Source organism: Stenotrophomonas sp. Steno-C18 (assembly GCF_056393195.1).
The window spans coordinates 1-57,671 of record NZ_JBWJOX010000013.1 but is presented as its reverse complement, the minus strand read 5'-3'; the positions used below and the strand labels follow the sequence as shown (position 1 = coordinate 57,671).

Here is a 57,671-nt window from a genome sequence, read left to right as displayed (position 1 = left end):
GCGGTGGTGCTGGTCGCCGCACGCACGCGCATGAGCGCAGCGGTACTGGCCGCGACGCTGTGCTTCCTGGCCTACAACTTCTTCTTCATCGCCCCGCGCTTCACCTTCGCCATCAGTGCACGCCAGGGCGTGATCACCGTGTTCCTGTTCCTGGCCGCGGCGCTGGTCGCCGGCCGCCTGGCCTCGCGGCTGCGCATGCAGGTGGTGGCGCTGCGCGCGGCCAACCGCCACGCCACGCTGCGCCAGGCGCTGGGCCGGCAGCTGGCCGGTGCCGCCGACAACGCGCAGGTCGCGCACGCCGGGCGCGCTGCGCTGGAACAGGCACTGGATGCGCCGGCCTGGGTGCGGTTGGCTGGCGACACCAGCACCAGCGGCAGCGCCGCGCCCGGCGACACCGACCTGGCCGCGGCCGACTGGGCGCTGCGGCATGGCCAGCCGGCCGGCCGCTACACCGACACGCTGGCCGGCGCCGACTGGTGGTTCCTGCCGCTGCTCGACGGGGAAGGCCGGGCCATCGGCGTGGCCGGCCTGCAGTTCGGCCGGCAGCACCCACGCCTGGCACCGGAACAACGGCAGCTGGCCGAGGCCATGGCCGACGACATCGCCCAGGCCGCGCTGCGCACCCAACTGGTCACCGAACTGGAAACCGCCCACCTGCACAACGAGACCGAACGCCTGCGCTCGGCGCTGCTGTCGTCGGTGTCGCACGACCTGCGCTCGCCGCTGGCGGCCATGATCGGTTCGGCCGACAGCCTGTCCAATTACGCCGAGGCCATGGATGCGGTCGATCGCCGTGCGCTGCTCGACACCATCGTGGTCGAGGGCGAGCGCCTGGATCGCTACATCCAGAACCTGCTGGACATGACCCGGCTCGGCCACGACGGGCTGAAGCTCAACCGCGACTGGATCGGCGTGGACGAACTGATCGGCTCGGCGGCGCGGCGCCTGCAGCGCTACCAGCCCGAGGTGCGGCTCAGCCTGGATATCCCGGCCGACCTTGCACCGATCTGGGTACATCCGGCGCTGGTCGAGCAGGCGGTGTTCAACGTGATGGAGAACGCCGCCAAGTTCTCCCCGCCCGGCGTTCCCGTGCAGGTGCGTGCACGCCAGCAGGACAGCACGCTGCGCATCGAGGTGATCGACGAAGGCCCGGGCATCCCCGATGCCGAGCGCACGCGCATCTTCGACATGTTCTACAGCGTGGAACGCGGTGACCGCGGCCGCCAGGGCACCGGCCTGGGCCTGACCATCTGCCAGGGCATGATCGGCGCGCATGGCGGCCAGGTCGAGGCGCTGCCGGGGCGCGACGGACGCGGTACGCTGGTGCGCATGACCCTGCCCCTGCTCACCCCGCAACCGGACCCCGCGCCCGACAATGGCTGAAGCTCCCGCCATTCCGCCGGCACGCGTGCTGGTGATCGACGATGAAGTGCAGATCCGCCGCTTCCTCGACATCTCGCTGCGCGCCCAGGGCTACGCGGTCAGCCAGGCCGCCACCGGCAGCGAGGGCCTGCAGCAACTGACCAACGAAGGCGCCGACCTGGTGGTGCTGGACATCGGCCTGCCTGACATGGAGGGCCACGACGTGCTGGCCGAACTGCGGCAGTGGAGCCAGGTGCCGGTGATCATGCTCAGCGTGCGCGCCGGCGAGGCCGAGAAGGTACGGGCGCTGGACAACGGTGCCAACGACTACGTCACCAAGCCGTTCGGCACGCAGGAGCTGATGGCGCGCGTGCGCGCCCTGCTGCGCAGCCGCAGCACCGACAGCGAAGGCCAGGTGCCGGTATTCGACGATGGTCACCTGCACATCGACCTGGCGCGCCGCGAGGTGCGCATCGACGGTGAGGCGGTGGCGTTGACGCGCAAGGAGTACGCGCTGCTGGCGCTGCTGTTGCGCAACAGCGGGCGGGTGGTGACGCAGCCGCAGATCCTGCAGGAAATCTGGGGCCCGACCCACAAGCACGACACGCATTACCTGCGCATCCTGGTCGGCCGCCTGCGCCACAAGCTGGGCGACTCGGCGCTGCAGTCGCGTTACCTGTTCACCGAACCGGGCGTGGGCCTGCGCTTCGGCGGCGCGTGAGCCGCCACCGGCAGGAGCGCCTTCGGGCGCGAAGCGGGCCATCTCGCCGATGACGCAGCATTTCGCGGGTGCGGAGGGCATCGGCTTCGCGCCCCCGGGCGCTCCTGCAAACGCGAAGGCCGCCCGCACAGCGCGCGGACGGCCTTCGTGGCGACACACCAGTCCGGTCAGAAACCCAGTTCGGTGCCTTCCGGCAGGATCTGCTGCAACTGCGCGCGGAACACGCCCTTGATCCGCTCCAGCGCCGCCTCGCTGTCGCCCTCGAAGCGCAGCACCAGCACCGGCGTGGTGTTGGAAGCACGCACCAGGCCCCAGCCATCGTTGAAGTCGGCACGCAGGCCGTCGATGGTGGACAACCGCGCACCGGCGAACGGGGATTCCTCCAGCTGCGCGGCAGCGACGAACAGCGCCACCTGCGCATGCTGGGTGCCCTCTTCCACCGGTACCTTCAGCTCCGGGGTGGAGATCGCATCCGGCAGCTCGGCGAACACCTCCTCCGGCGACTCCTCGCGCTGGGCCAGGATCTCCAGCAGGCGCGCGGCCGAGTACAGACCGTCATCAAAACCGTACCAGCGCTCCTTGAAGAAGAAGTGGCCGCTCATCTCGCCGGCCAGCTCGGCATCAGTCTCGCGCATCTTCGCCTTCATCAGCGAATGCCCGGTCTTCCACATCATCGGGCTGCCGCCGTTGCGCAGGATGCAGTCGGCCAGCTTGCCGGTGCACTTGACGTCGTACAGCACCATCGCGCCGGGGTTGCGCATCAGCACGTCGGCGGCGAACAGCATCAGCAGGCGGTCGGCGAAGATCACCTTGCCTTCGCGGGTGACCACGCCCAGGCGGTCGCCGTCGCCGTCGAAGGCCACGCCGAGGTCCGCATCGAAACGCTTGACCATCTGCACCAGGTCCTCGAGGTTGTGCGGGTCGCTCGGATCGGGGTGGTGGTTGGGGAAGGTGCCATCCACGTCGCAGTACAACGGGATGACCTCGGCGCCAATGGCCTCCAGCAGCTGCGGGGCGACCGCACCGGCCACGCCGTTGCCGGCGTCGGCCACCACCTTGAGCGGGCGGTCCAGCTGCACGTCATCGGCGATGCGCTGCACGTAATCGTTGATGACCTCGCGCTCGGACAGGTTGCCCGGCGCATCGGCACGCTTGAGCTGGCCTTCCTGGATGCGCGTGTACAGCGCGGTGATCGCGTCACCGGACAGGGTTTCCCCGCCGATGACGATCTTGAAGCCGTTGTAGTCCGGCGGGTTGTGGCTGCCGGTCACCGCCACGCAGCTGCCCGCGCGCAGGTGGTAGCTGGCGAAGTAGACCACCGGCGTCGGTGCCATGCCGATGTCGATGACATCGCAGCCGGCGCGGCGCAGGCCCTCGATCAGGCCATCGGCCAGCTCCGGCCCGGACAGGCGGCCATCACGGCCCACCACCACCTCACGCAGGCCCTGGGCCTGCATCTCGCTGCCGATGGCCTGGCCGATCAGGGTGGCGACGTTGCCGGTCAGCTCGGTGCCGACCACGCCACGGATGTCGTAGGCACGGAAGATGCCCGGCACCACCGCCTCGGCGCCCGGTTCCGGACGCACCGGCGCGTCCTCGCCGGCGGCGCGCGCGGAGGTGGCTGCGGCCACCGGCAGGGGTTCCTGCTCCAGCGCCTGCTGCAGGGTCATCGTGTTGTCGTCGACCACTTCGGTGGTGCGGCGCAGGGCCGGCAGCTTCAGGCGCTTGCGCCCCACCAGCATCAGCACGGCCAGCGCCAGCAGCAGCACCGCCACCACCGCGCAGGCGACCATGCCCAGCCCCATCGGGCCTTCACCGATGTCCGGCAGTTCGGCCACCACGCGCAGGCCGGTCTCGCCCACCGGGCGGGCCAGTGCATCGGCACCACCACCCAGCCCGGTGTTGCCCTTGGCGACGATGGTGAAGCCGCCCTGGCGCAGGCCGAGGAAGGCACTGCCCGGCGCGTCGATCGTGTCGAAGACCGAGGTCAGGCGGTTCAACGGCTGGCGGATGTACACCACCGCCTCGCGCTCGCCCAGCCGCACCGGTGCGGCCAGGCCCAACCGCGGCGCACCGCCGTCGCGCACCACGCGCGCCACCGGCTTGCCTTCGGCCAGGGCCAGTTCCAGCAGCGACAGCCGTGCATAGCCGAAGGCGGCCGGATCGGCGTAGGCCTCCATCAGGGTCGAATCCAGCACCACGGCGTCTTCGACGCCGTTCCACTTGTCGCGGATGGCCAGCGCGCTGGCCTGGGCGTCGCCGCCGGCCAGGGCGGCCTTCACCGGTTCCAGCTGCAGCTGGCTGGCGAACTGCCGGGTCTGCCCGTCAAGCGCCTTCTGTACGCCCGCCACCGCCTGGTCACGCGACTGCTCCAGCGCCGTGCCGGTATCGGATTGCAGCCACTGGTTCACCGCGCTCCAGCCGAACAGGCCGGCCAACAGCAGCACCAGCACCGCAAGCAGCGGTGTTGAACGGCCCAGCGCGATGCGCGGGCGCCCTTCTTTCCCTTGGCTCATCGTGTTTTCCCCTGTCAGCGCACCCCGGTGTGGCCGAATCCACCCGCTCCACGTGCGCTGTCGATGAAAGTATCCACTACCTGCAGGCTCACGCGTGCAATCGGCATCACCACCAGCTGCGCGATGCGGTCGCCGGGCTCGATGGTGAAGGCTTCGCGGCCGCGGTTCCACACGCTGATCAGCAGCGGGCCCTGGTAGTCGGCATCGATCAGCCCGGTACCGTTGCCCAGCACGATGCCGTGGCGGTGGCCCAGCCCGGAGCGCGGCAGCACCACCGCGCACAGGCCCGGGTCGGCGATGTGGATGGCGATGCCGCTGGGCAGCAGCGCCGCGTCACCCGGTACCAGCGCCAGCGGCGCCTCGATGGCCGCGCGCAGGTCCATGCCGGCGCTGGCTTCGGTGGCGTAGGCCGGCAACGGCCATGCATCGCCGAAACGGGGGTCCAGCAGCTTTACCTGCAGGGGCTGCAATGCGTTGGGGTTGCTCATGCGTCCAGTCTCTCCGCGATCAGGTCCAGCAGTTGTTCTGCCAGTTGGGTCTTGGCGGTGCCGGGGAACTCGCGCTGGCCACCGTTCCAGTAGGCGGTGGCCGCGTTCTGGTCACTCTCGAAGCCACCGCCGGCGACGCCGACCTGGTTGGCGATGATCAGGTCCAGGTGCTTGTCGGCCAGCTTGCCACGGGCGTACTTCTCCACGTCGTGGGTTTCGGCGGCAAACCCGACCACCAGCTTCAGTGCCTGCTCCTGCGCGGCCACTTCGGCCAGGATGTCGGCGGTGCGGACCAGCTCCAGCACCAGGGTCTGGCTGCCGGCGGTCTTCTTCAGTTTCTGCGGCGACACCTGGCGCGGGGTGTAGTCGGCCACCGCGGCGGCGCCGATGTAGATGTCCGCCGGCAACGCCGACAGCACCGCCTCGCGCATCTGCGCGGCCGAACGCACGTCGATGCGCTCCACGCCGGCCGGCGTGGGCAGCTGCACCGGGCCGCTGACCAGCACCACCTGCGCGCCCTGGCGGGCGGCCGCGGCGGCCAGCGCATAGCCCATCTTGCCGCTGGAGCGGTTGCCGACGTAACGCACCGGGTCCAGGTCTTCATAGGTCGGGCCGGCGCTGATCAGCACCCGGGCCCCGTTCAGGCGGCCGGGCACGGCCGCCGCCGGTGCGGCCAGGTTGGCCGCCAGCGCGCTGACGATGGCCTGCGCCTCGCTCAGGCGGCCCGGTCCGGATTCGCCCTCGGCGAGCGGGCCGTCCTCCGGACCGATCACCTGCACGCCGCGCCCGCGCAGCAGGCTGATGTTGGCCTGCGTGGCCGGGTGCAGCCACATGCGGTGGTTCATCGCCGGGCAGACCGTCAGCGGCGCGGTGGTGGCCAGGCACAGCGTGGTCACCAGGTCATCGGCGTTGCCATGCGCCAGCCGCGCCAGCAGGTCGGCGGTGGCCGGCGCGATCACGATGCGGTCGGCCCAGCGCGCCAGTTCGATGTGGCCCATGGCCTGCTCGGCCGCGCTGTCCCACAGCGTGGTGCGGGTGGGATGGCCGGACAACGCCTGGAAACTCAGCGGGGTGACGAACTGCTGCGCCCCGGCGGTCATGGCCACCTGCACGGTGGCCCCGGCGTCGCGCAGGCGGCGCACCAGTTCCAATGATTTGTAGGCGGCAATGCCGCCACCGACGCACAACAGCAGCTTCTGTCCTTCCAGCGGCCGCAAGGACGCCGGGGTACTCGGGGAAACGCTGGTCACGAGTGGAAATTCCTAGCTGCACAAGAACGATTAGCTTAACCGAAGGGTATCTCCGGGCCGATCCACCTTTTGCTCATCAACACCCAACCTGCCGGCATGCACATTCGTGACTGGCCACGCGCCGAACGCCCCCGCGAGAAGCTGCTGGCACGCGGTGCCGGCGCGCTGTCCGATGCCGAACTGCTGGCCATCTTCCTGGGCTCCGGGTTGCCTGGCCGTGATGCGGTGCAGACCGCGCGTGAACTGCTGCAGGCGCAGGGCTCGCTGCGGGCCCTGCTGGACCGTGAACCGGCCGCGCTGGCACGCCTGCGCGGGCTCGGCCCGGCCCGCGCCTGCAAGCTGAATGCCGCGCTGGAACTGGGCCGCCGCCACCTGGCCACGGCGCTGGAGCGCGGCACGCTGCTGAGCGACCCCGACGCGGCCGGCCGCTACTTCGCCCAGCGCCTGCGCCACCATACGCAGGAGGTGTTTGCCGCATTGTTCCTGGACACCCGGCACCGGGCGCTGGCCTTCGAGGAGCTGTTCAGCGGCACCCTCGACAGTGCCCAGGTCCATCCGCGCGAGCTGGTCCGGCGGGCCCTGGCCCACAATGCCGCGGCGGTGATCGTCGGCCACAACCACCCCTCCGGCGACCCCGAGCCCTCGGCGGCCGACCGCGCCCTCACCCGGTGCCTGCGACAGGCGCTGGCGCTGGTGGAGGTGCGCCTGCTGGACCATTTCGTGGTCGGTGACGGCCCGCCGGTGTCATTGGCCGCGCGTGGCTGGATGTGAAGCCCGTCAACGCGGTTTTGACAATCCTGACCCCCACCTGCGGCGATCCGGGGGCGGTTGACCCACAGGTCGGGTAAAATGGGCAGTTCCGCGCTTCAAGCAGATAGTCCACGTGAAACCCCAACTCCGCGCCATCATCGGCCAAGGCATCGAAGCCTTGCGCGCCAACGGCACCTTGCCTGCCGACACCCTGCCGCCGGAATTCGTGGTCGAGCGACCCAAGACCCGCGAACACGGCGACTTCGCTACCAACGCCGCGATGCTGCTGGCCAAGGCCGCGCGCAGCAACCCGCGCGCACTGGCCCAGGCGCTGGTCGAGGCCATGCCCGCCAGCGATGACATCGCCAAGGTCGAGATCGCCGGCCCGGGCTTCATCAACTTCAAGCTCGCGCCGGTGGCCTACCAGCGCGAAGTGGTCAGCGTGCTCAAGGAAGGCGCCGACTACGGCCGCAACCTGAGCGGCAACGGCCGCTCGGTCGGCGTGGAATACGTCTCGGCCAACCCGACCGGCCCGCTGCACGTCGGCCACGGCCGCGCCGGCGCGATCGGCGACTGCATCGCCCGCGTGCTGGAAGCCAACGGCTGGAACGCCAAGCGCGAGTTCTACTACAACGATGCCGGCGTGCAGATCGAGAACCTCGCCAAATCGGTGCAGGCGCGCGCGCGCGGCTTCAAGCCGGGCGACGCACAGTGGCCGGCCGACGCCTACAACGGCGACTACATCGGTGACGTGGCCAAGGCCTACCTGCTCGGCCAGACGGTCGAGCTGGAAGGCAGCCAGGTGGTCGGTGCCAAGGACGCCGAGGACATCGAGTCCATCCGCCGCTTCGCCGTGGCCTACCTGCGCAACGAGCAGAACCTGGACCTGGCCGCGTTCGGGGTGGATTTCGACATCTACTTCCTGGAAAGCTCGCTGTACAAGGACGGCAAGGTCGCCGAGACCGTCAACCAGCTGATCCGCTCGGGCCACACCTACGAGGAAGGCGGCGCGCTGTGGCTGCGCTCCACCGATTTCGGTGACGACAAGGACCGCGTGATGCGCAAGTCCGACGGCACCTTCACCTACTTCCTGCCGGACGTGGCCTACCACCTGAGCAAGTGGCAGCGCGGCTACGAGCGCGCCATCACCGAGCTGGGCGCCGACCACCACGGCTCGCTGGCGCGCGTGCGCGCCGGCCTGCAGGCGCTGGACCTGGGCATCCCCCAGGGCTGGCCGGAGTACGTGCTGCACCAGATGGTCACGGTGATGCGCGGCGGCGAGGAAGTGAAGCTGTCCAAGCGTGCCGGCAGCTACCTGACGCTACGCGACCTGATCGAGGAAGTGGGCAGCGACGCGGTGCGCTGGTTCCTGATCGCGCGCAAGCCGGACTCGCAGCTGACCTTCGACATCGACCTGGCCCGCCAGCAGAGCAACGACAACCCGGTGTTCTACGTGCAGTACGCGCATGCCCGGGTCTGCTCGCTGCTGCGTCAGGCCCAGGAGAAGGGCCTGGACTACAAGCAGGCCGACGGCCTGGCCGCGCTGTCGCTGCTCGGCGACGAGCTGTCGCTGGAACTGATGAACGAAATCTCGCGTTACCCGGAAGTAGTGGAAGCCGCCGGCGCCGCGCTGGAACCGCACCAGGTCGCGCAGTACCTGCGTGAATTGGCGCACGCTTTCCACACGTGGTATCACGGGACGCCGGTGCTGGTGGACGACGGGGCCTCGCGCAACGCCAAGCTGACGCTGGCCTGCGCGGCCCGTCAGGTGCTGGCCAATGGTCTGGGCATCCTGGGCGTGAGCGCCCCGGAAAAGATGTAAGTCAAGGAGACGCAGTAGAAATGGCAGCACGACGCGGCAAGACACAGGCACGACGCAACAGCGGCAACGGCACGCCCGGGTGGGTGTGGCTGGTCGCCGGTGCGGCGATCGCTGCCGTGGTGTTCCTGGCGGCCCCGAACCTGTTCAAGAAGGACGGCGACGGTTTCCTGCGGGTAGGCCCGCAACCCAACCCGGACGCACAGCCGGCGCCGGTCGCCGATGCCGACGTCGATGCGGGCGTGGATGTGCCACGGCCCGCCGCGCAGGCGGCCACCAAGCCGGAAGACAAGCCTGCCACGCAGTACGAGTTCTACAACCTGCTGCCGGGCACCGAAGTGCAGATGTCCGACGCCGAGCTGGCGGCCAGTGCCAAGGCCGAGGAACAGCGCCGTGCCGCGGCTGCGCGTGCCGCCGCAGCGGCCAGCGCCACCCCGCCGACCGAGGCGCAGCGTGCGCAGGCCGCGCTGGAAGGTCGCCCGCTGCCGGCCACCGCCGCCCTGCCGGCACCGGTCAGCGAAACGCCGCGCCAGCCGACGCCGGTGGCCGAAGCCACGCCGGCCCGCCCGGCCCAGGTCGCCTCCGCCCAGCCCGCTACCCGGCCGGCCGCGGCAACCCCGGCACCGGCCGCCGCCGCACCTGCGGCAGCCAGCGAGAACGTGCGCTACATCCTGCAGGCCGGCGCGTTCGGCGCTTCCGGCGAGGCCGAAGCCACCAAGGCCAAGCTGGCGATGATGGGCCTGGCCGCGCGCGTGGAATCGGCGCAGATCAACGGCAACACCGTGTACCGCGTGCGCATGGGACCGTACGGCACCGCCAGCGAACTGGCCGAGGCCAAGTCCAAGCTCGACGGCAGCGGACTGCAGGCGATGGCGATCAAGGCGCAGTGAAGTCGCCTACGGCGGCTTCACTCCAAAGTTTGTGAAACAAACTTTGGCCCCCGTGCCCCTCTTCTCCAAATCCCCGCGCCTGTCGGCGCGCCCCCTTCTTGACTCAAGGGGGGCTGTTGCGACTGACAGATCACTTGAAGAGCCCTTCGAACATTCAGGCCCTGACATCGCTTTGGTGTTGGGGCTTTTTGTTTGTGCCGTTGTAGCCCGGGTAAGCGGGGCGCACCCGGGGCTTTGAGTGCGCGCCTGCTCGAAATTCAATCTTTTTGCGACGTTGATTTACCTGCAAAGAGCACCCCTCCCCAACCCTCCCCAGCACCTGCGGCGCAAGGGAGGGAGCAGAGCGCTGCTTCGCCACGCCGCGGCCCGACAGATCACTCAGTCACCCCCTCCCTTGCGCCGCGGGCGCAGGGGAGGGTTGGGGAGGGGTGCTGTGGCTCTTGGCTCTTGGCTTTAGCCCTTCTCCCGCCTGCGGGAGAAGGGTTGGGATGAGAGGGCGCTTTGGCTTTGGCCCTTTGCTTGAGGCGGCGACCTCCCCACACCCGCACCACCGCAAAGTGCGAAAATCGAAATCCCTGCCCCAAGGATTCCGCAATGTCCAAGACTGCATTGATCACCGGTGCCACTTCCGGCTTCGGCGCCGCCACCGCACGTCGCTTCGCATCGGCCGGCTGGAAGGTGATCGTCACCGGTCGCCGTGCCGAGCGCCTGCAGCCGCTGGTCGACGAATTCGGTTCCGGCACCGTGCATGCGGCGGTGTTCGACATCCGCGACAGCGCGGCCATGCAGGCGGCGCTGGCGGCATTGCCGGCCGGCTTCCGTGACATCGACCTGCTGGTCAACAACGCCGGCCTCGCCCAGGGCACCGCCGCGGCCCAGCACGCCAGCCTGGACGACTGGCGCACCATGATCGACACCAATATCACCGCGCTGGTCACGTTGACCCATGCGCTGCTGCCGAAGCTGATCGAACGCCGCGGCGCGATCATCAACATCAGTTCCACCGCCGCCATCTACCCGTACCCGGGCGGCAATGCCTACGGCGGCACCAAGGCCTTCGTGAGCCAGTTCTCGCTGGGCCTGCGCTCGGACCTGCACGGCACCGGCGTACGCGTGACCGCGATCGAACCGGGCATGGCCGAAACCGAATTCACCCTGGTGCGCACGCACGGCAACCAGGCCGCGTCGGACCAGTTGTACAAGGGGGCCGACCCGATGACGGCTGCCGACATCGCCGAGCAGATCTTCTGGGTGGCCACGCTGCCGCCGCACCTGAACATCAACCGCCTGGAACTGATGCCGGTCAGCCAGTCGTTCGCTGGCTTCCAGGTCGCGCGACAGGCCTGACCACCACAGCGGCGGTCGTGCGGACCACGCATCCACAGACAAGGAGACGCAGCGAGATGGAACGCCACGGACATGCCGTCGCGGCACTGGCCCTGACCGCCGCATTCACCGCCATGCCGGCCGCGGCCGGCAACACCTGCGCCGCGGCCGAAACACCGCTGTTCACCTGCAACACCACCAACGGCAAGCAGGTGCTGCTGTGCGATGCGGGCGATACGCTGCACTACACCTTCGGCAAGCCCGGACGGCCCCCGGAAATGCAGCTGAAGGCGCGCCGCGAAGAGGCCTCCACCTGGCAATGGGAAGGCATCGGGCGGGCGATCTCCTATTCGATCAGCGTGCCCAACGGCAACACGGTCTATGACGTGTTCTGGAGCGTGGACCGCATGACCGACGAGCACGAAGTGCAGGCCGGCGTGAACGTGGAGGTCAATGGTCGCCACGTCGCCACCGTGCGCTGCAACGCGGACAGCGTTGAACAGGCGATGGAAGGCGTGGACCTCAAGCCGGCCAGCTGACCCCTCAACGGGCCAGCCTGGCCGGCGATGCCTTCCTGCGCCTCAGTACAACGACGCCTGCACGGTCACGCCCAGCCAGCGCGGAATGCCCGGCTTGTACGAGTTCCAGGTCAGCGGCACGCCGGTGTCCTGGTCGAACAGGTTCTTGGCGACCAGACTGATCGCGAAGCGGCCATCCTGGCGGCCCAGGCCGATCGAGAAATCGGTGGTCCCCAGTGGATCGGTCTTGGCGTAGCGCGACAGCAGCGTGTCGGTGTAGTAGCTGCTCTGGTAGTTGTAGTTGAGGTTGGACTGCAATGCCCACACCTGCCCCAGCGGGTACGAGAAGTCGGCGAACAGGTTGCCGCTGACCTTCGGCGCACCCGGCAGGGTCTTGCCGCTGGCGTCGTAGTATGGGCCGGCCGGATTGCCACCGCCCAGTTCGGCCGGGTTCGGCGCGCGCGGGAACTTGCGGTAGGTCGCATCCGTGTACGCACCGGAGAAGCGCAGCGTGGTGTACGGGATGCCGAAGTAGGCCACGTCCAGCTCCAGGCCGCGGGTGCGCACCTTGGGCACGTTGCCGAGCGCGGCCACGTAGGCCGGCTTGCCGTCGTTGTTCAGCGCGGTCTGCACCTCGTCGTAGACGAAGGTGTTCTGGATGTAGTCGTTGATGTCCTGCAGGAACACGGTGCCGGCCAGCGAGAGCTTGTCATCGAGCAGCAGCGACTTGAAGCCCAGCTCCCAGGCCTGCGTGGACTCGGCCTTGGCCGGCACCGACTTCCCGCCCAACGCGGTGGCGCCGACGATCTGGGTGATGCCCGGCTTCTCGCCGTAGCGGTACGAGCCATACACGGTCAATGCGTCGTTGATGCGGTAGTTCGCACCGAGCACGCCGCTGAACAGCGTCTCCTGGTACTCCGGCGCGGCAACCTCAAGATACGAGCTGCCGATGCGGCCGGCGCGGATCGCCTTGGCCGCGGCCACCTGCTGGCGTTGCCTGGCGCTCAGAGCACCGTAGGTGGCCACGCCGAAGTACTTCTGTGCGACCAGGTCGGCCAGTGCCAGCTGCGCCGCGTTGTTGCCCGCGGCGAGGTTGCCGGATGCATCGTTGGCGAAGCCGTTGTAGACGACGTTGTTGACCTTGGCCGGGTTCAGCTCCCCGGCAAAGCCGTCGGCCAGGATCGCGCTGCCGGCGCGGGTGTTGCGGGTCTCGCGGCTGACACGCAGGCCCGCATTGACGCTGAAGTCGTCGGTGACCTCCCACTTGAGGTTGGAGTACGCCGCCAGCGTCTTGTTGTCGTAACGTTCCTTGCGCTGGGTGACCAACCCATAGGTGGAATTGAACAGCAGCAACCGGCCGGCGGCATCCACCGCATTGGGCAGTGCCGGATTGATCGGATCGAGCAACGCGTACTGCGCGGCGTTGGCGTAGTACGCCCCGGCATCGGTGCCGTAGCGCTCGGTCTGGCTGTAGTTGGGGAACTTGCCGTGGAAATAGAAACCGCCGGCACGCAGGCTCAGGCCGTCGCTCAACTGGCTGTCCAGGCGCAGCTCCTGGCTGAGCTGCTCGAAGCTGGTCTGGGTGCCGCGCGGGGCACGCAACCACTCGAAGCCGGTATGCGAGCCCGCGCCCTGCGAGAAGTCGTAGTCGCGCCAGCCGGTGATCGAGGTCAACGTGGTCGTGTCGCTGAGCTTGTAGGCGACGTTGGCGGTGACACCGGCGGTCTTGTAGGTATTCGGGTACTCGCCGATGGTGTTGACGTGCGGGCGGTAGTAGTCGTCGATGGTGTAGTTCGGGTTCTGCGCAAACCAGCGCCGCTGCAGCTTGCCGAACACATCCTCGGCGTAGTTCACCTGCCCCGGCTGGCCGGTGACCGGATTGGTCCAGTCGTAGGTGGCTGGCGTCTTGGTGTTGAACCAGAAGCAGTTCTCGCAGATCTCGCGGCCCTTCGGGGTGACATCCACCGACAGGTTCGCTTCAAGGCGATCGTTCGGCGTGAACAGCAGCTGCGCACGCACGTTGGTGCGGTCGGTATTGCGCCAGCTGTAGTGCGTGTCGTTGGCATTGTCGAACGGACCATCGGCCGCCTCGCGGTTCACGCTCAGGCGGTAGGCCAGCTTCTGGTCGATGATGGCACCACCCACCACCGCGGTGGCGATGGTGGTGTTGCGTTCGCCCAGCGTGATCGCCGCGCGCGCTTCCGGGGTGAAGCTCGGTTTGCGGGTGGTGATCTCCACACGCCCCACGTTAGCCGCGCGACCGCCTTCGGTACCGTTGGGCCCACGCACCACCTGCACCGACTCGATGTCCAGGTAGTTGCTCAACGCGGAGATCGCATTGATGCCGTGACCCACACCGTCCACGCTGACGCCGACGCTGGGCTCCAGCACGCCGGCACCGGCGGCCCAACCCACGCCGCGCACGAAGATCGAGGCGGTGTTCGGGTTCTGCCACGAGGTGCGCACGTTGCCGATGCGATTGACGATGTCGCGGAAGTTGTTGACGTGGAACTTCTCCAGCTCCTCGCCGGTAACCGCCGAGATCGACGCGGCCTGCTGCTTGATCTGCTCGCTCTTGACGATCACCGCATCCAGCAGCGCTGCATCCCCGACGTCCGATGCTGGTATCGGCTCGACCGATGCCTGCGCCGCGGTACTCGGTGGCGCCGCGGTGCCGGCTTCCGGCGGGAGGCCGGCCGCCTGGCGCAGGCGCGCGATCTCGGCCTTCAACTGCGCGTTCTCACGCTGCAGCTGTTCGGCCGATTGCGCATGGGCCTGCGACGGCGACAGCACACCGGCCAGCGCAGCGACGATCACGCAGGCAAGCACGGAGCGTGCAGGCAGATGACGGCTGTGCCCCGCGATAACGGGACTGATGGTCTTGCGATGACGCTCGTGCTGGGACTGCATCCGTACACTTCCTCTGATCGGGCTGAGCGACGGATGCTAGGAACTCGTTCACACGCTGAATAATGACCGCATCGCATGAGATCCTGCGCTCGGCGGTATCAGCCAGCAGGAGATGCCGGCGGTAATAACAGCATCGCCATCGGCTATTTCCGCGTATTCATCGCAACGTGGAAAGTCGTCAGTCTTCCGGCCATCCGGCCCGCTGCGGAGTCCTGCCTGTCATGTCCATCGCACGTCCGTTGTTGCTTGCCCTCACTGCCTCCGTACTGTCCACGGCCTTGCTGCTGCCACCGGCATCGGCGGCGCCGTCGAGCACGCCATTGCGCGACTACCTGGTCGAGAAGAAGGCCGCCATCCAGGCGCAATCGGCGCAGGACGGCGTACCGACCGCCATCCATGCCAAGGTCACCGCCGAAAGCCGCTCGGGCGTGCGCCGCCTGCGCATCGGGCCGACCGGCACCTTCCAGTACCTGAGCGACAGTGGTCGCGACTATGCCGGCTACAACCTGGGCGCGGGTTCGTGGGATTCGCTGGTGGGCGTGCTGTCCAGCGCCATCGCCGACGAGTACCTGGTGCAGGCTGCGGCGGCGAACATCCCGATCGATGGGCTGGACGTGGTGTTCACCAGCATCCCCAAGCGCAAGAGCGCTAACCTGAGCTACCCGAACAACCTTTCCTACGTGGCCTACATCGACTCGCCGGCCACCGATGCGCAGCTGCAGGCGCTCAAGCGCAGCGTCCACGAGCAATCCTCGGCGATCAACCTGGTGACGCAGGCGCAACCGATCAGGCGCATCGAAGTGGAGTACATCCAGACCCCAGCCACGCGTGACCCGGGCCTGCCGCCGGGCCTGCGCGACTTCATCACCCAGGAGAAGCGCCCGGCCGTGCTGGCCAAGCAGCGCGAAGCCGCGTCGGGCACGCCGGCCAACCCCGAAACGCTGGTCGCGCGCGCCCACGTCGAGCCGCACACCGGCCTGCGCCAGGTGTTCATCGGCAAGGACGGCTACCACCTGCAACTGCACGACAGCGCACCGGGCCTGCTCGGCTATGGGCTTGCACCGACCGCCGAGGAACACCTGATCGGCGTCACCACCACCTGCCCCACGCATATCTTTGAAGTGCAGGCCGGTGCGCGCAACGTGCTGCTGGATTCGCTGGAGGTCACCGCCGACGCCGAGCTCAGCCCGCGCTTCGGCACGAACGTGAGCGGCCCGGCGCGCTTCCACGACATCCGCTACACCGCGCGGATCGAGTCGCCGGCGTCGGAACAGGAGATCCTGGCACTGCGCGACACGGTAGAGGAAACCTGCCCGCTGTACAACCTGGTCAAGGATGAGCAGACGCTGGAAGGCAGCATCGTCCACGGCGCCTACAAGGGCGGCTGAGGCGGTACTGCAGGAGCATCGCGATGCAATGCGAACGGCGGCGCAAGCCGCCGTTTTCTTTGGGTCGGATGCCGGAAACGAAAACGCCCCCCTCCCGCACGCGGGAGAGGGGCGCATCCACCACCGGGCTCAGCCCAGCGGTTCGTCCGACAGGTAGGTGTAGCCGGTCAGGCCCGCTTCCAGCGCAGCGTCCAGCTCGGCAGCACGCTCGGCCGGCAGGTTGGCCGCGGCCACGCGCTGCTTGTAGGCCGCGCGCAGGTCGTCGAGCTTGTAGCCCACGTAGTCCAGCATCACGTCGGTGGTGTCCCCGCGACGCTGCTGGGTGATCGAGTAACCATCGGCGTCGGCCACCACTTCCACCGCGTCGGTGTCGCCGAACAGGTTGTGGATGTCGCCGAGGATTTCCTGGTAGGCACCGACCAGGAAGAAGCCGATGCGGTAGCTCTCGCCGTGGCGCACCGCGTGCAGCGGCAGCGAGCTGTCCAGGCTCTCGTTCTCGACGTAGGTCTTGACCATGCCGTCGGAGTCGCAGGTCATGTCGGCGATCACGCCGCGGCGGTCCGGTCGCTCGTTCAGGCGTTCGATCGGCACGATCGGGAACACCTGGTCGATGGCCCAGGCATCGGGGATCGACTCGAACACGCTGAAGTTGACGAAATACTTGTCGACCAGGCGCTCGTTCAACTCATCCAGCGCCGGGCGGTGGCTCTTCTCGTCGTAGCTCAGGCGCGCGCGTACGCCGTGGGCGATCGCGTAGAACAGGTCGTCGATGCGCGCCCGCTGCGGCAGGTCGATCTGGCCCAACGCATAGGCGCTCAGGCCTTCGGCGTGGAAGTGCTGGGCCTCCTGGAACAGCTCCACCGCCGGGCGCTGGTCCAGCTCGTCGTGGATCTCGCGCAGGTGGCGGACCGCGGCCGGCTCATCGTCGTGCGCCTCGGGGATGCGGCCTTCGGCGGCCTGCTCCACTTCAGACACGTTGGCGATCAGCACCGCGTGGTGGGCGGTCATCGCGCGGCCGCACTCGGTGATGATGCGCGGTGGGGTCAGTGCATGCTCCTCGCAGGCCTCGGCCAGCGGCTGCACGATGTTGCTGGCGTAGGCGTTCAGGCCGTAGTTGATCGAGCAGTAGCTGCGCGAGCGGGTGCCTTCGTAGTCGATGCCCAGGCCACCGCCGACGTCGACGTGGCTGATCTTCGCGCCCAGGCGCGAGAGCTCGACGAAGTAGCGGGTGGCCTCGCGCATGCCGTTGGCGATGTCGCGCACGTTGCTGATCTGGCTGCCCATGTGGAAGTGCAGCAGGTTCAGGCAATCGGCGTACTCGGTGTCACGCAGCGACTTCCACAGGTCCAGCAGCTGCCGCGGCGACAGCCCGAACTTGGCCTTGTCACCGCCGCTGTTCTGCCACTTGCCGGCGCCCAGCGAGGCCAGGCGCATGCGCACGCCCAGGCCCGGCTTCACGTCCAGTGCCTTGGACTCCTCCAGCACCAGCTTCAGCTCGGAGGGCTTCTCGATGACGATGTAGGTCTGCAGGCCGAGCTTGCGGCCGATCAGCGCCAGGCGGATGTATTCACGATCCTTGTAGCCGTTGCAGACGATCAGCCCGCCCGGCCGGCTCAGCGCCAGCACCGCCATCAGTTCCGGCTTGGAGCCGGCTTCCAGGCCGAAGCCCTCGCCGTGGTGGCTGGCCAGGGTGCCGGCCACGCCACGGTGCTGGTTGACCTTGATCGGGTACACCGCGGTATAGCCGCCAGCGTAGTCCCAGTCCGCCTGGGCCTGGGCGAAGGCCGCCTGCAGCTTGCCCAGGCGCTCGCCCAGGATGTCCGGGAAGCGCACCAGCAGCGGCAACTTGGCGCCTGCGGCACGGGCCGAATCGACGATCTGCGGCAGGGAAACGGTGACGCCCGCGCTACCGGCGGGGCGGACCACGACATGCCCTGCGGCATCGACGTCAAAATAACCATCGGACCAGTGCGGGATCGAATAGGTCTTGCGGGCCTGTTCGAGGGACCAATCGCTCATCGGCGTAGCAACTCTCGGCTGTGGATAAATAAGGACGCGCATTCTAACGCCAGCGGGGCACCGGTCCGTTACAATCCGCGCCCGCGCCTTTGCTCCCCTCCCCCTCCGGGGGAGGGGTTGGGGGTGAGGGTACGGCCAAGTCCCAGATTCAGCAGGTTTCACCCGTACCCTCATCCGGCGCTCCGCGCCACCTTCTCCCGGGGGAGAAGGAACAGCCCACTCCTCCTAGGGATATTGCAATGACCTCCAACGAAAACTGGTTCATCGAACACTTCCAGCCGACCGGCTCGGCCATTGGTTTCCGCATCACCGGCAAGCTGGACGAAGTGCAGTCGCCGTTCCAGAAGATCGAGATCTACGACAGCACCGACTGGGGCAAGTTGATGGTCATCGACGGCGCCATGATGCTGACCACCAAGGACAACTTCTTCTACCACGAGATGATCAGCCATCCGGTGCTGTTCACCCACCCGGCGCCCAAGCGCGTGGTGATCATCGGCGGCGGCGACTGCGGCACCCTGCGCGAGGTGCTCAAGCACCCGGGCGTGGAGAGCGCCACCCAGTGCGACATCGACGAGCAGGTCACCCGCATGGCCGAGAAGTACTTCCCGGAACTGTGCGAATCCAACGGTGACGCGCGCGCCGAGCTGCTGTTCGACGACGGCGTGGCCTACATGGCCAACTGCGCCCCGGGCAGCGTGGACGTGGTGATCGTGGACTCCACCGACCCGGTCGGCCCGGCCGAAGGCCTGTTCAACAAGGCGTTCTTCGAAAGCTGCTTCCGCGCCCTGAAGGACGACGGCCTGCTGGTGCAGCAGAGCGAGTCGCCGCTGGCGCTGCTGGACCTGATCAAGGACATGCGCGCGGAAATGGGCAAGGCCGGCTTCCAGTCGTTCAAGACCCTGCCGTTCCCGCAGCCGTGCTACCCGACCGGCTGGTGGTCGGTGACCGTGGCCAGCAAGCAGGCCGGCTTCGGCTTCGGCTTCCGTGAGGCCGATGCGGCCGCCAAGCCGTTCGACACGCTGTACTACACCGCCCCGCTGCATACCGGCGTGATGGTCAGCCCGCCGTTCGTGGCCAAGGCACTGGGCGAGTAAGCCACCCAGGCCCGCCGTGGTGACCCAACCCCGCGCCCGCAAGGCGCGGGGTTTTTCGTTTGTGGCGATGGCGAGCGCAAAGGCCCGGCAGTGTTGCAAGCCAACCAGCGCAACGATCCTTTCCGTCACACGGTTCCTACATTTTTTTTACATTCAGCAATTCGTGGACTGTTCAGTTTTATAATTCGGCCACTCAACACGAATCACCCCGAAGACCGGCAGTTCACGACGCTTTCCGCGCCCACGCCGCGTCAGGAAGGTCTGCCATGAATTCCCTGCCCGCCTTTGACGGTGAACATGCCGTCGTCCCCACCCCCAACCTGCTCAAGCGCGGCGAACGCCTGCTCGAGCCCGACGTCTACCGCACCGAGCTCGATGGCCGGCCGGCCGTGGTCAAGGACTACCGCCGCTACCGTGGCACGCCGCTGGCGCCGGTCGCGCGCCTGCTGGTCCGCCGCGAGGCCCGGGTACTGGAACGCCTGAAAGGCTGGAAACATGCGCCGGCGCTGCTGGGCACCCTGGGCGGCCTGGCGCTGGGCATGGAGTTCATCCCCGGCGATACCCTCAGCGCCGGCGTGCAGGGCGTCACCCAGGAAGTCTTCGACCAGCTGCAGAACGCGCTCGGCCGCCTGCATGCCGCCGGCATCACCCACAACGACCTGCATGGCACCAACGTGGTGGTCAGCGCCGGCGTGCCGGTGCTGCTGGATTTCACCTCGGCGTGGCGCTCGCCGCGCTGGTTGCGCAACGGGCCGATCAGCCGCCAGCTGCGCCGCAGCGACATGAAGAACCTGGTGAAGATGCGCCAGCGCCTGACCGGCCAACGGCCAAGCGCCGAACAGGTGGCCCTGCTGGCCGAGCCGGGCTGGGTGCAGGCCATTCGCGGTACGTGGAAGCGCCTGTACCGGCGGATCAAGGGCCAGGAGTGACCACGCGGGGCGTGCAGGCCTGGCGTGATGGGGCCTGATGCGTTGGTTCCGGGCGGAAACGGGAGCCGGAGCCCCCTCCCCGGCGATGCGCTGCCGGGATGGCGTCCCGGCCTGCGCGGCGGCTCAGAGTGCGTCGGCGTCCACTTCGCCGGTGCGGATGCGCACCACGCTGCCCAGGTCGTAGACGAACACCTTGCCGTCGCCTATCTTGCCGGTACCGGCGGCCTTGACGATGGCTTCGACCACTTCGTCGGCCTGGGCATCGGTGACCGCCACCTCGATCTTCACCTTGGGCAGGAAGTCGACCACGTACTCGGCACCGCGATAGAGCTCGGTGTGGCCCTTCTGCCGGCCAAACCCCTTCACCTCGGTGACGGTGATGCCGGCCACGCCACGCTCGGCCAGCGCTTCACGCACATCGTCCAGTTTGAACGGCTTGACGATGGCCATGATCATCTTCATCGGTCGCTTCCCTCGGGTTATCTGTCCGAAGGATACCCTCTACGCCGGTGCGCTTGGCCACCCCGGCCAAGGTGCCGGCATGGGCATTACGGACTATCCTTACCGCCTGTCATAACGGACCCCGATACGCCGCACGCCGCCGACCCACTAGGCTCGGCCAATTCGTGCGGAGACCCACCATGATCGACCTGAACCACATCGACGAACTCGCCCGTCGCCTGAGCGACCTGGTACCGCCGGGCCTGCGTCAATCGCGCGAGGAGCTGCAGGCTACCTTCAAGAGCGCCCTGCAGGCCGGCCTGGGCAAACTGGACCTGGTGACCCGCGAGGAGTTCGAGGTGCAGCGCGCCGTGCTGCTGCGCACCCGCGAGAAGCTCGAGGCGCTGGAACAGGCCGTCTCCGCATTGGAAAGCCGCACCGACACCCCGTCCGCCTGAGCCGGGCCCGATGAGCCTGGCGCTGGTGCACAGCCGCGCCCGCGCGGGTGTGCACGCGCCCCCGGTACGGGTGGAGGTCCATCTGTCCGGTGGCCTGCCTTCGACCCAGATCGTCGGCCTGCCCGAGGCCGCCGTGCGCGAATCGCGTGACCGCGTGCGCGCCGCCCTGCTCTGCGCGCAGTTCGAGTATCCCGCGCGGCGCATCACCATCAACCTGGCACCGGCCGACCTGCCCAAGGACGGCGGCCGCTTCGACCTGCCGATCGCCCTGGGCATCCTCGCCGCCAGCGGCCAGATCGACCGCAACGCGCTGGCCGGACATGAGTTCATCGGCGAGTTGGCGCTGACCGGCGAGCTGCGCGCGGTCGACGGCGCGTTGCCCGCGGCCATTGCCGCCGCGCAGGCGCAGCGCACGCTGGTGGTCGCCGAAGGCAATGCCGCCGAAGCGGGGCTGGCGCGGCATGCGCAGGTGAAGGTGGCCCGCACCCTGCTGGAGGTCTGCGCCGGCGTGAGCGGCGCCAAGGCGTTGCCGGAGGCAAGCGTGCCGATGGCCACGCCTTCGCCACAGCCGGACCTGGCCGATGTGCGCGGCCAGCAGCAGGCGCGACGTGCCCTGGAGATCGCCGCCGCCGGCAGCCACCACCTGCTGATGCTGGGTTCGCCAGGCTGCGGCAAGACGCTGCTGGCCTCACGCCTGCCCGGCATCCTGCCCGATGCCAGCGAAGCCGAGGCCCTGGAGACCGCGGCGGTCGCTTCGTTGAGCGGGCGTGGCTTCGATCCGGCGCACTGGCGCCAGCGCCCGTTTCGAGCCCCGCACCACACCGCCAGCGCGGTGGCGCTGGTCGGTGGTGGGTCGCACCCGCGCCCGGGCGAGATCTCGCTCGCGCACAACGGCGTCCTGTTCCTGGACGAACGGGCCGTTTAATCTTTTGGTGCTACATTGTCATGCACGGTATGACATTGTTTTTGCGAGTATTTCTTCTATTCTGTGAGGAAATCAGCACATGCCAATTGTCACAATTCCAAGGTGCCATTTTGGCTATCCGCTCTCCAGGATCCCTGAGTCCTTCGTTGCAAGGCTGAGGACGGATCGAAGGTCGCTCGCGCATCAACAGGCCTCGCTTATCAGACTGCAGGCTTATCTGGAGCTAACTAATCAAACACTGTTCCAAGCGCACGACGGCGCCATCAAGGACGTTCTAGGCGGATATGTAGCTTCCTACTACACAAACCTGTTTACAGAAGCGAATACGAAGGATTTGCCTTGGAACAAGTTCCGAAACTTTCACGTGGCGCTGCCTGAAGCGCTGAAGCCCTACGTTCCATCCACATTGAATCAGTCCTCCTGGGACTTGAGCTTCCGTAAGCGCGTACATCAACTTAATGCACAGGAGTTTGACCCCCTCTCCATCGAATTCTGGCAAGGCTGGATCATCGAGAATGCCGCCGGAGAGCGCTGTGCCCTGAGGCTATGGCGTTTTTGGAGCCACTTCGGGCCGGAACGTACGCGCGAACTACTAGCCGCATCTCGAACATGGTTCTCAAAGAGCCGTATCTCGAGTATCTCTCCAATTCTCAGCCAATTATCTGACTTCCTTGCAGATCGATGCGCACTGGACTTCAGCGACTCCATCAGCATCGGCAACGCGCTAAGCGAGTTCATGCCTGCGTATTTTCGATCAGGGCATCACGAAGGCAAGAAGATCGACACTCTGTCTGCCGAATGGAGGAGATTTGCTGATCTATTGAATAACCACCTCCTAGGTAATAAATGGGCTTCGCCAATCCCAGCTATTCCTATTCCAGCGACACGAAAGGCTGACTGCTCGGTAGCTAAAGTTAGGACAACCGCCGCCGGTCACGCGGTTAAGGTTTCGCTAATCACTCCCGTTCCACTCCACGTGACCGACAGTGAAGCCAAGGAGATCTTGTTTCGTGACATCAGACGTGAAGTTGATGCGCTAATGGCTTGGGCACGATTTGAAGTTGATGAGGCCCGGCGTCGCCTACAGCTCCGCACAACTATTGCTCCATTAGGGATCGCCACCAGGATGGGAGCCACCGGAGCCAATCCTGGGGTCACCTATCGCCTAAGCAGGGACTGCACGGAGCATTTGGCTCACGCGGCCGCGACATTTGAGCTCAAGCAATTCCAGCACCTAGCCTCTGAGTACCCCGCGAATCGCTTCTATCCGGAACCTTTGGCTCAGACCACATGGGAGCTCGGCCTGCCAACTCCTCAGCTATTGCTAGCCCATGCTGCGATTCTTGTCCGCGAGCACCCAAAGATAACTCCTGCGTTCCTATCTGAGCTCGAACTCTTCGATTCGCATGGCCACGAAGTTGGACTGACGAAAATGGATGCCGGTTGGTACTTACGAGGAGTAAAGCGTCGGCGTGGCGCAGCCTTAGCCCAACAAGAAGTTCTGCTGACCGCAGAGACGCTCCAGATTGTTCGAGACATTGTGGAGCTAACTACCCCACTTCGAAACTGGTTGCGAACACAGAACCATCAGCACTGGCGAAGGCTGTTCTTGTCTATTTCCAGCATGGGCGCTACGCCCTCGCACTGGAATGCAGACTCCGAAGCCCATCGCAACAAAGAGTGGATGTCGAATAGGTTTCGTGAGTTCGCTTCAAGTAGCCGGGGCGACGATAATAACGATCTGCTTTGGCTGAGAGATCCAGTAGTAAGCCTGGACTTGGCAACTCGATTTAGTTTGCGGCGACTGCGCGCCTCCTCAGGCGTTCTAGTGTATCTAGAGACAGGAAGCGTTGAGACGATGGCGGAGGCTCTCGGACACGCAAAGTGGAGACCCTCTCTGCTTGATCGCTATTTGCCACGCCCGATTCAAGAATTCTTTGTTGAACGGTGGATTCGACTATTCCAGAGCGGGATTCTTTGCGAAGCACTACGCGAGTCACCCTTTCTATTGGAAGCTACCGAGTTCGACTCCATGGACGAACTTGACGAGTTCTTGGAGCACCATGCGCTCAAGCGAGTCCCGGCACACCTCGAATCGCCCGACATGCTGCCAGCCCGTGAACTGCCTGAGCGGAGGTCGGTCGTGTTTGGCATTCATGCCGGCGTTCTCACGATCCTCATGAGCCTTGAGGCTGCGGTGAAGACATCCCCCCGGCGCGCCTGCGGGCGCGCAATTAGGTGGGCCCGGATATCCGAACGGTTGATCCCACACCTGGAGTCACAGAACGAGCAACCTGAATTCCATTCGATGGTAGCGATGGCAAGGCGCCACATCGATCCAAGCCGCGTGGAGGCCCTGATTTATGCATAACGACACGGGTACTAGCTCGTCAATAGAGCTGGAAGACCTCATAAGGCCGTTTCTGCGCACGCAAGGTCGTCGATACGAATCCGCCCGTTGGCTGAAAAGCCCCTTCGATTCGCACACCTGGACGATTGAAAGCCTGACCAAGTTCGAAATCGATTGGCGCGTTCGACTTCCAAACGGAGCACTGCTTACCTCGCCGAGATACCGATCATTACTTGAATCCCTCAAATGCTGGCTAGTTGCTCGCACGCACGTAGACACAACAGGCGGACGAATACTTGCACTTGGCACTGAGCGAAACATGCTCATGTGGACCATTCACTGCATCGACTACCTATTGCTTCGTGCCGATAGCTTGGGCCTACAAGAGCATGGCTTGACTGGGCTCTCGGAGAACGATCTTAAAGCTCTGGTTTCAACTATCGGGACACACAGAAGCGCGATTGTCTCAATCTACCAGTGGCCCGAACGCCTTAGCGCATATCTGCGGGCTCAGATCTCCGCCCTGCCCCCTGACGCCCAGAACATAGGACGGGAACTTCATCATGACTTTGACAGTCCGGTTCCTACGCCAGAAGATTTTCTCACATCACTTGACGCAAAAGAGGTCGTCAAAGCCCGCGCGTGGCTGGCAATTGAAAGGAAATACAAGCAAGGAAAGAACGGGTTTCGGTTGTCACCCAGGAACGACCAATTTGCCAGAGAAATCTACGCGGGCACGCTCTTTGGACGTTCACTAGTCCTGCCTGTGCCTGTCGAACTCTGCCTCGGTCCGGAGTATCGCCGTGTGACTGAACGTCCCCGAGCCAGAGTCACCAGTCTGCCTGATATCCGCGTGGGAGAGCGGGCCCTCAAAAGTTACGTCGGCTCAATAGCGCCATTGGCGTTGGTTCGATCTGAGGGAATGGACGCTCCCCATTTTCAGATCGATGAGCTGAGACGATTCATTAGCTCAATCGACACGAAGGCTATGGGGCGCTACCGCACCGTTCCGCAAGAGGTGGTCTTTCGATCGCTACGTGCTGCCATCGAGTTCGCACTGGAATATGGTGATCCACTCATTGATAGCTACCTGGCCCTCGCAGCAGCGGCCTCACAGTCCAATCAGTCAATTGCGTCCTTTGCTGAGAATAGGTCAATTCAGCCCTTCCTTTCTGAGTCGTGCATTCGCCTGGGCGTACGCAGATGGGGCATCGATCCTAGTCAGATGGGCGGACCCGGTGCAGACCCGCCATTGACTGCGGAACAGTGGTATCGCGAGTTGCGCGAGAACGTGGGACTCTATGAGGCCCTGCGAGTTCTCTACGGTGCCGTCCAGGTTACGGTTGGCCTTCTGACCGCGCGGCGTGTAGGTGAGCTAATTGACTTGGTTGCAGGCGAGTCTTTGGACGATTCAGGGACGCGGATTGTCTTTCGGAACAGAAAGTCTGGAATCGGCGACCTTAGGGAGAAGGAGGCTCGGCCAATACCGGCAGTCGGCGCTCGTCTCATAAGGCTGCTCGAAAAGCTACAGCGTGGGCTGATACGCATCGGCACCATTCCCGCTTACACGAACCTTTTCTCGCCGCCCAGAAAGTTCGGAGGCAATGATCTAGCGCAAGTGCTCAAGCAATCCTACTGCGAGGCAATGGACCTGTTCTGCGATTGGATTGAAATGCAGTTAGATGCCGATGGAAAGCGGTACTACTTGCGACAGCACCAATTGCGACGATTTTTCGCCATGCTCTTCTTCTGGGGAGGAGGTTTCGGCGGAATGGATACCTTGCGTTGGTTTCTCGGCCACACGGACGCCCAGCATCTTTGGCACTACATAACCGAAGCCACTCCTGGGGCGACAATACGCGGGGTGGCCGCCGAATGGGTCGCCTATGGAGTGACGCACGGGACCAAAGAGGCAGAACTTCTTAGCGACGAGCTAAATCAGCACTTTGGCACCAGCGACTTCACTGTCCTTGAGGAGGAAGCGCTGGTGACGTATCTGGAGGATCTAATCGAGGAAGGACGCCTGATTGTTGAGCCGCAGTTTCTCGACAGAGAGCGAGACTACCGAATCTGCGTACTCCTGCGCCCAAAGGCTTCTCTATGACCATTACCACAAAAGTCCGCGCTGCCAGACGACAGGTCGACCTAGTGAGCGTCAAAGCATTAGGCGAGCTATTACGAAGCGCAGCTTCATCGCCAGCTACGCATCTAAAGAATGAAAGTTTTCTTGCCGCTCTAAGATCACAGGGTGCGCTTGCAAAGTACTCTGACGACACACTATCAATCCGCGGGATGAGTCTAAACCACCAGCGACTCATTGCGGAGTCTGCCTTGGGCGGCTATGAGGAACTAGACCAACTGCGCAGGGCTGCTCTGAAATCAGTCTTGAATTGCGCCGCAAGATCAGCTCGCGCCAACAAGAGCACCAAAGTTGGTCTATCGGCTCGCGTGAAAGAACTCGAAGCTGAACTCTCTCTATTCAAGCAGGACATGGCAGTTCTGCAGCGGGCTTACGACTTGCGGTGCGTGCAGGCGCGGAACTACGCGTCCACGGCAACCGCAAGTGTGCAAGCGCTGTGCGCTAAAGAACAGAGGGAACTGGATGCGACCTTTTCTTTATGTCGTAGATCGACCCCATCTTCCAATGTGGTGAGCTTGGAGGCTTCGCGTGATCGCGCAAGAGACAATGCATAGTCGTCAGCTTTTCTCGTTGACTCCTCGAACCTGTCGGCTTCCTAGCTATCTCGGACATGACGGCCGCCTGCACACTCAACCTGCAGACAATGTCCCGATGATGATCTGGCCAGACGGCGGATGGTGTTCGCCCGCAAACTCATATATGAGGGAACTTTTTGAAAGGGGTTTATCCCGGCGAAACAGAGGTGGAACGTTAGCTGTCGCCGCGTCTCATCTCAGTCATTTGATTCGGTTTTGTTGGTGGCGGAACACGGACTTTTCCGATCTGACGGACAACCAGTTCAGTGAATTTGTTGCCGAGCTTTGCAAAGAGACAAAACTTCGTGATCCGAGCAGCAAGCGCCGCGATGCAAATAGCGTTATCGCGATCGGACGCACGTGTCTTTCTTTCCTGGATTCCTTCGCGCGTCAATCCGCGGATCCTGGCTTGATCGGTCCTGAAGGTCGTATACGAGCCTGCTTGCGCAAGCACGAACAGAAGATTCCCGGTGGTCGTGGCAGCAGATCCACTAAGACCGTTTCCAACTGGCACCACGCGTCCTTGCCAAGCCCTGATCCAAAGAAGAAGCGTGCCCCGATAAGCTCGGCTCATATTGAGGATCTCAGAAAGGCTGTCTCAAAATGTGGCGGAGCGCCTCACCTTCGTGCGCGGCGGCACGTAACAATCAAGCTCCTGGAGGTTACGGGTGCCAGACGAGGCGAGATTGCGCTGATCACCACGACCAGTGTTCTGAATGCTGCCGCCATGGATCATCCGATGCTCCACATACCGACCCTAAAGAAGCGGGGCGATAGATTGGAGTATCGATATGTTCCTGTTAGCCGTGCTGATCTGAAGTTCATTCTTCAGTATGTCGAGGTCCATCGGCGCGCAATTGTTCGCCGCCGACTGAGCAAGGGTGGGGACCATGGCTTTCTCTTGGTGAGCGAGACAACCGGCCGGGCATTTCAACCCAATTCCGTGACTCAGGATGTCCGCCTTCTGGCTGTAGCGGCAGGCATAGCGCAGAAAGCATGCCCGCATATGTTCAGGCACCGATTCATTACCAAGCTTTTTGTTGCGCTTATCGAGCATCACTCGATAGAGAATCCGGACCAATTCAGAAAGGCGCTACTCGATGGCGAGTCGCTGAGGAGGAAGGTCGCGGAGTGGACGGGACATACCAGTCTGGACTCCCTCGAACGCTACATACAGTTAGCGTTCGATGAAGTTGCCAACTTTAGAGCGACTTACGACATCACGCGCATCCAAATGGCGTTAGATTCCTTTACAGGTATTCTGGACGCAGAACTTGACGCAATTCACGCGCAGGAGCAGCCGCTTCTTATCATTGGCCGTCTTAAAGACTACGTCGAGCAGCTGAAGTGCGATGTCTCTGCAGCCCGGATGCCTTCCGCGATCTCTTGCTGAGGTTCCACACGTACCGATGGAACTGATCAGCAGATCAGGAGATTCCTGACCGATCGCGCCGACTTCGCTGCGGCGCACAGCCTCACCCTACGCCAGGCCGCCCGTCTGCAGGCGGCACCTGGTGGCCCGGCAGGACGGCGGCCGACACGGCTCCAATGTTGTCGCGGCATGTCGGCATTGCAATGAGTGTCGGCATAAGCATCGCCCACACGCGGCACCGGATCCCAAGCGATACCGCCACCCCACCGCCTTTGGCAATCTGTTCCCGCTCCTGGCAGCACGCCTGCGCACCGGCGACGGACGCCGCTCACGCAAGGAAGATGGGCGCGGCCTTTAGCAAGCCGTAAAGCTGGGCCGGGGGCAACCCTTTTCACGGACAGGGGAAGCGGACTTGGAGCACTCGCCTAAGCGGAAAGGTTAACGCGAAGCCCATTGCCAGTGCGCGCCCGCAACTGATCGCGGATGCTCGCCTCCAAGGTACTGCGCGACCACCCGCCGGCAAGGGCCTGTTGCGCGTACCACGCTCGGGCTTCCTGAGTGCGCAGCTTGGTCAGCAGGATGACGATATGGAACCAGGGGAATTGGGCAGCAGGCTGCTGCCCAAATGCCTGCTGGGGACAATGCTCGGCGAAATACCGCATGTATTTCAGGTTGCGCGCCGAAAAACCCCTCATCTCTGGGAACGCCCGCGCAAGTCGCCGCCCAACCGGTCGAGCACTTTGTCGCCCCATTGTGCGGACTGCTGACGCTGCAACAGCTCTTGTCCGATCTGCCAATACAACGGACCATCTCGGCATTGGCGGCCAGCACGGCACGCTGGCGTGCGACCGCTACCTGGCGCTTCAAGCTGGCCAGCCAGTCGCCATAGCCGGTAAGCGGCCGCGCCGTACATGACGTTTGTTTGGCGGGTTTTCTGCTCATGCGGATAGCGTAACGCGCTCAACTTCGAGTGAAAGATCGCAGTATTCTCGGCAACCTGCTCATAACCCCAACTGCTGGTTAACTGATTTCGTTGCAACTGGTAAGTTCGACCGCACTAGGAGCTCGTTGACGACGACCACCATTACATCGTCCTGTCCGCCCAGGGCCCGCACGTCTGGGTCTGCCGCGTATCCGTCCTTCAGAGCACTGCTAAGACCGACCACCACAGTACCGTGTTTCGATTTCAGCAGGATCGGAGCTACGTACTTGACGCCTGCGACCATCAGTTCGACGTTCCGTTCGCACACAAGCTCCTTGTCGCCATGAAGTCTGGCAAGATCCTTGAACAACAGGTCGGCCGACTTCTCTAGGCGCTCCGCTTCGACCTCCGGCACGATACCGGTTAGCAGGTAGTCGATGAGCTCAATGCCCACATGACGATCGAGTGAGCGATGTTCGATGCGATTCCCGAAGGCTCGCAAGCAGCGATAGCAAGAAGAATCGCACTTGGCCGGACAACCGACCAATATTTTTCGGGCCTCCGCTAGGAGTTCTTCAGCCCTCTCCGGAATGGCGCTCGAGAAGCCGGCGCCACCCGGAAGCGTGTCGTAGAGGAAAATTTCCGCACATAGCGCAGAGTTTGCGTCTGCCGACATGGCAGGTCGGTATTCGGCGAGGATCTCTCCAGGCTCAATGCCCAGCAAATCCGTCGCCGCCCTGGCCAAAGCCTCGCTCACCGTACGCAGGGCAATACTGCTCGCGTAGGTACCCGGCTTGAGGTTCATGGGTGCATCGACACGTATAGAGAACAGGGCGATGTCCGTGACGAATCTGGCGCCAAGCACGATGCTAAGTTGGGTGTTGCGAGTCGAACACGCCTCCTTCCCTGGCTCAGTTGGATAGGGGCGCTGATGCCCACCTGAAGCGGTAAGCACGGAGTTTGGCTCAGTCATCGCCTCGGTGCGGCCGCAGCCAACGCAATAGCGATACCCCTTCCCCTTGGGTCCGACGTTGGAGACTAATAGATGAGTGCGCTGAGGCAATCCTGCGAACCTCGCGTTGGCGATCACCCACTTCTTGTCTTTGCCAGGAGTCTTCGTCGTCAGTTTGGCGCGAGTCGCATAGCTGACTTCCGGCACCCGATCCGGTGAGGTTTCTTCAGGGACATCCACCGGGTGCGCGAATCCCACCGGTCGCATCCAAGGACCCTTGAACTCGAAGGTGTCATCGCTTCCGCACGCGGGGCAATTACTCGGGCCGCTTGGGTTCTCGTCGCTCTTGCGGGTCTCGGCAAAGCGACACACCGAGCATTCGTAATACAGCTCCCGGTTGTCCCAAGCGGCACGCCTTTCCTCGCCCGAACGTGAATAGATGGCGCCAGAAACGTAGCATTTTCCACCCACCCATACCTGTTTGCCCGGCGCATACTGCGACAGCGCCACCGGCAGGCCCTGGGATGGCGAGTACGCATCCTTATGCCGGAACTTGGTCGACTTCTCCCGATCGAAAATGTGGAAAGTCGCGACATCTGTCGGGAATGCGTACCGCGGTAAAACACCTTCGTAAAGGAGGCGATCGAGCAGCTTGTCGCCATCCAGTCGCGGTGGCTTCTCTTCTTCGACGTCCGGATCGTCTTCGGTGTCTTTCACTAACGAGTATGGGCCTGTCGTGGAGACTGGCTTTGTCGACTCAGGCTTTGAGTCGCCAGCGATTGCATCGTCGATTGCCGCCAGACAATCCGCCACCATCTCGTCGGTTAGCGTCTTGATGCCGGTGCCGGTTAGCTGTTCCGGCAACCATTTGGCGGCGCGATCCTTGAGCTTGGCTTCATTGGCAAACAACCACTTCTCAAAGTCATCTCGATTGAGCACACCAGCGCCGCTCCTGAAGCTGCCCACCTTGCCTAGGACTGAGAAAAGATCCGGTGACTGGGAGGGATCGAACTCTGGAAGACGGTCTTGGTGGTAGCACTGCAACAGAAAAGCTCGCAAATGACGACGTGCAATGTCCTGGTTGTCCAGCGTCAAAATGGGATCGATGACATCCCCAGAAATCATCTCATCTGGGTGCGAGAAATAGTGCTCATCGTGACTGTCCACACTCCCAAAGGCCACGACAGTGGCTACGGCATTGCCACGACGTCCCGCACGACCGGCGCGCTGCTGGTAGTTTGCACGGCCCGGCGGCATGTTGCGAAGGGCAACGCCCGATAGCGCACCAATATCGATACCTACCTCCATGGTCGTGGTACTCGATAGGATGTCTATGGCGACCGGCGAATCGTTCTGTTCCTTCCAAGCAATGTTGATGTCCTGGAACAGCAGTTCGTTCCTCTCCGCCTTGGAGAACGCGTCTTCCTGGTCTGAGGAATTGAGTTGCGCGGTATGCTCAGCAGCAATCAAGGCCAAGGGCACAACCGGCTCATCTTTCAGTACTGCCTGAGTGGCGCGACGGTAGTAGCCTTTGCGAGCGACGAATGCTTCGTCCTGTCCGGGGTCGATTGCCGCAATCGTTTCCTTGCCACAGTCAACGCACTTCGGATAATTCTCCATTGGGCGATGGACCGACGCGCAGTTCGAGCAACGGACCCACTCTCCGCCCATGTCGAGATAGAGCCTCTGCGCGTGCAAGCGATACGTTGAGTTCATGGACTCGGTGAATGCATCCAGCAACGCCGGCACCCAATGTTGAGCAAAGATGGCTTTGTTGCCTTTGTCTTGCAGAACTTTGTCGATGAACCTGAACTTCCCGGAATGACCGTAGACTTGGCGCTGCCACAGGTCATCATCCATACCTCCAAACCAGATGTGCTTCTTCTGCCAACACCGCAGCCAGAGTCCCAACAGCGAGAGCTTGGCGCCCTCGGTCACAGCAAATCCAGGAAGGTCTGGCAGCTTGCTTAGGAGCTCTGCCTTTTTTCTTGGCATCACAGTCAACGAACCCAGAGCTAGGGCTTCAAGGCCGATGTAGCGGTCCTCGAGCACGCCGACCAACTCATCGAGCATTGAAATGGGGGCCTTGCGATCATGGTAGTCCTCGTACAAATCCCCCAAGAGATCCTCGTCGATCGAGCCGCCGCCGTTAATCTTGCTACCCATCTTCGCGTAGGCGTCGAAAGACTCGCCGGACTTCAGCTCAGGCCGAAGCCTGACCGAAAGGCAGCGGGCAGCCAGCAAGGTCGCAAAATACGAGTCCTGAAGGCTAATTCGCTTTGCAAGCGCCGGCGACTGCTGAAGGCGCCGCGTACCCCAGATCAGCAGTGGCCTCAATGCATCGCGCATCGAGTACGTCTGCAAGTTAGGGGCCAATCGCGCTGCGACCTGGCGTGAGTCAGAGAACGCCAGGACCTTGCGGCCCCGCAGTGGCGCAAAGTTGTCGTCCGTCTTGGGTCCCGGTGGCTGAATTTGAATCTGTCGCGCAACGAGCGCTTGAAAGGGTTGGTCGCCCTTGGTCATGTGGTCCTGAACCGAAGATTTGCCACCGCCCGCTTTATTGCGGCAAATGCCACAAGGGATGAACTGTCCCTTAGAGCCATTCTCGCCTTCATCATCGTCGGCAAGGTCCTTGGCATCCAACGGCCTGAGGTAGACGCGACGGGATCGCGCACCTGCGTCGAACCCATTCAGTCGACCGGTCTCAACATCGTAGTCGGCAGAAACAGTGGTCCCTTCGTCGATGGGCTCTTGAAGCAGAAGGTCCAGCGCCTCCAATTGCCCCGCTTCGCCGTCTTCCAACTCGATGTTGGCACCTGGCTCTGGCCATAGCGAGGTCGGCTCTTCGACGTTATCCGTGTAGGCGCGCGCGTAAGGGGCGCCGCAGTGTCGGCAGGTGTAGAACTCAAGGCAGGTTGCCCCGCATTTGCATTGCTTGATCGGCTGGCTATAGAGCTTGCCGCAATAAGAGTTCTTCTCCTGCGGACTTACCTCAGTGCAGTCCGGATCTGTGCAGGCCCAGATACCCGGCAGGCCACGGAAGAAGCTATGCACACGGCAAGGTAATAGACCGGTATCGTCGGCTGCACGAGCGCGACTGCCCAACGTCAACAGATTTGAGAATGCCCGGGCTGCCAGGTCAGGCTCGACACCCTGGAATATCATCCCGGGCAAGGATGCCAAGGGTTTTGCTGCCCCCATGGTTTCATTGACGACGAGCTGAAGAGGGCCGAACTTCTCTAGCGCGGCATATAGATCCTGATCGACGTTCCCCGAGGCTGCAACGCTCCGGTAGCTCAAGAACTCGGCAACCAGTTCGCCCTGCTCCTCGGGCGATTCGGCTTGCTGCAACGCTGCGACATCGACGCCGGCTAGCGCCAATGCATCGGCCGAGGTTCCTGCGCCGGCCGGTTCTCCTTTCTTGTGTTTGCCCGTCACTGGCACGAACGTATCTGCCGAGCACCCGCTCAGTTGCGCGCCGAATTCCCGGGCATAAGAGGCGCTTTTGAAGCTCGCTGTCGCGCAGATCGCCTGGATACGGTCGGATGAAACACCAAGCCGGTCGGTCAGACGCCGAATCAGCAATCCCACTTCGGCACCGCCCGCGCCGCGATAGAGATGGGCCTCATCCAGAATGATCAGGAACTTTTCTTCCGGGTTCGCTTCCAGCCAAACCTTCGTCTCGTCGAAGATTGAGCGCTCGATCGGGCGCATCAACATGTACTCGAGCATCGAGTAGTTGGTCACCAGCAGATCTGGCGGCATCTGCTGTACTTCATGCCGCGTAATCAGCTCACTGTCATCGGGGAGGGTAACCGCACGCACGAATTGGTCCGTACCGCGCTTTTGCCACGGCGACCCCGGTTTGCCTAACCACTGCGCCACACTTGGTTTTGCCGGCCACTTGCCTTTTGCATGCAGTTGCTGCCAGAGATTCTTTGCGCGTTGTGCATCGGCTCCGCTTCCCGCGGCCTCACGCTCGATGGTGACGTAGAACTCATCGAGAGACTTCAGCCTGGAGTCGTCCTTCTTCTTGTCGCGTATGCCCGCATACGGGGTCCGGCTGGTGTACCGCGCAAACTGGGGAATGCGATCGGCCCAGTCCTTGAACGCTGCTGTTACGCGGGCATCGCTAAACATTGAGCGAAGTCGGCCCAACTGGTCGTTCACTAAGGCGTTCATTGGATAGAGCAGCAGCGCACGCACGGCCCGGTTTCCAAAGGACTGCGGCTTCGTACTGGCTTCAATGGCCAGCTTGGCCAAGAGCGGCATCAAGAACGACTCGGTCTTGCCCGAGCCGGTGCCGGTCATGATCAGGAGGTTCTTACCCTCCACAATCGATTTTTCAATCGCATCTGCCTGGTGTTTGTAAGGCGGGTCATGGAGCAGCGCCTGATGGCCATTGCCCTTTTTTGCGAGAGATTCGAGAAGCGAAATTGCCGCCGGGGCCAGTCCAGTAATTTCCTTGAAGGTACGGTCGGAGATATATCTTGGCGTGGACTCAAGAAAAGGAATCTGATGGATATTCCCGGGCTCGTTCATCAGACGCTGGCGCGCTTTGACCAGGGTGGGATTGCCTATGTGATACGTCGCTTCGATGTATTCCGACAGCGCCGTGTGCAGCTCCGATACTGAATCTTGAATTGTGGAAGCCATTATTCCCCCTCATTGACTTGCTTGAACCACATGTAAGACTGCAACAGATCATCGATGCCATGATCGGCCTGTCGTTCTAGTTCGTATGCGAACAGCGTGCCCTTGGTGGCCACTTTTTCGCCATGAATCCTGAGTTGCCGTTCCGCCCAGAGAGGCAACGGCGAGAAGAACTCATAGCTTGCGACACCACCGTCTTGGTAAGCGATACGGTAGCTTTGTGGATTGCCCGACACCGTGTCGAGTGCGCTCTGAATTCTCCACCCATGGTCGCACCCCCGAAACTTGCCGCCACGCCATGGCAGATCGAGGAAACGAATCGGGCGCCCCTCCTGCAACTCGACGAACACCCAAAGATCTGACCCGAAGGCCTGCGGGCGGCGCCCCACAAAGTGTCCTGACTTTCCGTCTGGGGCCGTCCAGCGCGAAGCATAGTTGTGGGAACTGTTCGCAGACCCCACGACTTTCAGTCCTGCGAGCTGTCCTTGCCCGCCAGACTCCTCAAGGCGTCGGACGGCTGCATCCAAGAACTTCCTTGCCGTCTGCGCTTGAGGAAGCCTTGTCCAGGCAGCTCTAGAAACTTCGTAATACCCTGCATCGAGCAGTTGCTCGCGCGTCGCATCCATGTCGTCATTTGGCAGGACACGTAGCTCACGTCGATATTGCACCTGCTCTCGAAGGGACGCCGGCAGCGTGGCTTGGTCTTCAGCGTCGATACCAAGTAGCAGGATCGACTCTTCTAAGGCAAGGAAGGCGGGCGGAGCGCAGTACAACCAGTCATCGGCGGCCACGGAGGGCAGTGTCGATGTCCCGCCCAACTCCAGCAGGTCTCCGGTCACGATCAGACGGTCAAGCACATCGCGCACGAGCACTTTCATTTCTGCCGGATCTCCAAGTCCGGCGAAGGCCTCTAAGGCTGTACCCACAATCGTGTCCCGCGGACAGGGTGAACTGGACGCCGCGATCCGGCGCAAGATCGCCGCGATCAGGGTGATAGAAAAGCCTCGCTCGGAGGATGCTGCGTCCTGAAGCCCCAATTGCCTTGCCATGGCGCTAAGCAGGTCTGATTGGGACAACGCCTTCAACTCCAGTCCCATACCTTTCCCTCCTGCAGTATTTGCAGGTACCGGATGCCTCGGACAAGATCCCCTTGAGCAGCCAGCTCGCCTACCTCTTTGGTGAGGTCAGAGGATTGCGCGGCGAATCCCGCCGGATCAGTGAAGTAGCGAAGTGCCATCTCCACAGTGCGTTTATCACTACATACACCAAAGGCGCTCGCGATCGGCAGCAACCACGCCACTACCTCGGCCGGCGACTTGTTAACAACCTCCTGATGCGAGATGCGCAACTTTGCGGCAAAACTGCGATGTGCGGGAATGGCGGTGGTCCTATCGCCTAGATCCGCAATGGCCTCATTGTTGCGAGTTGAATTCTCGAAGCTGGCCTCAGCTTGTGACCACGCGGCACCGCATACCAGTCGAGTCAGGGCATCTCCCATCGAGCGAAGCATCTTCTTCTGACGTACCGACCCCAATGGACCGACAACGCGGGCTTTGGACCACATTTTCAGCAGTTGTACGTCATCTTTCAGGCCACTGGCGGTTGAGGCGAACCCGTCCAGCTTCGTATCAAATCCCTTGAGGCTGGCAAGGCCGCTCAGGCGCTGCTGCGTTGGCAGGCTTACCAGCACTGCATCCATTCGCCCCTTACCCGTAACGACATAGAGACCGCCAGGCGGCTGGACCTCAATGCCATCCAGACAACTCTCGTAATTGAGCAACTCCGGGACACTGGGCGCGTCCAATGGAGCCATCTGGCAGATGGCATGCTCGCCTAGGCCTGCCTCGTCGATTAGCCGCAGGCAGATGGACTGCTTCGACCGTTTCGGCAGCCAACGTACGGCCCGGCTGACGCGCTCTAGGGGGAGCACAAACGATCCGATTTCTTCAGCGTCCACAATCAACTGGCTCGTTGAACTAACGCCGAGTAGTTCCTGGGCCTCACTCTTCAGCTTCGCGTATACGTCACTGAGGGTCACGGGAAGATCGAACCTGCCGACCCCCACGTCGATGTCTTCGGATCCAGGCATCTCCAGCCTGACTTTGACCTCCCGGGCACGCGGACCAAACAGGTCCAGCGTCAAACGGCCCTGCTCCAGATCCTCCAGTGTCGCGTCGACCGGCGATGGGATCGCCATCAAACCGCCACGTTGATTGAAGGTCTCTTCCATGCCCAGCGGGTCACGCACTTCCAACAGCACTTGGCCACATGTTCCACTTCGGACCGCCTGACCCTTTGCACTGGCCTTCACTTCTACGGTCAGCGTGTGCTGGCCAGATGGCAAGTTCGGCAGTTGCAGCCAGGACGGGCCTTTGACTCCATTTCGCAGGATGGCCAGCCGTGCGATGCCGTTTAGTACGACTTCCACGGCATCCACATCGTGATCCACTTCGATGCCAAAGCAAGGCTTATCGGTGGTCAGCCATTCGCTGTGACCGTCGCCATCCCAAGAAATTGCGGGAACTCCCGCTGGCCACACCCTGACATTCGTCGCGAGCCGTAGACCCAAAGTACTCAGGACGTGGCGGGTGTCGGCGGGTACGTGCCCCGGCAGGCCAAGCCTGACGCCCACCATTCCTGCGCAATTAACATCAATCGGCTTAAGCATTGAGCTGCGCGGAAAAGAATACCCGGCGCTGGCCAAGATGATGTATTCGTTCCCTGCACGAACCAGGCTCTGCCGCACTTGCCTGGCCAGTCCGTCAGCGCCGATCTTGCACACCCACATGGGCCCTTTGCACAGGATCCCATCTTGATTCAACAAGTGCTCGAGGACTGGATAGGGATCTTTGAACTTCAGCACGACCCCGTCGTTGGGCCATTGCTGCAGCATGTGCAGCTTAGTTGGCCGAGTCAGAACTTGAGCAGGTTGCCAAGTTCCAGCGCCCCCCTGCAGTTGGACTTTGGTGGCTTTCAGAAACTGTCTTACTTCCGAGATTTCGGAGGCAAGCGGCGCCAATGAAGGGATTAACACCCCCACTCGCCAGGCGTCATGCTCTTTGCTCAGGAGCAAGGTGGGCGTGAGATTGAATCGGGGCGAAGGAGGGTGTTGCGGACCCCGTGCCGCCTGCGGTTTCCTGCTGACACCCCGTATTCGACGAACATCACGGGCTTCTCGCAGAAAATCCTTGGCAGCTTGTGTGCGCTCCAGGTCGTCCGCTATGCGCTTGGTGGTGGCAGGTGAAAGAGGTGGCTCGTCCGACTCGACGCCCAGCAAGGCCAAGGCAATTCGCCCAACCAATTCTTCTTGCTCGCTGAACTCACGGAAGCGGGACGAGGTTAGCGACGAATGCGCATGAATAATTCTGCCGATGCTAATCGGATCGTTTTCAGCCGCTAGCCGATATCGATGTGTGTGCAACGACTTGGCGAAGTGGCACTGCAAGTCCTGCGGAAGAACCGCATGAGTGATAGGCCAGGCAATGATCGAAAACTGTTGGGCCCAAGTACCTGCGGGCCGAACACCGCGATACTTGAGTGCGAACTGCCGGAACCACACCCTTATCTGGCTTCGATTTCGATTGTTGTCCGCGTACTGCTTCCACGCAGGTAGGCGGTCTCCGAACGTTTGCCAGTATTCAGCGCCCGCGTAGCTATAGCCAACTTCGGTGGCGAATACGACCCAGACTAACCAATACCTGGCATCGGGCTTCCCATATCGGAGCTGCTTCGATAGCTCAGTCGTTAGCGCCTGCATATCGATCTCTACATCGTGCTCCAGCGCGAATATGCGCCGGCCCGTCGCACGCTCTCCGGACAACTGCTCAAATCGGCTTTCAAGCGTTCGTTGGAGAGTATTGAGTTGCATGTCTAGCGTTGTGTCCTCTTCCTCTTCTTCGGCTCGCTAATCGATACGCGCACCCCCGAAGATTGCGACACTAAATCGACCAGATTCTGCTTGGTCCACTCCCGGAATTCGGTCTTACGAGCGGCGCGAGGTATCAACCATCGCGTGCAAGCCAGGGCGCCTACTTCTTCGACTGACTTCAGGTCGCTAATATCGAGGGTAGCTTCCTCCTCCTTCAGGAACTTGATGCTATTGCGTGCCATTTCGCAGACGAACACTTCGCGCTTGACCCCATGCATCATCAGATTGGAGCGCATGCCGATCAGTTCGAGCGCAGTTCGGGTCACGCGCATCTTCCAGTTGGGACCCTTGCCGAAGGCATGCTCGTCGGCATAGGCATGCTTCTTCTCTCGTAGGTACTCGCGTAGGTCCTGAAATAGTTTGTCCGGGATGTGGAAGTGTCCGTATCCGCTCGAGTACCCAATCGGCCTGAGGTAGAAGGTGCTACCCAGCTTCAACCGGTTATAAACCGATGATCGGCCCATGGAGGATGTCGTGGTGATGGCTGCCAGACGGGCCTGATTGACCTTCTTGGAGATCACGCCTTTGCGGGCACCATAAGCGGCCAGAAAGTCGTCGTAGATCTCTTGGGTTCGAAGCAGAGCAGCCACCACCTTGCCGCCCAGCAGCTGGTTGTATGGCGGCACAGCCCCCAGCACATAAGCATCCATCGTGTGCACCAACTGGGTGCCGCGTTGCTCGCCGGTCCAGCCGATGTATTCGTCGCGGGACCGCAAGTTGAAGACGGGGTCTCCGATAGCGAGGATGCCCATCAACCGATCGTGGCCATCATCCCAGACGAGATACCGCAAGCGTCGGCCAAATCCTGGGGAGACAGGCACCGACCAAGTAAGGGAGGCCAACTTGAACAGCTCGGCCTGCCAGGTATTGCTGGCTATCCGCTCCAGGCGAGGCTTGACCGCGACTGGTTCGATCTCCGCTCCGATGGCAAAGTATTGTGAAAGTTTCGGGAACTTCGTCTTGAGAAAATCTTTCTGCTTGGCCGAGCGCTCCGTCCGCTGCATCTGATGCGCTGTGCGGATGGCCTCCTTGCTGTCGGCGGGTAGATGCAGGACGCCGTTCTCATCGCGCTGGAACCCGACCCGCTTCAGATGCCGCCTGACCTTACGCTTGAGGACAGCCTCCCTCGTCAGAATGCTGATGACTTTGCCTTTCGAGATCTTTTTTGCCACGGCCCTTCCCCAATATCCCTGTTCTAGTCCCCGCACCGCCAATGCGGCATTCCTGTCGTATGTGATCTAGATACGGCGCCTTGCAATGAACAGCCCACGCACGGCGATATCAGGGAATCGTTCCTTGAGCACGTGCTGCATGGCTTTGAAGTGCGAGCCAGTTGTCAAGACGTCGTCGAACACGACGATATCCCTCGGAGGTGGTGCGGCGAGTGCGTCATCGATGCGGTAGTTCGCAATCAGTTCTTCTGCATGAAGCCGGGCCTCGCTCTCATGGGATGCGGGCGTGCTTTCAACTTGCACAACCAGCTCCCTGACGTCGATGGCGTGGCCCGCGAATCGGCTAGCGGCACGTAGCGCCTCTACGCAGCGATCGTCGTAGGCGGGATCATCGTGGGTCTTGGAGGGTGGAACAGGTACAAAGGTAGTGCCTTGCAAGGCGCGAGGATTCATACATTCGGCAATGCCTTGTCCCACAAGATTGATCGCGTCGACTTTGAAGGCCCAACGTGGCGTCTCGCGTTGATTGACCTCGCATTTGAAATTCGTGATCAACTGGTTGCCCGGCCCATAGGTGTACCCCTGCCGTGCCGTGTATTCGACGAAGTAGAAGACCTCGTCTTCTCGCCTGAGATAGTGATGTTGTGCGCGCGTCAGCGCATCAATCTGCGTCAGGCGTTTCAGCACTGCCCAATTCCCTTTGGATGTCCGAATAGTCCCGCACCCGAATCGCACCCAAGGCTTCGAAGCGCGCAGGCCACGTCAGCTTGGAGTTGCGAAAGCAACTATCCAGGATGAAGAGTTTGCGTCCATCCTGTTTCAAGGCAGCACGGGCCTGGATCAATGTCCCGGAACTCTCACCCGCTTCGACAATGATCGTGGCCCGTGTCAGGGCGGACATGGTGATATTGCGTTCCGGGAAGAATAACTTATTGCCTGCGGGCCCTTGCCGACTATGGCGTACAATGGGAACCTGGCTGATCAGCAAGTGATTGGTCGCAATGTCCTCTTGCAGTGAGGCATTCTCCGGCGGATAGACGGCAGCGATCGAGGTGCCGATCACCGCAATGGTGTGCCCACCAGCTTCGATTGCAGCGGTGTGCGCAGCGGTATCGATGCCACGGGCCAATCCGGACACGATGGTATATCCGTCCTCGACCAACATGCGGCTCAAGCGCTTTGTCCTGGCGAGGCCCTCCGCAGAGGCTTGGCGCGTCCCGACGATTGCCACCGACGGCGTGTACACCAGCTCCCACTCGCCCCGGAAATAGAGCAGTTCAACCGGGTATTCGGCATCGAGCAGCTGGTCGGGGTAACTAGCGTCCGACCGTACGTGGATCCCAAAGTCTTTGACCCCCTTGGTAGCCAGAAGGGCCAGTGCCAAGTCGGCGTGGGTGTCGACGTCCGTTCGGCTGACAAGGCTTGTGAGCAACGGTGCGCCTGTGGCGTGCACTACCTCGGAGATCTTCCGGAAACTGACCTTCCCCGACGCCCACAGCGCTTCATAGGCCCCGAGCTCATCAATGGGCGTAATCGCGTTAAAAGGTCCATCGGAGTGCGGGTATTGCATGCTAAGGAAGGGTCTCCTGGTTCGATCAACTGGCTTTAGGCTTGGTCAAGCCTAAACGTAGGTGCCGGTATCCGTCTTTCCCATTGCGTCACCAGTGCCCCAAGGGGGACGCCTAGCGCCATGCAATAGTCTCGCACTTCAATGAGATCCAGACGCTTGATCCCAAGTTCTACATTACTCACGTAGGTCTGGCCGCGTCCCAACCGCTTGGCGAACTGGGTCTGGGTTTGACCGGCTGCCTCTCGCAATTCCCGGAAGATGGCGGCCAATTCAAGGTTTTCAGGGCGATAGAGACTCTTTGCCACGTCGGGGCCCTCCTGATCGGATGGCCCTCAATCTATTCTTCAAATTCGGATAATAGGATACCCGGTATTCGGATATTCTGATCTAGGCGAACAGCTAGAGGAAGACCGAAGGGATGCACCCCGCAGATGGCAACTGGTTATCTCAGTCTTTGCGATTCTGCTGTGCTGTATTGCAGTGCCAGCTCACTCCCAAGCCCTGTGGAAAGACTCCCAGGTGGGGATGTCCCTTGCGGCAATTCAACGACAGTTCCCCAAGGCCATCCTCCCATCAACACCGGCGCAACTGACGGATGGAAGCCGTGAACTGCTTCGGCTTCCAAATGCGAGCGTCCAAGACCACGTTTTCGACGCATTGTTCTTCTTCAAACAAGGCAAACCCACTCAGGTGAGCTTGGAGCTCCAAGAGCAGGGTGGCGCTGTCTTCGAGCTCCAGACTTTCCGAGGCATCAAAGCAGCCTTTGACGCGAAGTACGGCGCGCCCGACGGGGAAGAAGATCAACAATTCGATGCCCCTACCCGTTCTGAACTACCGCACGTTGTTTGAAGCGGTTGCAATGCACGACTCGGAGAAGGCAGTGCGCTATCTTCTGAGTATCAGTGGCGGACAATCTGGATAGCGCGCGTGCATAGGCCGAGCCTGCTCCGAAGGGCCGCCCGGGTGGTTCGAACCATGACAACCTTTTGGGAAAATGGTTGACAACCGCTAAATGCCGGAATGGAACCGCCAGGCCCTGGAGGTACTGCGCGAACCACTGGAGTCGGGCACGGTCACCGTGTCGCGGGCGGCGCGCAGCCTGGAATTTCCGGCGCGGTTCCAGCTCGTCGCCGCGATGAACCCGTGCCCATGCGGCTGGGTGGGGGATGCCAGTGGCCGCTGCCGGTGCCCGCTGGAAGCCATCCGCCGCTACCGGGCGCGTATCTCCGGACCGCTGCTGGACCGCATCGACCTGCACCTGCAGGTGCCGCGCCTGCCGCCGGCGGAACTGCGCGGTGATGCACCACCGGGCGAGGACAGCGCGACCGTGCGTGCGCGGGTGATGCAGGCACGTCACCGGCAGCTGGCGCGGGCCGGCAAGGCCAACGCGCACCTGGGGCAATCGGAAACCCTGCGCGATTGCACGTTGCAGGCGGCCGACCACAACCTGCTCGAACAGGCGATGGAACGGCTGCAGCTGTCGGCACGCTCGATGCATCGCATCCTGCGGGTGGCACGGACCATCGCTGATCTGGCGGGTGCCGCGGCGATTGAACGGGCGCACCTGACCGAGGCGATCGGGTACCGGCAGCTGGATCGCGGGAGCGCGGCGGGGGACCCGCGGTAGTCCTGCGTGTGGCGTTGGGGCGTCAGGGGCGATCAACGGCCCCACCCCTTGCGGGAGGGCGGAAGCGGGCCCGTGACGGTCGGCAATGGCCTGCGCAACGGCGCGCCCGGTGCAGGGAGGGCCAGGGAAGGCGCGATCATGTGAGACGCGACGCTTCCCCGATTCATGCAACTGGCCAACAATCCGCCCACCATTCCCGCGTGCAGCGACGGAGCCGTCCCATGGAACGCATCGAACGCCCCTATTACCCGATCATCTACGTGCGCGGCTATGCGATGACCCGCGACGAGATCGTGGAAACCACGTCCACGCCGTTCATGGGTTTCGAGGCGGGCTCGACCAAGATGCGCCAGGCGCAGGACGGCTCGGTGGTGAAGTTCGTGTTCGAGTCGCCGCTGGTGCGGCTGATGAAGGACCACAACTACCGCGATGTGTACGAGTTCGGGGCCGAGCGGCGCGACCGCATCTCGCCGCGCTGCATCGTCATCCACCGCTACTACGACCCGGCCGACCCGGCCTTCGGCGATGGCCGGACACCGTCCATCATCGACGCCGCCACCAGCCTGGGGCGGCGCATCGAGGAATTGCGTGACAGCGTCTGCGGCAACAACGCCGCCATGCGCCGCGACTTCCGCGTCTACCTGGTCGCCCATTCGATGGGCGGGCTGATCTGCCGCTGCCTGCTGCAGAACCCGGAGGTGGCCAGTGCACAGACCCGTGCGATGGTCGACAAGGTGTTCACCTACGCCACCCCGCACAACGGCATCGAGGTCGGCGGGATCAACCTGCCCAACCTGCTGTCGATCAATGACCTGAACAACTTCAACCGCACCAATATGGGCAAGTACCTCAAGGTGCCCAAGGACAAGGTCAACACGCTGGGCAAGGCGGAGTTCCCGCCGCAACGCATGTTCTGCCTGATCGGCACCAACAGCCGCGACTACGCCGCCGCGCATGGCCTGTCCTCGTTCGCGGTGGGCGCGCTGAGCGATGGCCTGGTGCGCATCGCCAACGCCTACGTGGAAGGCGCGCCGCGCGCCTTCGTCAACCGCAGCCACAGTGGCTACTTCGGCATCGTCAATTCCGAGGAGGGCTACCAGAACCTGGTGCGCTTCCTGTTCGGCGATACCTGCGCCACGGCGCAGCTGGACATCACCGCCCTGCCCTTCCCGCCCGAGATCGAGGCCGCGCGCCGCAAGGGCAAGAAGATCCAGTCCTCCTACTACATCGAGTCCACGGTCGCCCCGCGCGGTGCGTATACCTACGAGCTGACCTCGCGCACGCAGGCCAACCAGTGCGCCATCCGGCGCAGCTACGACGAGATGTTCAATGCCGACGGCAGCGTGCGCCGCGAGGCACGCTCGCCGGTGCTGTTCTCGGTGTTCCTGGACAGCGGCAGGATCATGGCCGGCAGCGAGATCGCCTTCTCCATCGACCTGGCGGTATGCAATGCCGGCTACGAGGTCGATGGCGCGCTGTTCCTGAAGAACCACATCCCGGGCGAGCACCTGTTCCGCAATACGCTGGTGCTGTTCGCCAAGCCGGCCGATGGCGGTGGCTGGCGCCTGCGCTATGTCTGGAGCGACGACCAGTGGGCCGGCGGGCCGAAGAACGAGGCCGAGCTCGACGCCGCGCGCACCAAGGCGATCGGCATCGTGCAGCAGGCACCGGATGTGTTCTCGGTGCCGCTGCGCTCGGCCAAGGGCTTCGCCGCCGAGCTGAAGCTGTCCCTGTCGGCCTGGCGGTGAGGGCCGCGCTCAGCGGCCCCATTCCGGCGGCGTGAACAGCCCCGGGCGTGCCAGCGGCGACGCGGTTCCCGCGGCCCGGTCCAGCTCCTGGTTGAGGCTGTCCACGAACACCGGCTCGTTGAGGTAGGCCACGTTCAACCGCGTCCACGGCGAGACCCGTTCCGGATCCAGCTGGAACAATGCGCCCGGGGCCAGCACCACGCCGCGCGACAACAACCGCGTGGTCAACTGGTGGGTGTCGGTGATGTTGGCAAAGCGCGCCCACAGGTACAGGCTCTGCGCCGGTTCGGCGAACACGGTGGCGCCCATGCCGTGCAGCACCTCCAGGCCCCTGGTGGTGGCCGCGCGGGCGCGATCCTGCAGGCGTTTGACGTGGCGCAGGAAGTTGCCCCCACGCAGCATCGCCTCCAGCACCCGCTCGGCGTACTCGCTGCCTCCCAGGTGCAGCAGCAGCTTGATGTCGGCCAGTTCCTCGACGTGGGCCTTGTCGCCGGCGATGAAGCCCACCCGCAGCGAGGCGGACACCGATTTGGAGAAACTGCCGACGTAGATGACGTTCTTCAGCTGTGCCATCGCCGATACGCGCGGCGTGGCGTTGGCCTTGAAGTCGGCCATCGCATCGTTGTCGACGACCAGCAGGTCATGCGCGGCCGCGAGCTTGGCCAGGCGCTGCGCGACGTCGGCCGAGATATCGGTGCCGGTGGGGTTGTGGGCCACCGACTGCATGAAGAACAGGCGCACCTTGTTCCGCTGCAGGATGGACTCCAGCACGGCCAGGTCCGGGCCATCGGCGCGCCGCGGCACCGCCACCAGGTTGGCCCCCTGCAGGCGCAGCTTGCCGTACAGCGGGTGGTAGCCCGGCTCCTCGACCAGCACCGTGTCGCCGGGACGCACGTGGCAGCGGATGATGATGTCCAGGGCGTGGTTGGCACCGAAGGTGGTCACCACCTGCCGGGGGCCGACCTCGATGCCGTAGCCGGCCAGCCGGCGGACCAGGTGCTGGCGCAGCGGCAGGTGACCGTAGCGGTTGCCGTAGCGGAACAGGTTGGCCACGCCGGAGCGGACGATATGCCGGTGGAAGCGGTCCACGCGCATGTCCATCAGCCACTCCACCGGCGGGAAGCCCTCGCCCAGATGCGCGCGGCCGGGTTCGCGCACCGCCTGCTGGCGCATCAGCCAGATGGTGTCGATGGCCTGGTTGTAGGCCGGTGGATCCTCGTCGGTATCGCGCTCGCCCAACCCGGCCATTTCGCGCACGTAGAAGCCCTTGCCATGGTGTGGCTCGACCAGGGCGCGCTCGCTGAGCAGATCGAAGGCGGCGATCACGGTGTTCTTGGAGTAGCCGTTCAATCGGGCGTACTCGCGCAGGGAGGGAAGCTTGTCACCGGGCTTGAGCGCGCCGGCCAGTATCTGCCGGCCGATATCGGTGGCGACTTTTTCAGCCAGGGAGAGAGGGGGATAGTCGACAGTCATGGTTGTCCATACGGCAGATGCGTCCAATCGCGCCACAGGGATGACGGACCCAACGCGTGTGCCCGTCGGCGAGCGGACTCTCCATGGATGCCTGAAGCATCGGGGCCCGCATCGCAGCGCGCCGCTACTGTCGTCGCAAACTGTACCTCCGCGCGAAGCGTGCAACGCAACGCTCCATCCCGGTTGGGCAACAGCACAGGCGACTTCTTATGTGTACCAGATGCGGCGCCGGGCGCAGTGGAAAACCTTGCAGAACATGTCGGTGCTGACATGGATCTGCATGGGCCGATCCAGCCATCGCATTGAACGTCCCTCGGCACGGCGCTCGCTCCACGCACGATGTCGTCGCGTGTCAGCCCTGCCACAAAGCGCGGCAAGGCCCGATAAGGGTTTCATCTGGCTTTCACGCCAGCGGCATCAACAAAGCACGCCGGATGCCGGTGATAGCCGCGCTTCCGCGCACAGATCCAGCAATGGATCGCTTCGTCCCATCGCAGCCTTGCAACGGGACGTCGGCACCTGCGCACGATGCGCAGGTGCCGGTGGCGCTCAGTCGGCGCTGCAACGCAGCTTCAGCTCCACGCTGCTGTCCTTCGGCAGGCCGGGAATCATCAGGCCGGTGGTCGACTGCAGCGCGGCCACGGTAAGCGGTGTCGGGCAGCTGGCGCCGCCAGTGCTGGTGCAGGTCAACGCACTGCACGCCAGGCCAGCCACCGCAGGGTCGCGCACGACCGCGCCGTCCGCCGGCTGCGGCCCCTTGTTGCCGATCACCAGCGTGTAGTCGAACGGCGTGCCCGGCACCACCGCAGCAGCGTTGTTGGTCTTGGTGATGTACAGGTCGACATCACTGCGCTCGTTGACGAACTCGCACTGGTAGACCTGCGAGGTGGCCAGCGCGCCGGCCGGCAGCGTGTAGGTGCTGCCGTTGAGAGCGCCCAGCACCGTCCCCTGGCTGTTCCGGCAGGTCGCCGACGCCAACCGCCAGCCCGGGGCGACCGTCTCGCTGATGGTCACCGCCTGCGCGGTCACGTCCACCGTGTAGGGCTGCACGCCGTTGGCGGCGTTGCCGTCCGCGTCCACCTGCGTCGGCGTACCGGCGGTGGTGGTGGTCACCTGGCCGCTGGCATGGGTGCGGGTATTGGTCAGCGCGAAGGAGAACGGTCCACCGGTCGCGCCGGTGGTGGTCTTGCTCAGCGCGATCACCGGCGGCAGGGCCGGCGGCGGCGCGGCCGGGCACCGTGCACCGTCCAGGTTGCTGGAGGTGGGGGCATTGGGTGCCAGCACGTCGTAGAACATCGCACCGCCGCTGCCACTGACGTTGAAGATCCGATAGACCAGGCCCGGCGGCGTGGTCGCACCCGAGCGGTAGGCGTACATCGTGCCCGCGCTGTCGAAGAAGATGCCGCCCCAACCACCGCTGCCCGGTGACAGCGGCAGTGCCAGCGGCAGGTCCACCTTGGCACCCGTGGCGGAGTTGACCCGGAACACCACCCCCGTGGTGTTGTTGACGCCGTAGATGTTGCCATCGGTCGGGTGGAAGGCCATGTCCGAGGACTGCGCGAAGGCGGTCGTGGCCACCGGCGAACCGACCACGGCGTTGGTGGCCACGTTGATGTAATAGAGGCTGCCGGCGTTGGCGGCGGCGTAGTAGCCGGTCCCCGGCTGGATGTCGGCGACGACGAACTGTCCGCTGAAGCCCAGCCCGCCCGGCGCCGCGGCGAACGGCAGGTCGGCCACGCCGTTCTGGCCGATGCGCACCAGCCGCGGTACGTCGCCGGCACCGGTGCCCTTGTAGTAGCCCCACAGGTAGCCGTCCTGCTGGCGGAAGCCGATGCCGTTGACGCCGCTGTTGGCCAGCGGGCCACTGGTGCCGAGCAGGCTCATGGCACCGGTGCTCAGGTCCATGGTGTAGAGGTTGCTGTCACGGGTGACGAAGGCATCGGTGGGGCACGTGGCAAACGGCGCCGGGCACAGCACGGTGAAGTTGGCGGTGGCGCTGTTGTCGTCCGGGTTCATGTCCGAGAAACCGGAGCTTGCCGGGAACACGGCTGCGGCGGTGTTGCTGACGGTGGCGTTGCACTGCGCGCTGTCGGTGACGTAGCCGGTGATGCTGAAGGTCAGCACGCCGCCCGGGGCCAGCGTGTAGTTGCTGGTGCTGATGCTGCCGGTGCCGCTGGCGGCCGGGCAGGTCGAGCCGCTCGATGCGCTGCAGGTCCAGGTGGCATCGCGCAGCTGGCTGGGCAGGCTGTCACTGAACAGCGCCGCGTTGGCCGGGGTGATCGTCGGGGCCTGGTTGCCCGCGTCGACGGCGTTGATGTCCTTGTTGGTCAGGGTGACGGTGTAGCTGAGCCGGTCGCCCTTGGCGGCCTGCGGCGTGGACACCTGCTTGGTCACCACCAGGTCGGCCGGGGCACGCACGAACACCTCGCGCACCTCATGCACGTTGACGTAGCCGCCGGTGGAGCCGCCAAAGCCCAACCGCAGGTTGGCCGGGGCCGCGTAGGCGAAGTCCTGGTTGCTGATCAACTGGGTCATGGTCTCCGGCGTTGCGCCGTAGAACACGTTCACCCGGTAGCCGGTGCCGCTGCCCTTGGGGACCAGCACCAGGCGCACGCGCCGGTTGGTCGTCGGGCGCGAGGTCACGCCGGTCACGTCCAGGGTCTGCCCACCGGGCAGGGTCAGGCCGGCCACGTAAGGGTTGCCGCTGCCGACCGGGCCACGAATGGCGATGCTCTGCGGCTGGCGGGTGGCGCCGTGCGGCGTGATGCCGGTGCAGGCATCGGTCACCGTCCGTGCGTCGCTGGAGAAGTTGCCGAATTCGTCCAGCGCCACCGCCAGGTAGCCACCGTTGCCGTGGCAGAAGCCCAGGCTCGCGCCCGGCTTGGCGCCGGCCATGCTGCCGTTGGCGTCGTACAGGAACGCACTGATGCCATCGGCGCCATTGGATGCCACGCCGCCCCAGCTGACGTAGTCGAACTCCAGCAGCACGCCGCTGGAAGACGGGAAGCCCGAGCCGGTGTACAGGCTGACGCCGGCCTGGTTCTGCCGCTTGGTGGTCAGGCGCAGCCAGCCACTGCCGTTGGCATCGTTGGTGTTGGTATCGGAGATCGCGCCGTAGCCGCCGGTGAGGATGTTGCTGTCATCCACGGTGCTGGCGTTGTCCACCTTCGGGATCGACCAGCCTGGCGCGGTGGTGTTCTGGAAGCTGGCATTGACCACGAACTGCGCCTTGGCCGGCACGACGTGGCCAGCCAGTGCACCGGCCGCCACCACCACGATGGCTTTCTTCCAACTCATCAAGATCCTGTCCCCCATGACTCTCTGGCGTCGCACCCGGCCACCGGGCCAGGCGCGCGCCGCTTGGTTTGGTTCAATGACGGGAAGCCCGCAGGTGCTTCCCGAAGGGATGGCGCGGGCCAGCCGCGCCACCGGTCCGCGCATCAGTAGCTGCCCACCACGTTGAGGAACCACCCCCGGTGGTCGTAGTCGAAATCGGTGAGCTTGTCGCTGAAGTCGGTGAAGTTGTAGCCGACGCCGACGCGGAAGTTACGGCCGATGTCGCGGTCCAGCCCCACCAGGGCACCCTGCCGGCGGCCACCGTCCTTGACCGCCAGCGAGCGGTACTCGGCCAGTGCGTGCCAGTTGGTGGTGACGCCATAGCGCACCTGCCCGGCCAGGAACGTCGCCGCCGAATCGGCCCAGGCCCCGGTCATGCGGCCCATCCGCACTTCGCCCTCGCGGCGAGCCGCCTTGAGCGCGAATTCCCAGTGGTTGAGCGGGCGGTACACGCCCTCGAACGACAGCACCTGGCTGCGCTGGTCGTAGTAGGCGCTGCTGGTGTCCTGCGCCAGCGTGGAGACGTCGTACAGGTACGTGTAGCGGCCCAGCAGCCCCCAGCGGGTACTGTTGAACGGGCGGTAGGCGAAGCCGAGGTTGCCTTCGATGAACTTCGCCCCGGCCAGCGGATCCAGCGCGTCGTCGGTATCGGAGTAGTTGAAGCGCGCGGCGATGCGCAGGCTCTCGCTGAACTTGTGGGTCAACGCGTTGGTGGTCACCCACTGCACGCGGCGCTCGGCGCCGCTGTCCTTGCGCCACTCCAGCTTGCTGCTCCACTGCGTGGCCGACGAGGTGCGGCCACCGCTGAGGCTGACCGCACGCCGGTTGATGTTGCCGGTGCCGCGGTCCAGTTCCGCATCCTGCAGCTGGAAGCCCAGGTTCCAGCCCACGCCCGGATAGAAGTCCATGCCGAAGGTGTGGGCCAGCCCGGTTTCGTTCGGTGCTTTCAGGTACTGGCTCTCGTTGAACACGTTGACCTGGTTGGACAGGCGCCAACGCTGGCCCAGCGTCCAGCCATCACGCTGGGTCGGGCTGAACAACGAGTCGTAGCTGCTGCTGGTGGCGTTGGTGAAGGTGTAGTTGCCGTAGATCGAATGGTCCGGGGTCAGCCGGTACTCGGCATTGACCTGCGCCGCATCGCCGCGATCACCCTGGGTGACTTCCGCACCGACGCTGGAGAGGTTGCCGAACTGGTAGTTGCCGCCCAGCGTGACCGCATCATTGCTTTCGTACTTGCCACCATCATCGTCCAGGGTGACCTGCGCGGTGCCATACAGGTCGAGCATGTTGCCGAAGCGACGCTTGTACTGCAGTGCGCCCAGCGTGCCGATGCCCTGCCCGGTGTAGCGGTTCTCGTCGACACGGCGCAGCTCGGCACTCAGGGTGTCGACGTCGGTGATGCGCCATTCGCCGGTCAGCTGGCTCTGCTCCAGGTACTCCGCGCCGCGCTCGGCGCGGCTGTAGCGGCCGTAGAGGTCGATGTCCGGGCTGAGCTGGCCACGGAACTCGGCGCCGTGCTCACGCACCTCCTCGCCGGTGTCGTAGCGGGCGATCGAGTAGCCGGCGTCGACACGGCGCATCCACGCGCCGGCCGACCAGTCCAGCGCGGTCCAGCCCATTTCCTTGAAGTTGACGCGCGCCTCCACCGAGGTGGCATCGCCCTGGCGGCGTGCGCCCAGGCCGGAGTTGAGCTCGGCGAAGGTCAGGCCGCCGTTTTCCGAATAGAACACCGGGGCGCTGGTGGACTCGGTGCGGGCACGTTCCACCTTCACGTAGGTGCCGCGCCCGGCCTGCAGGGTGAGGTCGGCCGACGCCAGCGTGTAGTCGTCGCCGGCCCGGTTCTCATCGACGTAGGTGGCTCCCACGCCAACGTGGTCGCCGAACCAATGCTTGGCACGCACGCCCGCGGTGACCTCATCGGGGTTGAAGCCGGTCGGCAGGTATTCGTAGTCGACCAGCAGCACCTGGGTGTAGCCGTCCAGCGGGGTGTCGCGCGACAGGCGCGGCAGCCCGTCCCGTGTGACGATGGACAGCGCGTCGGACAGGATCAACCGGCCCTGGAAGTTGTCGACCTGGTAGTCGGCACCGGGCTGCAGGTCGATGCGCTTCTCCACGCGGCCAGTGGTGGCGTCGCGGATCTCGATGGCGACCTTCTCCGAACCCGGCAGGATGTCGTTGTGGCGCAGGTAGTACAGGCTGCCGCCGGTGCCGAGGAATTCGCTGTGGCCCGGCGCGGTCTGCGCCTCCGAGCCGAACGCGCGCACTTCGCTGCGGGCATCGCCCCACGGGTTGGTCGCGCGGCTGCGCCAGTTCAGCGCGCCGCCGTACAGCGAACGCGAATACTGGCCGTACTCGGTGCCGGTGAAGCCGGTGTTGAAGTTGCCCCACAGGGCCTGGCTCTTGTCCCAGTCCACCCGGACGTACAGCCGCCCCTGCGTGTCCACGTCGCGGTAGGTGGTGGAGTCGTCGCCATAGACCGGGTAGTACTGGTCCGGGTCCAGGCGGCGGAACACGTCCTGCGGATCGGCATCCCAGAAGCCACGGAACATCTCGTTGACTTCGCGCTCCTGGGTATCGGCCTGCGCGGTGACCAGGTACTTGCCCTTGACCTTTCCCTTCAGATAGAACGCCAGGCGGCCGTCGACCACCAGGTCCTTCTCGTAGCGATCGTCCTGGCCCAGCGGTTCCAGCGAGCCGGACACGCTGTTGCCAGACAGGGTGAAGTCGGCCAGTGCCACGGCGAACATGTAGCGGCCGGTGACGTCGATGTCCAGCTGGTCGCGCACCGTCATGCCATGGGTGCCGGCACTGATGTCGATGTCGAAGCGGTGCTGGCCCACCGGCACCAGGTACTCGGCGACCAGCTTGCTCTCCATGTCCACCGGCTGCATCTGGCCGTTGATGCGGACACTGGCCTGCTCGGGCAGGTTGCGGCCCTGGATGCGGATGCGCGAGCCGTAGATCGGGATGTTCTGCTGGCGCAGGCTGTCGCGGCCGAAGCTCTGGTCGACCAGGCTCTGCAGCTGCGCATCGTCGGTGCTGAACGCAGCACCCTTGCTGCGCTCCACCGCGTTGCGCAGCATCTGCGTGCCGCGCTCGGCTTCTTCCGGGCGCACCAGCTGCAGCCGGCTCGGGTAGGTTTCGTCGACGCTGCCATCGGCACCGTAGGCACGCACGATGTAGACCAGTTCGTCACCCACCTTGGGCCGGTAACCGGACGGCAGGCCGCCATCCCATTCCAGCGTGGTAGAAGCGGCCACCGGCAAGGCGACGGTGGCGACCGGATCGACCAGGTCGGTGTCGGAGGCACGGAACACCCGCACCTCGGCACGCTGGATGAAGGCCGAATAGTTGTTGAAGGCGTAGAACTGCACCGGCTTGGTGATGCGGCTGCCATCGAACGGCACCAGCGACGGTGCCGACAGGCTGAAGGACGGCTTGCCCAGGTTGGGGTCTTCCGTGGCCCAGATCACGCCGCCATTGGGCAGCTGCAGCGACCACTTGCCAATGGCCACGGCCTGGCCCGGCTGCAACGGCATCGCCGCCTCATTGCCCGGCTTCTCCGCTTCCACCGATACCCGGCGGTCCGGGGCCAGTGCAGCCGAACCGCTGGCTGCCTGTGGCACCACGGTCTCGCGCTTGCCGCGGCTGTTGATGCGGAACAGCATGCCTTCCTGCCCATTGCAGCCTGCGGCATCACAGGCTGGCTCGACCGCGTCGGTTGCCGGGCCACGGGCAATGGCCGGCGCCTGCGCGGCCTGGGCGTAGACCGCCGGGGCCATGCCCGACAGCGCGCACAGCAGTGCGTAATCCAACAGTTTCATCTTCATGGCTTGGCCTCCTGGACAGCACGCTCAGATGAGGCGTTGAGCTCGCCAGGGACGATTTCGACTCGAACATCCTTCCGCTGCGCTTCGGGCATGGCGGCGGTGATGGCATCCAGCACCGCCCGCGCACGACGCATCCCCAGTGCGTCGTTGTGGGCATCGGAAGCCCGGCGGTCGGCATGGCCGGTGATCTTCACCACCCGGCCGTCCATCTCCACCAGGTACGCACCGATGCTACGCAGCAGCGCGCCGTACTCCGGCTTGATGTTTGCGGTGTCGGTGTCGAACAGCACGTTGCCCAGCACCGGCCAGGACGACAGCCCCACCACCGTGCTGTCCGCATCGGTGGTCACCGTGCGCAGGCTGACCCGGGTACGCGCGGCGACCTCGGCGGGCAGTTCGGCCACCAGCGCCTTGCGCACCGCCACGGCGCGCTCGAAGGCCAGCAGCTCGTCCTCGCCCTGCGCGCCGATCACCACCTCCCCACCGTCGTGGGCGCGGACCTGCTCGGCCATGCGGCCGATCATCGGCTGGTACTGGCTGCGGATCTGCGCGCTGGCCGGAGCGAACATCACCTGGCCCAGCTCCATCTCCACCTGCTGCGTGCCCTGCCCCTTGACCAGGCCCGGCGGCAGCTTCACGCCGAAGTCGAAGCGCACCGGCAGCCCCGGGGTGATGCGGCGTACCAACGGGTTGGCCGTGGTGAACACGCTGCCCGGCGGCAGGGTGGCCGGATCCACCTTCAGGATGAAGTTGCGACCGCGCTCGTCGCGTCCGCCGTCGATGCCGATCAGGTTGTAGCGACCGAACTGGTCGGTCTCCACCAGCAGCCCTTCGACCGAGGCGATGCGCACGCCCGGGATGCCACGCTCGTCCACGCCTTCGTTGCGGATGACGTAGTCCACGCGGTAGCCGCCCTCGACCTGGCTGATGCGCCGTTCCACGCTCGGCACGGCCGCGGTCAGGCCGCGGGCGGCGTCGCCGCCGTCGGCGCTGACCACGGTGGTGCCGGCCGCATCCATGCGCAGCGTCGTGCCCTGGCCGGTGGTCAGCACGAAGTCGCCGGTGAACTCGGGCGCACGCAGCAGCTGGCTGACCACCACCTCGCGTGCCTGCGCCGGATCGGCGTCGGACTGGCGCCCACCGATGCGGCCGATGGCGATGCCATGCAGCAGCGGCGCACTGGCGTCGGGCTCGGGTTGCGGCCCCTTGCCGTGATCGACCGTGGTGGAACTGGCGATGTATGCGCCGGCGGCGAAACCGCCCTGCACGCGCACGTCGGTCATTTCGGCGCTGTCCTGCCAGCCATCACCGTCGCGGTCGTCGAACACGGTACCGATCAGGGTGGATTCGTCGGTCATCGGGTCGGCCACCATCTGCACCGTGGCGGTGGCCACGTTGGAGACACGGCTGCCGTTGTCATGCATCTCCGCCGTGTTGGTGTGCAGGCCGGCGCGCACGCCGGCGCCCACGCGCAGCAGGTAGCTGACCGTGGCACGGCCACCACTGGCGATGTCGATCTGGTCCACGCGGATCGGATGGCTGCCGACTTGGCGGCCAACGCCGTCACGGTCCGCCACTTCCAGCGAGCCCTCGACCAGGGTGAAGCCGGCCGGCGGCGTATCGACCAGCGTGCCGTCCACGACGTCGACGCTGCCGATGTTTTCCAGCGTCACGGTGTAGCGGACCAGGTCACCGACCTTCACGTCGCGCGGGTTGGCCTGCTTGGTGACACGCACCTGGGTGCTGCCCTCGACGGTCAGGTTCACCGTGGCGGTGTCGCAGACCGGGGTTGGCACCGACAGATCGCAGACCCGGTACACGAAGCTGTCCTGGCCCACGAAGCCCGGGTTCGGCGTGTACACGCAGCTGCCGGCGGCACAGCTCACCGTGCCATTGCCCGGCGGGGTCAGCACCGTCACCGACGCCGGATCCAGCGGCACCCGGGTGGTGGTGTCGTTGCCGATCACGTTGACGCTCACCGGCGTGTCGACCTCGGTCCTGCCCGTGTCGTCGATGGCCTCGACGCGGTTCGGCTTCACGACGATGACGACGGTGGCCGTGTCGCAGGACGCGGTCGGCCTGGAGGTGTCGCACACCCGGTAGACGTAGGTATCCGTGCCGGTGAAGTTCGGGTTCGGCGTGTAGGTCACCGAGCCGTCCGGATGGACCACGACGCTGCCATTGGCCGGCGGCGTGACCACGGTGACGCTGCCCGGATCCAGCGGGATGCCGGTGGTGGTGTCGTTGCCGGTCACCGGCGTGGTGACCGGGGTGTTCGGCTCGGTGGTATCGGCGTCGTCCTTGGCCTCGATTTCGTTCGGCAGCACGGTGATGGTCACCGTCGCCGTCGCGCAGTTGGCTGGATTGCCGTTCTCGCAGATCCGGTAGGTGAATGTATCGGTCCCGGCGAAACCCGGTGCCGGCGTGTAGGTCACCGTGCCGTCGGCGTTGATCACCGCATTGCCATTGGCCGGCGTGCTGACCTGGGTCACCGTGACCGTCGTCGGATCCACCGGTTGGCCGTCGAGGCGGTCATTGCCCAGTACCGACACCGTCACCGGCGTGTTCTGCGGCGTGGTCGCCGCATCGTCGCTGGCGGTGATCGGGTGTGCCTTCAGGGTGATGGTCACCGTGTCGGTCGGCGGCACCAACGTACCGCCGGTCGGCGTGCCGTTGGCGGTGGCGATGTTGGTCACCGTGCCTGCAGTCACGTCGGCCTGGGTGACGGTGTAGCTGGCCATGCAGACCGTGCTTGCAGCGGGTGCCAGCGACGTCACCGGGCAGTTGACCGTGGCGATCCGGTCATCGGCCACGCGCAGGCCGTTGATGGTCACGTTGCCGGTATTGGTCACCGCGTACTGGTAGGTGATGACCTCGCCCACTACCGCATAGGTGGCCTGCTGGGCGGTCTTGTCGATGCTCAGCGATGCGTTCTGCACGACCGGCGTGGTCACCGTCGGCGCGCAGTCCGCCGCGGTGGCACAGGCATCGCGCGTACCGCTGGTGACCAGCGCGGTGTTGATCACCTTGCCGGCATCCACATCGGCCTGGGTCACGGTGTACGTACCGGACAGGGTGCAGGTCGCGCCCGGCGCCAACGTCGTGCAGCCGATGCTGGACGGGGTGAGCTTGCTGTCGGCCACGAGCACGTTGACCAGGGTCATGTTGCCGGCGTTGGTGGCCACCACCGAGTAGCTGATCGCATCGCCCACGCCATACGGGCCCGGCGAAGTGACGGTCTTGGTCGAGGTCAGCTTCGGGGTCTGGGTGATCGGCGTGGTCACCGTCGGCGCGCAGTCGCCGGCGGTGGCGCAGGCGCCCGGGGTGTCAGTGCCGATGGTGGCGGTGTTGATCACCTGGCCGGCGTCCACGTCGGCCTGGAGCACGGTGTAGGAACCGCTCAGCGTGCAGCTCGCGCCCGGTGCCAGCGTCGCGCAGGTGGTGCTCGACGGCGACAGCTTGGTGTCGGTGACCACCACGTTGGTCAGCGTCGTGTTGCCGCTGTTGGTGGCGACCACCGAATAGCTGATCGCATCGCCAACGCCATACGGACCGGTCGAGGTCACGGTCTTGGTCGAGGTCAGCTTCGGGGTCTGGGTGATCGGCGTGGTCACCGTCGGTGCACAGTCGCCGGCGGTGGCGCAGGCGCCCGGGGTGTCGGTGCCGATGGCGGCGGTGTTGATGACCTGGCCGGCGTCCACGTCGGTCTGGAGTACGGTGTAGGAACCGCTCAGCGTGCAGCTCGCGCCCGGTGCCAGCGTCGCGCAGGTGATGCTCGACGGCGACAGCTTGGTGTCGGTGACCACGACGTTGGCCAGCGTCATGTTGCCGCTATTGGTGGCGACCACCGAATAGCTGATCGCATCGCCCACGCCATACGGGCCGGTCGAGGTCACCGTCTTGGTCGAGGTCAGCTTCGGCGTCTGGGTGATTGGCGTGGTTACTGTCGGCGCACAATCCGCCGCCACGGCGCAGGCACCGGGCGTATCGGTCGTGATCGCGGCGGTGTTGATCACCTTGCCTGCATCGGCATCGGCCTGCAGCACGGTATAGGAACCGCTCAACGTGCAGCTCGCGCCCGGTGCCAGCGTCGCACAGGTGGTGCTCGACGGCGACAGCTTGGTGTCGGTGACCACCACGTTGGTCAGCGTCGTGTTGCCGCTGTTGGTGGCGACCACCGAATAGCTGATCGCATCGCCCACGCCATACGGACCGG

At 64.2% G+C, this 57,671-nt stretch carries 34 protein-coding genes and 2 pseudogenes (1 of these 36 running past the window's edge); 18 read left to right on the top strand and 18 right to left on the bottom strand.

All coding sequences use genetic code 11. The features are described 5' to 3' along the window. Positions 1–1,383, top strand: partial view of an ATP-binding protein gene (locus AC06FE_RS18915; RefSeq protein ID WP_478073933.1) — the 3' portion only. It extends 1,278 nt beyond the left edge of the window; only the last 1,383 of its 2,661 coding nucleotides appear in the window; its start codon lies beyond the left edge, outside the window; the stop codon is at positions 1,381–1,383. Next, positions 1,376–2,083 (top strand): response regulator transcription factor, encoded by a 708-nt coding sequence (locus AC06FE_RS18910; protein ID WP_132862613.1) that lies wholly within the window; start codon positions 1,376–1,378, stop codon positions 2,081–2,083. The genes AC06FE_RS18915 and AC06FE_RS18910 overlap by 8 nt, the downstream gene beginning before the upstream one ends. 167 nt (positions 2,084–2,250) lie before the next feature. On the opposite strand, the gene AC06FE_RS18905 is transcribed toward AC06FE_RS18910, so the two are convergent. Genes AC06FE_RS18905 through coaBC form a run of 3 tightly spaced genes read right to left on the bottom strand, consistent with a single transcriptional unit; the run spans position 2,251 to position 6,337 of the window. Continuing rightward, the gene (locus tag AC06FE_RS18905; protein WP_478073932.1) at positions 2,251–4,599 is read right to left on the bottom strand and encodes a phosphomannomutase/phosphoglucomutase; all 2,349 of its coding nucleotides are present in this window, start codon (positions 4,597–4,599) and stop codon (positions 2,251–2,253) included. A 14-nt stretch (positions 4,600–4,613) separates the two neighbouring features. Then, positions 4,614–5,087: a dUTP diphosphatase gene (dut, locus tag AC06FE_RS18900; RefSeq protein WP_313255216.1), complete on the bottom strand. Its 474-nt coding sequence runs from the start codon at positions 5,085–5,087 to the stop codon at positions 4,614–4,616. Next, positions 5,084–6,337: a bifunctional phosphopantothenoylcysteine decarboxylase/phosphopantothenate--cysteine ligase CoaBC gene (coaBC, locus tag AC06FE_RS18895; protein WP_478073931.1), complete on the bottom strand. Its 1,254-nt coding sequence runs from the start codon at positions 6,335–6,337 to the stop codon at positions 5,084–5,086. Before coaBC ends, dut begins: the two co-directional genes overlap by 4 nt. A 96-nt stretch (positions 6,338–6,433) precedes the next feature. Here coaBC and radC point away from each other — a divergent pair, with 96 nt between their 5' ends. The 5 genes from radC (at position 6,434) to AC06FE_RS18870 (ending at position 11,661) form a co-directional block, all read left to right on the top strand. Beyond that, positions 6,434–7,108 (top strand): RadC family protein, encoded by a 675-nt coding sequence (gene radC / locus AC06FE_RS18890; protein ID WP_192288221.1) that lies wholly within the window; start codon positions 6,434–6,436, stop codon positions 7,106–7,108. A gap of 112 nt (positions 7,109–7,220) precedes the next feature. After that, positions 7,221–8,909 (top strand): arginine--tRNA ligase, encoded by a 1,689-nt coding sequence (gene argS / locus AC06FE_RS18885; protein WP_478073930.1) that lies wholly within the window; start codon positions 7,221–7,223, stop codon positions 8,907–8,909. A gap of 20 nt (positions 8,910–8,929) precedes the next feature. Further along, positions 8,930–9,796: an SPOR domain-containing protein gene (locus AC06FE_RS18880; RefSeq protein WP_478073929.1), complete on the top strand. Its 867-nt coding sequence runs from the start codon at positions 8,930–8,932 to the stop codon at positions 9,794–9,796. Between the two features lie 594 nt (positions 9,797–10,390). Next, complete coding sequence (locus AC06FE_RS18875; RefSeq protein WP_446541701.1) at positions 10,391–11,143, top strand: SDR family NAD(P)-dependent oxidoreductase; 753 nt, start codon at positions 10,391–10,393, stop codon at positions 11,141–11,143. 56 nt (positions 11,144–11,199) lie between these two features. After that, positions 11,200–11,661 carry a hypothetical protein gene (locus AC06FE_RS18870; RefSeq protein WP_478073928.1) on the top strand — a complete coding sequence of 154 codons (462 nt, stop codon included), beginning with the start codon at positions 11,200–11,202 and terminating at the stop codon, positions 11,659–11,661. Positions 11,662–11,703: 42 nt separating this feature from the next. Here AC06FE_RS18870 and AC06FE_RS18865 read toward each other — a convergent pair whose 3' ends face one another. After that, positions 11,704–14,550, bottom strand: coding sequence for a TonB-dependent receptor domain-containing protein (locus AC06FE_RS18865; protein WP_478073927.1), 2,847 nt, complete (start codon positions 14,548–14,550; stop codon positions 11,704–11,706). 221 nt (positions 14,551–14,771) lie between these two features. Between AC06FE_RS18865 and AC06FE_RS18860 the strand changes: the two genes are divergently transcribed. After that, entirely contained in the window at positions 14,772–15,938 is a 1,167-nt protein-coding gene (locus AC06FE_RS18860) for an OsmC family protein (protein WP_478073926.1), read from the top strand. A gap of 129 nt (positions 15,939–16,067) precedes the next feature. On the opposite strand, the gene speA is transcribed toward AC06FE_RS18860, so the two are convergent. Continuing rightward, the gene (gene speA / locus AC06FE_RS18855) at positions 16,068–17,957 is read right to left on the bottom strand and encodes an arginine decarboxylase (protein ID WP_478073925.1); all 1,890 of its coding nucleotides are present in this window, start codon (positions 17,955–17,957) and stop codon (positions 16,068–16,070) included. Positions 17,958–18,196: 239 nt separating this feature from the next. Here speA and speE point away from each other — a divergent pair, with 239 nt between their 5' ends. Together speE and AC06FE_RS18845 are read left to right on the top strand one after the other, a co-directional pair. Next, positions 18,197–19,054: a polyamine aminopropyltransferase gene (speE, locus tag AC06FE_RS18850; protein ID WP_478073924.1), complete on the top strand. Its 858-nt coding sequence runs from the start codon at positions 18,197–18,199 to the stop codon at positions 19,052–19,054. 266 nt (positions 19,055–19,320) lie between these two features. Continuing rightward, a complete protein-coding gene (locus tag AC06FE_RS18845) occupies positions 19,321–19,983 on the top strand; it encodes an RIO1 family regulatory kinase/ATPase domain-containing protein (protein ID WP_132862600.1) in 663 nt (220 codons plus the stop codon). A 123-nt stretch (positions 19,984–20,106) separates the two neighbouring features. Here the strand turns inward: AC06FE_RS18845 and AC06FE_RS18840 are convergent, their stop codons facing one another. Then, the gene (locus tag AC06FE_RS18840; protein ID WP_057635941.1) at positions 20,107–20,445 is read right to left on the bottom strand and encodes a P-II family nitrogen regulator; all 339 of its coding nucleotides are present in this window, start codon (positions 20,443–20,445) and stop codon (positions 20,107–20,109) included. Positions 20,446–20,624: 179 nt separating this feature from the next. On the opposite strand from AC06FE_RS18840, the gene ubiK reads away from it, so the two are divergent. The 5 genes and pseudogenes from ubiK (at position 20,625) to AC06FE_RS18815 (ending at position 28,265) form a co-directional block, all read left to right on the top strand. After that, complete coding sequence (gene ubiK / locus AC06FE_RS18835; RefSeq protein ID WP_132862599.1) at positions 20,625–20,882, top strand: ubiquinone biosynthesis accessory factor UbiK; 258 nt, start codon at positions 20,625–20,627, stop codon at positions 20,880–20,882. 10 nt (positions 20,883–20,892) lie between these two features. Beyond that, positions 20,893–21,795: pseudogene (locus AC06FE_RS18830) on the top strand (YifB family Mg chelatase-like AAA ATPase); the annotation flags it as partial. Between the two features lie 91 nt (positions 21,796–21,886). Next, a complete protein-coding gene (locus AC06FE_RS18825; protein WP_478073923.1) occupies positions 21,887–24,178 on the top strand; it encodes a hypothetical protein in 2,292 nt (763 codons plus the stop codon). A 298-nt stretch (positions 24,179–24,476) separates the two neighbouring features. Further along, positions 24,477–26,261 (top strand): hypothetical protein, encoded by a 1,785-nt coding sequence (locus AC06FE_RS18820; protein WP_478073922.1) that lies wholly within the window; start codon positions 24,477–24,479, stop codon positions 26,259–26,261. Positions 26,262–26,825: 564 nt separating this feature from the next. After that, the gene (locus AC06FE_RS18815; protein WP_478073921.1) at positions 26,826–28,265 is read left to right on the top strand and encodes a tyrosine-type recombinase/integrase; all 1,440 of its coding nucleotides are present in this window, start codon (positions 26,826–26,828) and stop codon (positions 28,263–28,265) included. 404 nt (positions 28,266–28,669) lie between these two features. Here the strand turns inward: AC06FE_RS18815 and AC06FE_RS18810 are convergent, their stop codons facing one another. The 8 genes from AC06FE_RS18810 to AC06FE_RS18775 form a co-directional block, all read right to left on the bottom strand. Next, on the bottom strand, positions 28,670–28,996 hold the full coding sequence (locus AC06FE_RS18810) for a DUF1016 N-terminal domain-containing protein (RefSeq protein ID WP_478073920.1): 327 nt from the start codon (positions 28,994–28,996) through the stop codon (positions 28,670–28,672). A gap of 249 nt (positions 28,997–29,245) precedes the next feature. Further along, positions 29,246–34,774, bottom strand: a complete 5,529-nt coding sequence (locus AC06FE_RS18805) for a DEAD/DEAH box helicase (RefSeq protein ID WP_478073919.1) — start codon at positions 34,772–34,774, stop codon at positions 29,246–29,248. Beyond that, a complete protein-coding gene (locus AC06FE_RS18800; protein ID WP_478073918.1) occupies positions 34,774–35,868 on the bottom strand; it encodes a hypothetical protein in 1,095 nt (364 codons plus the stop codon). The genes AC06FE_RS18805 and AC06FE_RS18800 overlap by 1 nt, the downstream gene beginning before the upstream one ends. After that, entirely contained in the window at positions 35,853–38,639 is a 2,787-nt protein-coding gene (locus AC06FE_RS18795; protein WP_478073917.1) for a hypothetical protein, read from the bottom strand. The genes AC06FE_RS18800 and AC06FE_RS18795 overlap by 16 nt, the downstream gene beginning before the upstream one ends. Before the next feature lie 2 nt (positions 38,640–38,641). Next, complete coding sequence (locus tag AC06FE_RS18790; protein WP_478073916.1) at positions 38,642–39,871, bottom strand: Druantia anti-phage system protein DruA; 1,230 nt, start codon at positions 39,869–39,871, stop codon at positions 38,642–38,644. A gap of 66 nt (positions 39,872–39,937) precedes the next feature. Beyond that, on the bottom strand, positions 39,938–40,558 hold the full coding sequence (locus AC06FE_RS18785; protein ID WP_478073915.1) for a hypothetical protein: 621 nt from the start codon (positions 40,556–40,558) through the stop codon (positions 39,938–39,940). Next, the gene (locus AC06FE_RS18780; protein ID WP_478073914.1) at positions 40,533–41,441 is read right to left on the bottom strand and encodes a DNA-processing protein DprA; all 909 of its coding nucleotides are present in this window, start codon (positions 41,439–41,441) and stop codon (positions 40,533–40,535) included. Before AC06FE_RS18780 ends, AC06FE_RS18785 begins: the two co-directional genes overlap by 26 nt. Positions 41,442–41,476: 35 nt before the next feature. Further along, positions 41,477–41,746: a helix-turn-helix domain-containing protein gene (locus AC06FE_RS18775; protein ID WP_478073913.1), complete on the bottom strand. Its 270-nt coding sequence runs from the start codon at positions 41,744–41,746 to the stop codon at positions 41,477–41,479. Between the two features lie 214 nt (positions 41,747–41,960). Here AC06FE_RS18775 and AC06FE_RS18770 point away from each other — a divergent pair, with 214 nt between their 5' ends. From AC06FE_RS18770 to AC06FE_RS18760, 3 genes and pseudogenes are all read left to right on the top strand, one after another. Continuing rightward, on the top strand, positions 41,961–42,290 hold the full coding sequence (locus AC06FE_RS18770) for a hypothetical protein (protein WP_478073912.1): 330 nt from the start codon (positions 41,961–41,963) through the stop codon (positions 42,288–42,290). A gap of 163 nt (positions 42,291–42,453) precedes the next feature. Continuing rightward, positions 42,454–43,068 (top strand): annotated as a pseudogene (locus tag AC06FE_RS18765) (ATP-binding protein); the annotation flags it as partial. Between the two features lie 221 nt (positions 43,069–43,289). Beyond that, a complete protein-coding gene (locus AC06FE_RS18760) occupies positions 43,290–44,816 on the top strand; it encodes an esterase/lipase family protein (protein ID WP_478073911.1) in 1,527 nt (508 codons plus the stop codon). Between the two features lie 9 nt (positions 44,817–44,825). On the opposite strand, the gene AC06FE_RS18755 is transcribed toward AC06FE_RS18760, so the two are convergent. The 4 genes from AC06FE_RS18755 to AC06FE_RS18740 form a co-directional block, all read right to left on the bottom strand. Next, positions 44,826–46,289, bottom strand: coding sequence for an aminotransferase-like domain-containing protein (locus AC06FE_RS18755; protein ID WP_313255181.1), 1,464 nt, complete (start codon positions 46,287–46,289; stop codon positions 44,826–44,828). A 549-nt stretch (positions 46,290–46,838) separates the two neighbouring features. Beyond that, entirely contained in the window at positions 46,839–49,586 is a 2,748-nt protein-coding gene (locus AC06FE_RS18750) for a DUF6923 family protein (protein WP_478073910.1), read from the bottom strand. 143 nt (positions 49,587–49,729) lie between these two features. Next, positions 49,730–53,455 (bottom strand): hypothetical protein, encoded by a 3,726-nt coding sequence (locus tag AC06FE_RS18745; protein WP_313255177.1) that lies wholly within the window; start codon positions 53,453–53,455, stop codon positions 49,730–49,732. Then, positions 53,452–57,671: DUF7507 domain-containing protein (locus AC06FE_RS18740; protein ID WP_478073909.1), on the bottom strand; the 4,220-nt coding region annotated here is incomplete at its 5' end. The genes AC06FE_RS18745 and AC06FE_RS18740, both read right to left, overlap by 4 nt.

Coding starts and splice junctions, on each gene's coding strand:
- AC06FE_RS18910 (WP_132862613.1), top strand. CDS start 1,376: ATGGCTGAAGCTCCCGCCATTCCGCCGGCACGCGTGCTGGTGATCGAC.
- AC06FE_RS18905 (WP_478073932.1), bottom strand. CDS start 4,599: ATGAGCCAAGGGAAAGAAGGGCGCCCGCGCATCGCGCTGGGCCGTTCA.
- dut (WP_313255216.1), bottom strand. CDS start 5,087: ATGAGCAACCCCAACGCATTGCAGCCCCTGCAGGTAAAGCTGCTGGAC.
- radC (WP_192288221.1), top strand. CDS start 6,434: ATGCACATTCGTGACTGGCCACGCGCCGAACGCCCCCGCGAGAAGCTG.
- AC06FE_RS18880 (WP_478073929.1), top strand. CDS start 8,930: ATGGCAGCACGACGCGGCAAGACACAGGCACGACGCAACAGCGGCAAC.
- AC06FE_RS18875 (WP_446541701.1), top strand. CDS start 10,391: ATGTCCAAGACTGCATTGATCACCGGTGCCACTTCCGGCTTCGGCGCC.
- AC06FE_RS18870 (WP_478073928.1), top strand. CDS start 11,200: ATGGAACGCCACGGACATGCCGTCGCGGCACTGGCCCTGACCGCCGCA.
- AC06FE_RS18865 (WP_478073927.1), bottom strand. CDS start 14,550: ATGCAGTCCCAGCACGAGCGTCATCGCAAGACCATCAGTCCCGTTATC.
- AC06FE_RS18860 (WP_478073926.1), top strand. CDS start 14,772: ATGTCCATCGCACGTCCGTTGTTGCTTGCCCTCACTGCCTCCGTACTG.
- speA (WP_478073925.1), bottom strand. CDS start 17,957: ATGAGCGATTGGTCCCTCGAACAGGCCCGCAAGACCTATTCGATCCCG.
- speE (WP_478073924.1), top strand. CDS start 18,197: ATGACCTCCAACGAAAACTGGTTCATCGAACACTTCCAGCCGACCGGC.
- AC06FE_RS18845 (WP_132862600.1), top strand. CDS start 19,321: ATGAATTCCCTGCCCGCCTTTGACGGTGAACATGCCGTCGTCCCCACC.
- AC06FE_RS18840 (WP_057635941.1), bottom strand. CDS start 20,445: ATGAAGATGATCATGGCCATCGTCAAGCCGTTCAAACTGGACGATGTG.
- ubiK (WP_132862599.1), top strand. CDS start 20,625: ATGATCGACCTGAACCACATCGACGAACTCGCCCGTCGCCTGAGCGAC.
- AC06FE_RS18825 (WP_478073923.1), top strand. CDS start 21,887: ATGCCAATTGTCACAATTCCAAGGTGCCATTTTGGCTATCCGCTCTCC.
- AC06FE_RS18820 (WP_478073922.1), top strand. CDS start 24,477: ATGCTCATGTGGACCATTCACTGCATCGACTACCTATTGCTTCGTGCC.
- AC06FE_RS18810 (WP_478073920.1), bottom strand. CDS start 28,996: ATGGGGCGACAAAGTGCTCGACCGGTTGGGCGGCGACTTGCGCGGGCG.
- AC06FE_RS18805 (WP_478073919.1), bottom strand. CDS start 34,774: ATGGCTTCCACAATTCAAGATTCAGTATCGGAGCTGCACACGGCGCTG.
- AC06FE_RS18800 (WP_478073918.1), bottom strand. CDS start 35,868: ATGGGACTGGAGTTGAAGGCGTTGTCCCAATCAGACCTGCTTAGCGCC.
- AC06FE_RS18795 (WP_478073917.1), bottom strand. CDS start 38,639: ATGCAACTCAATACTCTCCAACGAACGCTTGAAAGCCGATTTGAGCAG.
- AC06FE_RS18780 (WP_478073914.1), bottom strand. CDS start 41,441: ATGCAATACCCGCACTCCGATGGACCTTTTAACGCGATTACGCCCATT.
- AC06FE_RS18760 (WP_478073911.1), top strand. CDS start 43,290: ATGGAACGCATCGAACGCCCCTATTACCCGATCATCTACGTGCGCGGC.
- AC06FE_RS18755 (WP_313255181.1), bottom strand. CDS start 46,289: ATGACTGTCGACTATCCCCCTCTCTCCCTGGCTGAAAAAGTCGCCACC.
- AC06FE_RS18750 (WP_478073910.1), bottom strand. CDS start 49,586: ATGAGTTGGAAGAAAGCCATCGTGGTGGTGGCGGCCGGTGCACTGGCT.
- AC06FE_RS18745 (WP_313255177.1), bottom strand. CDS start 53,455: ATGAAGATGAAACTGTTGGATTACGCACTGCTGTGCGCGCTGTCGGGC.